Raw genomic sequence first — 40,687 nt, forward strand, 5'->3', positions numbered from 1 at the left:
GACGTCGGCGCCGGCCGCGGCCCCGCCCGCCACGAAGTCCGGCGCGAAGGCCGAGGCCGCCCCGAGAGCGGCCAGGGCGAGACCGAGTCGCGCCGGCCCATCCCGGCCCAGCCCGCCCGGGCCCGCGCCAGCGCCCCCAGCACGGACGCCCCCGCGGAGGACAAGGTCGTCAAGCTCCGCGGTCCCGCCAAGGCGGTGGCCGCCAACATGGACGCCTCGCTCACGGTGCCGACCGCCACGACCGTGCGCGCGGTCCCCGCGAAGCTGCTCATCGACAACCGGATCGTGATCAACAGCCACCTCGCCCGCAACCGCGGCGGCAAGGTCTCCTTCACGCACCTGATCGGCTACGCCGTGATCAAGGCGCTGGCCAACTACCCGTCGCAGAACGTCGTGTACGACGAGCAGGACGGCAAGCCGGTGGCCGTGCACCCCGCCCACGTCAACTTCGGGATCGCCATCGACATCCCGAACAAGGACGGCTCCCGCAACCTCGTGGTGCCCAACATCAAGGGCGCGGAGGCGATGTCCTTCCTGCAGTTCTGGAACTCCTACGAGGACATCGTGCGCCGGGCGCGCACGAACGAGCTGACCATGGAGGACTACCAGGGCACCACGGTGTCCCTGACCAACCCCGGCGGCATCGGCACCGTGCACTCCGTGCCGCGGCTGTCCAAGGGACAGGCCTGCATCGTCGGCGTGGGCGCCCTGGACCACCCGGCGGAGTACCGGGGCTCCTCCCCGAAGACCATCGCCCGGCACGCCGTCTCCAAGATCATCACGCTGACCTCGACCTACGACCACCGCGTGATCCAGGGCGCGGGCTCCGGCGAGTTCCTGCGCCTGATCGAGTCCTACCTGCTGGGCGGGGACGACTTCTACGACGAGATCTTCGAGGCCCTGCGGATCCCCTACGAGCCCGTGCGCTGGGCCGTGGACAACCAGGTCAACCCCGAGATCCAGGTCAACAAGGTCGCCCGGATCCAGCAGCTCATCCACGCCTACCGCGTGCGCGGGCACCTCATGGCGGACACCAATCCGCTCGAGTACGTGATGCGCAAGCACCCCGACCTCGACATCCGCACCTACGGGCTGTCCCTCTGGGACCTGGAGCGCGAGTGGCCCACCGGCGGCTTCGGCGGCGCGGACGTGCTGAGCCTGCGCACCATCCTGGGCCGGCTGCGGGACGCCTACTGCCGCACCCTCGGCGTGGAGTACATGCACCTTCAGGAGCCCGAGGAGCGCGAGTGGTTCCAGGACCAGCTCGAGCACGGCTACCAGAAGCCCAGCCGCGAGGAGCAGTTCCGCATCCTGGGCCGGCTCAACGCCGCCGAGGCCTTCGAGACGTTCCTGCAGACCAAGTACGTGGGCCAGAAGCGCTTCTCCCTGGAGGGCGGTGAGTCCCTGATCCCGCTGCTCGACGAGATCATCGCCGACGCCGCCGACGCCGGGCTCGCCGGGGTGGGCATCGCCATGGCCCACCGCGGCCGGCTCAACGTGCTCACCAACATCGCCGGCAAGTCCTACGCCAGGTGTTCCGCGAGTTCGAGGGCAGCCAGGACCCGCGCACCACCGAGGGCTCCGGCGACGTGAAGTACCACCTCGGCACGGAGGGCACCTTCACCTCCGACAACGGCAACGAGACCCAGGTCTACCTCGCCGCCAACCCGTCCCACCTCGAGGCGGCGGACCCGGTCATCGAGGGCATCGCCCGCGCCAAGACCGACGTCCTCGGCGCCGGCCCGGAGGGCGACGGCACCTACCCCGTGCTGCCCATCCAGGTGCACGGCGACGCCGCGTTCGCCGGCCAGGGCGTCGTGGCCGAGGTCCTGCAGATGGCGCAGCTGCCCGGGTACACGGTGGGCGGCACCGTCCACGTCATCGTGAACAACCAGGTGGGCTTCACGACCTCCCCCGCGGCGGCGCGCTCCACGACCTACGCGACCGACATCGCCAAGGGCCTGCAGGCGCCGATCTTCCACGTCAACGCGGACGACCCGGAGGCCGTCACGCACGTGGGGCAGATGGCGTTCGCTGGCGCCAGGCGTTCCACAAGGACGTCGTGATCGACCTCATGTGCTACCGCCGCCGCGGCCACAACGAGGGCGACGACCCCTCGATGACCCAGCCGCTGATGTACAACCTCATCGAGGAGAAGCGCTCGACCCGCAAGATCTACACCGAGAACCTGGTGGGCCGCGGCGACATCACCCAGGAGGAGGCCGACCGGGCGCTGAAGGACTACCAGGAGCGCCTGGAGCGGGTGTTCGCGGAGACCCACGAGGCGCAGACCTCGTCCATCCCGCTGGTCACCGGCGACTCCGCGGCGATCTCGAACATCGAGCGGCCCTCCGCCCAGCAGGCGGACTCCGGGATCTCGGTGCCGCGGACCACGGCGATCTCCGCGGAGGCCGCCCAGCGCCTGGGAGCGGTGCACGTGGAGGTCCCCGAGGACTTCACCGTGCACAAGAAGCTGCGCAAGCTGCTCGAGCGCCGGGAGGCGATGACCCGCGAGGGCGGCGTGGACTGGGGCATGGGCGAGCTCATGGCCTTCGGCTCCCTGATGATGGAGGGCATCCCGGTGCGCATGTCCGGCCAGGACGTGCGGCGCGGCACCTTCACCCAGCGGCACGCGGTGTTCTTCGACGCCGACACCGGGGCGGAGTGGACCCCGCTCAACCACCTCTCCGGGGACCAGGCCAAGCTGGCGATCTACAACTCCCTGCTGTCCGAGTACGGCGTGCTGGGCTTCGAGTACGGCTACTCCGTGGAGCGGCCCGACGCCCTGACCGTGTGGGAGGCCCAGTTCGGGGACTTCGTCAACGGCGCGCAGACCGTGGTCGACGAGTTCATCTCCTCGGCCGAGCAGAAGTGGGGCCAGCGCACCTCGCTGGTCATGCTGCTCCCCCACGGCTTCGAGGGGCAGGGCCCGGACCACTCCTCGGCCCGGATCGAGCGGTTCCTGCAGCTGTGCGCCGAGCAGAACATGATCGTGGCCAACCCGTCCACCCCGGCCAGCCACTTCCACCTGCTGCGCCGGCAGGCCTACAGCCGCCCGCGCAAGCCGCTGGTCGTGGCCACGCCCAAGCAGCTGCTGCGGCTCAAGGCGGCGGCCTCCCCGATCGAGGAGTTCACCTCCGGCGCGTTCCGCCCGGTGATCGGCGACCAGGGCGGGCTCAACGCCTCCGAGGTCACCGACGTGGTGCTGGTCTCGGGCCGGCTGTACTACGACCTGGCCGCCGCGCGCGAGCAGCGCCAGGACCGCAGCACCGCGATCGTGCGCGTGGAGCAGCTCTACCCGCTGCCGCTCGCGGAGATCCGGGAGGAGCTGGCCAAGTACCCGGAGGCCCGTCTCACCTGGGCCCAGGACGAGCCCGCCAACCAGGGCGCCTGGCCGTTCATGGCGGTCAACCTGGTGCCGGAGCTGGACCGCAGGGTGCGCCTGGCCTCCCGGCCCGCCTCGGCCTCCCCGGCCAACGGCTCGGCCAAGCGCCACGCCGCCGAGCTGGAGACCCTCGTCCAGACGGCCTTCGAGCGGGACTGAGCCCGCCCGGGACGGCGGGGGCCGCGGCCCCCGCCGTCCCGCACGTTCCCAGCGAGTCCGGCGCCGGCCCGTGCCCCACGGGCCGGCGCTGCCCATGACCACCGCACCCCCGACCAGAAAGAACGACGTGGAGCAACGAAGGATCAGAATTGTCGCAGTCGGTGACGAGCTGCTGGCCGGCGAGGGCGACCCGCGAGGCCTCGGCTGGTTCGGGCGCGTCATGGCCCGCACCCCGCACCACGTGGCCCCCGTGGCGGCCTACAACCTCGCCGCCCCCGGCGAGGGCAGCGAGTCCCTCAACGAGCGCTGGTTCGAGGAGGCGGCCCGCCGCTTCTCCCCCGGCCACGACAACCGCCTCGTCATCGCGCCCTCCACGCTGGACATCGACCTGTCCATCACGAGCGCCCGCTCCCGGCTGAACATGGCCAACATCATCGACACGGCGTCCCAGCACAACGTGCGGGTGCTCGTCGTCGGGCCCCCGCCCACGCTGGACGGCGAGCGCAACCGGCGCATCGCGGACCTCTCGGCCGCCTACGCCGACGTCACGACCCGCCGCAACCACGTCTACGTCGACACCTTCAACCCTCTGCAGCACCACGAGCAGTGGCGCAAGGACCTGGCCGCGAACCACGGCCACCCGGGACAGGCCGGCTACGGGCTGATGGCCTGGCTCGTGCTGCACCGCGGCTGGTACAACTGGCTGGACCTGCCCCAGCCCCAGTGACCCCGGCCTCCCGCGCATGTGAGACAATGGCGGGCAGTGCCTCGTCCGGCCGCCGCTGAAACTCACCTGAGCACGCGGGAACGGACGCCGACACCCACGATCCGCCGCGGACGGCCGCGGACAGACAGGAGGCTCGTATGAGCAAGCGCGGACGCAAGCGCAAGGACCGCCGGAAGGGCGGCGCCAACCACGGCAAGCGCCCCAACGCCTGAGGTCCCCGGACCCGGCAACGCCGTGACGGAAGGGCCCCGGACCGCTCAGCGGTCCGGGGCCCTTCCGTGTGCCCGGGTCCCGGGGCGGCGGCGCTCAGGCCGCGGGGGGCTCCTGTCGCTGGGCGTGCAGGCGGGCGAGGATCGAGACCCGCAGGTCGGCGGGAGCGGTCTCCGCGCAGGACCGGCGGACCACGGAGCGGATCACGCACTCCAGGTCGTACTCGCGCGCGCACTCCCGGCACTCGAGGAGGTGGCCGTGGATCTCGTCGAGGTCCTGCGCCGGGAGCACCCCGTCGAGGTACTCGTAGATCCGGCGGATCCGCTCGTCCGTGCAGTGTCCGAGGCTCTCGCAGTCGGCCATGTCTACTTGTCCTTTTCCTTCTTCTTGTCGCCGGTCACCTTGGACGTGTCGAAGCCGCGCTCGGCCGCGTAGTCGGCGAGCTTCTCGCGCAGCAGCTTCCGCCCGCGGTGCAGCCGGGACATCACCGTTCCGATCGGCGTGTCCATGATCTCGGAGATCTCCTTATAGGCGAAGCCCTCCACGTCGGAGAAGTACACGGCCAGGCGGAACTCCTCGGGCAGCTCCTGGAGGGCCCGCTTGACGTCGCTGTCCGGCAGGTGGTCGAGGGCCTCCACCTCCGCCGAGCGCAGTCCCGAGGACGTGTGGGACTCGGCGCGGTGCAGCTGCCAGTCCTCCACGGTGTCGGTGTTCGCCTGCTGCGGCTCGCGCTGGCGCTTGCGGTAGAGGTTGATGTACGTGTTCGTGAGGATCCGGTACAGCCAGGCCTTGAGGTTCGTGCCGGGCCGGTACTGGTGGAACGCCGAGAACGCCTTGGTATAGGCCTCCTGCACCAGGTCCTCGGCGTCGGCGGGGTTGCGGGCCATCCGCAGGGCAGCGGCGTAGAGCTGGTCCACGTACTCCATGGCGTCCTGCTCGAAGCGCGCCTTCCGGGCCTCCGGGGTCTCGGTGTCGACGTCGACGGGCGGCTCGGTGCGCTGGGGGACGGCCCCCTGCTGGTTCTGCTCGTTCATCACGGACCAGTCTACGGGGATCCGCCGGCCGGCCGGGGCCGGGGCGAGGGTGCTGGCGGCGGTGCTGATGGCTGCTCCTCTCCCCGGCCGTGCCGGTGCGCTCGCTGGACGTCGCGCGTGCCGCCGAAGCTCCGGCGGTCCTGCTGCGGCGGGACGGCCCGCTCGCCGTCCTCCTGCACAACGGAGGTCACGGGCGCGCGTATTCCCCGTCGCGGCGGGTCGCGGCTCGCCCCTGCCCCGGCCCCCGTGGCTAGGATGGGTGAGGCGGCGCCGTCCGCCGCACCAGTACCCGTCCGACCACGCCCCGCGGTCACGCCTGCCGCCCAGGAGGAACCCATGAGCATCGTCCGTCGCATCGCCCGCCCGCTGCTGGCCACCGGTTACGTCGCCAACGGTGTCGAGAGCTTCCGCAACTCGTCCCGCGCCGCCGAGCACCTCGCCCCCGCCGCCTCCGCGGCGGCCAAGGCCTTCCCGCAGGCCGGGCCCGTGCTGCAGAACCCGGCCGTGGTCGCCCAGGGGCTCGCCGCCGCACAGGTCGGCGCCGCCGTGCTGTTCGGCCTGGGCCGGCTGCCGCGCCTGTCCGCCGGGGTGCTGGTGACCACCACCGCGCTCAACGCCTACGCCGACTACCGCGCCGCCGAGGCGGACACCCCGGAGCAGAAGGCCGCCCGCCGGGCGACCGCCTTCAAGAACGCCTCCCTCGTCGGCGCCGTCATGCTCGCCGCCGTGGACACCGAGGGCAACCCCTCCCTGCTGTGGCGCGCCGAGCACCTCGCCGGCGACGTCAAGAAGAACGCCTCCAAGCTGGGCAAGGACACCCAGAAGCAGGTCGCCAAGGCCGAGAAGACGCTCCAGCACGCCGTCAAGCACAGCTGAGCCGGGGTCCCGCCGTCGTGATCCCGTCCGAGGCCCCCGTGCCCGCAATCCCGCCCGACGTGCCGGAGCCGGCCCAGCAGCACGAGCTGTGGCCGGCTCCGTTCGTGGGCGACCGCCCGGTCGTCGCCGAGCTGACGGTGCCGGGCTCCAAGTCCCTCACCAATCGGTACCTGCTTCTCGCCGCCCTCGCGGACGGCCCGTGCCGCCTGCGCTCCCCGCTGCACTCCCGCGACTCCCGGCTCATGGTGCAGGCCCTGCGCGCCCTCGGGGCCGGCGTCGAGGAGGTGCCCGGGGACGGTGACTTCGGCCCCGACCTCCTCGTGCAGCCCGCCTCCTGGGAGGCCGCCGACCCCGTCGCCGTCGACTGCGGGCTCGCCGGGACCGTGATGCGCTTCGTCCCGCCCGTGGCGGCCCTGGGCCGCCGCCCGGTGACCTTCGACGGCGATCCGGGCGCCCGGGTGCGCCCGATGGGCCCGGTGGTCGACGCCCTGCGGGCGCTCGGTCTGCGGGTCGAGGACGGCGGCCGCGGCCGACTGCCCTTCACCGTGCACGGGACGGGCGGGGTGCCCGGCGGGGAGCTCGAGATCGACGCGACCGGCTCGAGCCAGTTCGTCTCCGCCCTCCTGCTCGCCGGGGCGCGCTTCGACGACGGGCTGCTGCTGCGCCACCGGGGCGCGGACGGGCGCGGCGTGCCCTCCATGCCGCACGTCGAGATGACCGTGGCGGTGCTGCGCGGGCTCGGGGTCACGGTGGACGACTCCGTGCCGGAGCAGTGGCGGGTGGCCCCCGGCCCGGTCCGGGCCTTCGACGTCACCATCGAGCAGGACCTCTCCAACGCCGGCCCCTTCCTCGCCGCGGCCGTGGTCACCGGCGGACGGGTCTCCGTGCCGCGCTGGCCCGGGCACACCACCCAGGGCGGGGACCACTGGAAGCACATCCTGCCCGCCTTCGGCGCCGAGGTGGAGCTCGCGGACGGGACCTTCTCGGTCACCGGCCCCCCGGTGGTCACCGGCGTGGACCTGGACCTGGGCGAGGCCGGGGAGCTGGCCCCCACCGTCGCCGCCGTGTGCGCCGTGGCCACCACCCCGTCCCGGCTGCGCGGCATCGCCCACCTGCGCGGCCACGAGACGGACCGGCTCGCGGCGCTCGTGGCCGAGATCAACCGGCTCGGCGGCGACGCCGAGGAGACCGAGGACGGCCTGCTGATCCGGCCGGCCCCGCTGCACGGCGGCACGTTCCGCAGCTACGAGGACCACCGGATGGCCACCGCCGGGGCCGTGATCGGCCTGGTGGTGCCCGGGGTGCGCGTGGAGAACATCGGGACCACCGCCAAGACCCTGCCCGAGTTCCCGCGGCTGTGGTCCGGGCTCCTGGGGACCGGCCGTGGCGCGTAGGGACTCCGCCCGGCGCGACTGGGACGAGTCGGACGTCCGCGTCCGCCCGAACAAGTCCGGCTCCCGGCCCCGCACCAAGGACCGCCCGGCGCACCGGGACGCCGTGACCGGCCGCATCGTCACGGTGGACCGCGGCCGCTACACCGCGGTCCTCGACGAGGACACCGACCGTGAACGGCTGGTCGTGGCGGTGCGCGCCAAGGAGCTGCACCGCCGGCCCGTGGTCGCCGGGGACCTCGTCGGCCTCGTCGGGGACGTCAGCGGCGCCCCGGACAGCCTGGCCCGCCTCGTGCGGATCGAGGAGCGCGCCACGGTGCTGCGGCGCAGCGCCGACGACACCGACCCGGTCGAGCGCGTGGTGGTCGCCAACGCCGACCAGCTCGTGATCGTGGTCGCCGCCGCCAACCCCGAGCCGCGCACCGGCTTCATCGACCGCTCCCTGGTGGCCGCCTACGACGCCGGGATCGAGCCGATCCTGTGCATCACCAAGACGGACCTGCGCGACCCCGCCGAGCTGATCTCCCACTACACCGCCCTGGAGCTGCCCGTGCTCGTCTCCGGTCCCGCGCGGGACGCCGCGGCCGACGACGGCGGGGCCACGCTGCCCCTCGACCGCGCCCTCGTGGAGGCCCTGCGCGCGCGGCTCGACGGCCACGTCTCGGTGCTCCTCGGGCACTCGGGGGTCGGCAAGTCCACCCTCGTGAACGCCCTCACGGGCGCGGACCGGGCGACCGGCGGGGTGAACGCGGTGACCGGGCGGGGCCGGCACACGTCGTCGTCGGCCCTGGCCCTGAGGATCGAGGACGCCTCCCCCGGGTCCTGGATCATCGACACCCCCGGCATCCGCTCCTTCGGCCTCGCCCACGTGGACCCCGACCGCATCGTGGAGTCCTTCGACGAGCTCGCCGAGGCGATCGCCGAGTGCCCCAAGGGCTGCCGCCACACCGAGGCCTCGCCGGGCTGCGCGCTGGACGACTGGGTGGCACAGGGCCGGGCCGGGGACGCGGGCGGGTCCCGGCTGGCCTCGCTGCGCCGGCTGCTCGGCGCCGGGGAGCGCCCGGGCGAGTCCCGGGAGGACAAGGAGCTCGGCATCCAGTGAGCCGGCGGCCGGGCCGGCCGGGCACGGTACCGGTTCGGGGTAGGTTGGAGCAATGCGCAGCCCCAGCAACTACACCGACGACCTCCGCCTCGCCCACATCCTGGCCGACGCCGTGGACCGTCTGACCATGCGCCGGTTCAAGGCCCAGGACCTGACGGTGGAGACCAAGCCCGACCTGACCCCGGTCACGGACGCCGACCGCGAGGCCGAGCAGCTGATCCGCGCCCAGCTGGGGCGCACGCGCAACCGGGACGCCGTCATCGGCGAGGAGTTCGGCACCACCGGCAACGGGGCCCGCCAGTGGGTCGTGGACCCGATCGACGGCACCAAGAACTTCGTGCGCGGCGTGCCGGTCTGGGCCACGCTGATCGCCCTCGTCGACGAGGGCCGGCCCGTGGTCGGGGTGGTCTCCGCGCCCGCGCTCGGGCGCCGCTGGTGGGCCGCGTCCGGGACCGGGGCGTTCACCGGCAAGTCCCTGGCCAACGCCCAGCGCATCCGGGTCTCGCAGGTCGGGCGGCTCTCCGACGCCTCCCTGTCCTACTCCTCCCTGACCGGGTGGCGGGACCGCGGGGTGCGGGACCGCTTCCTCGAGCTCACCGACGAGGTGTGGCGGACGCGGGCCTACGGCGACTTCTGGTCCTACTGCCTGCTCGCCGAGGGCGCGGTGGACATCGCGTGCGAGCCCGAGCTGAACCTGCACGACATGGCCGCGCTCGTGCCCGTGGTCGAGGAGGCCGGCGGCCGCTTCACCTCCCTCGAGGGCGAGCCCGGCCCCTTCGGCGGCAGCGCGCTGGCCAGCAACGGCCTGCTGCACGACGAGGTGCTGGAGCTGCTCACGCCCGCCTCCTGACCCCCGTCCCCGGGTCCGCTCCGCCGTGCCCGGCGGAGCCCGGTGTCCGCCCGCGGTGCGGTGCCGGGCGCTCCGGCACGGGAACGCATGGGGCCCGCACCGGTCGGTGCGGGCCCCACGCGTCCTCGGCGGCGCTCAGAGGTTCTGGGTGGTGAGTCCCATCTCGCGCTCGATGCACTGCTGGAAGGCGGTCGGGTCCGACGAGTACTGGTTGCAGGCCTCCATCGCCGGGCCGATCTCCCCGAACAGCGCCCCGAAGATCACCAGGAAGAAGATGCTCGCCAGGATGCCCAGGACGCTGAGCACGATGCCGATGATCGGCACCGCCTTGGACGCCCCCGGCGTGCGGCCGAGCTTGCGCACGGCCACGATGCCGAGCACCAGGCCCACGAGCCCGGGCACGAGGCCCAGCACGAACCAACAGGTCAGCAGGGACACGATGCCCAGGATGAGGGCGGCGATGCCCAGGCCCGTGCCCTGCGGCTTCGCACCCCCGCCGTACTGGCCCATGTCGTACTGGCCCTGCTGCCCCGGGTAGCCCTGGCCCTGCTGGTACTGGGCGGGATAGCCCTGGCCGCCGTACTGCCCCTGGGAGTACTGGTCCTGACCGTACTGACCGGCGCCGTACGGACCCTGTCCGTACTGGCCCTGCTGGCCCTGGCCGTACTGGCCCTGGCCGTACTGTCCCCGCCGTACTGGCCCTGCTGGCCCTGGCCGTACTGGCCCTGGCCGTACTGCGGGGACGAGTACTGGTCCCCGCCCTGACCGTAGCGCGGCGCCTCGTAGGACGGCCCGGAGGGGGCGCCCTCGATGCGCTGGCCGTACTCGGGCCCGCCCTGGCCGCCGTAGCTCGACGACCCGCCGGCACCCGTGCCGCCCTGGTCTGGCGTGTTGTCGTTCTGGCTCATGGCGTTGCCCTTTCGGTCGTCGGCGGTACACCTCCAGCTTGTCACACCGCCCCCGGTCGCCGCCCATCTCCCGGGCCGGCCACGAGCCGGGCGCCCGGCCCCGGGACCCTCCCCCGGCCCGCCGGCGCAGGAGCTCCGGGCACGAAAAAACCGGGGAGCGCCTCGCGGCGCTCCCCGGTCGGGGAATCGTGGAGATGGGGGGAATTGAACCCCCGTCCGATGCAGCTTTGTCAGGGCTTCTCCGGGTGCAGTCTGCGTGGCGTTTTCTCAGTCCCGGCCCTCGTGCAGACCCGTGGCCGACGGACTCAGTCGCGCAAGTGTTCTCCAGACGCCCGCGACGAACGGCTGGAGCAGTGGCCTTCTAGCTGATGCCAGGCCCCGGGTCGAAGGCGAACCCGGGCTGACAGTCACCTAAGTCTGGTTACGCGGCGAGCGCGAGGTCAGACTTTGCGGTGGCGTTGCTGTTGGAATTGGCAACTATTGTTTTACAGAGAGCGTTTACGAGATAACTCTGCGTCCTCGACCCGCTTCCCCTGTCTCAACTCACATCGTCGAAACCGATCATCCCCGTATTCTGTTTCCAAGCACCCCGCCGCAGCGGGATGTCCCAGTCTACCGCGCGGTATGTGGGCGTGCAAGGACTGGGTGCCGGAGCTCAGCCCAGGTTCTTGTACCGCATGGCCCGCTGGGCCTCCCGGTTGTCCTGCTTCTCCCGCAGGGCCTGGCGCTTGTCGTACTCCCTCTTGCCCTTGGCCACGGCGATCTCCACCTTGACCCGTTTGCCGTCCACGAAGTAGAGGGACAGCGGCACGATCGTGAAGCCCGTCTCCCGGACCTTCTGCTCGATCTTGTCCATCTCGCTGCGGTGCAGCAGCAGCTTCCGGCGCCGCCGGGCGGAGTGGTTCGTCCAGGACCCCTGGAGGTACTCGGGGATGTGCACGCCCTCGAGCCACAGCTCGCCGTCGGTGAACTGGCAGAACCCGTCCACGAGCGACGCGCGGCCCATCCGCAGCGACTTCACCTCCGTGCCCATGAGGGCGAGACCGGCCTCGTAGGTGTCGAGGACGTGGTAGTCGTGCCGGGCCTTCTTGTTGTTCGCGACGACCTGGCGGCCGGTGTCCTTCGTGGCCATGGGCCTCCTCCCTCGGGAACGGTGCGGACGGAACGCGGCCGCGCACCGGGGCGCGCGGCCGGTCCTCCATCCTACGCCACCGGCCCTCCCCCGGCGCCGTCCGCGCCGGGCCCCCGCCGTTCGGCGCCGGGACCCGGCGTCGTCCCAGGTCGCGCCCCGGGCACCCGGTACGCTGGGCCAATGCTGGACATCGCCCCCTCCGCGCCGTCCCCGGCCGCGGACATCCTCTACCTCGTCGGCACGAGCGGTCACCCGAACTTCGGCGACGAGTTCATCGCCGCCTCGTGGCTGCGCTTCCTCGCCCGCACCCGGCCCGACGCCGAGGTCTGGCTCGACTGCCCCCACCCCGGGCTGGCGTCCCACCTCTTCGGCGGCCTGCACCCGCGGCTGCGGACCACGGACACCCTCTGGCGGCTCGTCTTCGAGACGACCGGGATGGACCCGGCCGCCGCGGACGCCCACGTGGACCGGGTGGTGACCTCCCTGGGCTCCCCGCGCTACGACCTCGGCCTGCTCGCGCCCGGCGGGCGGGATCGGTGCACCTGATCGGGGGCGGCTACCTCAACGCCATCTGGCCGCACCACGCCCGCCTGCTGCGCGCGGCGCGGCGGCTGAGCGAGCTCTCCGGCGCGCGGCTGGCGGCCACCGGCCTGGGCCTGACCCCGGCCGCGGACACCGCCGCGGACACGGAGGCCCTGCGCGAGGCGCTCGCCGCCTTCGACCACGTCACCGTCCGGGACGCCCCCAGCGCGCAGCTGTCCCGGGCCCGGCAGGCGCCCGACGACGCCTTCCTCGGGCTGCCCGACGTGGCCGGGTTCCGGGCCGGACCGTCCGAGGCGCCCGCTGCGGAGGGCGACGTGTGGGTGTGCCTGCAGAGCGACATGGCCGATCCCGGCGTCCTGGACGACGCGGTGGCCGCCGTCCGCTCCGCCCTCACGGGCCCCGAGCTGGCGGGCCGGACCGTGCGCTACCTCGAGGCGATCCCCGGCGCGGACCGCGCGGCCTTCGAACGCCTGGCGGACCTGATCCCCGAGGAGCACTTCGTGCCCTTCACCCGGGTGTGGCAGGAGGGCTTCCCCGCCCGCGCCGGCCAGACGTGGCTGACCTCGCGGTTCCACTTCCACCTGCTGGCCGCCGCGTGCGGGGCCGCGGGCACGGCGCTGGAGGTGAGTGCGGACTACTACCGGGTCAAGCACCAGTCCCTGCTCGACGCCGGCACCGGCTGGTCCGTCACCCCGGCCGGCGACCGCACGGCGCGGCCGCCCGCGCGCTCGTCGTCGTTCCCGGAGACCGCCGACCGGCTGCACCGCACGAAGCTGCGGGAGGCGGAGGAGCTCTACCCGGCGCCGGAGGCGCCGGAGGACCCGCCGGCCGTCGCCGCCGGGCGGGTCCTGCCCGGCCGGGCGGTGGCCCGCTTCCTGCGCCGCTGACGGGAGGAGCACGGCCGGCCCGTCGACCGGCCGTGCTCCTCCGTCCTGCGGGAGCACGGGCTCAGCCGGCCCCCTCGGAGCGTGGCCTCGGCGGGCGCAGATCCGCCCGGCGTGGACCCGGCGGGCTCAGGCGTCCGCGGGCGCGTGCCGCTGGTCGGCCCGCCAGCGGATGCCGGCGTCGACGAAGCCGTCGATCGCGCCGTCGAAGATCGCGGAGGGGTTGCCCTCCTCGTGGTTCGTCCGCAGGTCCTTGACCATCTGGTACGGGTTGAGCACGTAGGACCGCATCTGGTCCCCCCAGGACGCCTTGACGTCACCGGCGAGCTCCTTCTTCTTGGCGCTCTCCTCCTCCTGGCGCTGCAGCAGCAGACGGGACTGGAGCACGCGCAGCGCGGCGGCGCGGTTCTGGATCTGCGACTTCTCGTTCTGCATGGACACCACGATGCCCGTGGGGAGGTGGGTCATCCGCACCGCGGAGTCGGTGGTGTTCACGGACTGGCCGCCCGGGCCCGAGGAGCGGAACACGTCGACCTTGATCTCGGCCTCGGGGATCTCGATCGAGTCGTCCTGCTCGATGAGCGGGATGACCTCCACGGCCGCGAAGGAGGTCTGGCGCCGGCCCTGGTTGTCGAACGGGGAGATCCGCACGAGCCGGTGCGTGCCGGCCTCCACGGAGAGGGTGCCGAACGCGTAGGGCGCCTTCACCTCGAACGTGGCGGACTTCAGGCCCGCCTCCTCCGCGTAGGAGTGTCCAGGACCGTGGTCGGGTAGCCGTGGCGCTCGGCCCAGCGCAGGTACATCCGCATCAGCATCTCGGCGAAGTCGGCCGCGTCCACCCCGCCGGCGCCGGAGCGGATGGTCACCACGGCCTCGCGCTCGTCGTACTCCCCGGACAGCAGGGTCTGCACCTCGAGCTGGGAGAGCGCCTGCTTGACCGACGCGAGCTCCTCCACGGCCAGCTCCAAGGTCTCCGGGTCGTCCTCCTCGGCGGCCAGCTGCACCATGACCTCGATGTCGTCGATCCGGCCGCCCAGCTTCTCGAGCCGCTCGAGATCGGACTGCTTGTGGGAGAGCTTGGAGGTGATCTTCTGCGCCACGGCGGGATCGTCCCACAGGTCCGGGGCGGTCGCCTGCTGCGAGAGCTCGGCGATGTCCCGCCGGATCGCGTCGACATCGCTCACGGCCTCGATGGAGGCGAACGTGGAACGGAGGGCGGAGATCTCTGCCGGGAAGTCAAGGGAGGCCATGGAAGCCAAGATTATCGCATGGGGGCAAATTGCCCCGGGCCAGGAGGCCGCCCCTCTGGCAGGATGAAGCCGAGAGAGAGGACGCACCATGCGCATTCCCCGGACCCTGGCCCTCGTGCTCGCCGGCGGGAAGGGCTCCCGCCTCGCCGCGCTGACCGAGAAGAAGGTCAAGCCGGCGCTGCCCGTGGCCGGCACCTACCGGCTGGTCGACGTCGCGCTGTCCAATCTGGCGCACTCCCACATCTCCGACGTGTGGGTGGTGCAGCAGTACCTGCCCCACAGCCTCAACCGGCACCTGGCCAACGGCCGCCCCTGGGACCTCGACCGCACGCACGGCGGTCTGCAGGTCCTGCCCCCGTACGAGGGCACCGAGGACGAGGCTTCGCCGAGGGCAACGCGGACTCCATCTACCGGCAGAAGGACCTCATCCGGGACTTCGCCCCGGACCTCGTCCTGGTGCTCAGCGCAGACCACCTGTACACGATCAACTTCCTCGACGTCGTGGACACCCACCTGCAGCGGAGCGCGGACCTGACCATGGTCACCACGGTCGTGGACGAGGACACCTCCGCTACGGGGTGGTGCAGGTCGACGACGACGGGTGCGTGACCGGCTTCGACTACAAGCCCGAACGGCCGGAGGGGCAGCTGGTGGCCGGTGAGATGTTCCTCTACGACGCGCAGCAGCTGCTGGCGGCCCTGGAGGAGCTGCACGAGCAGGAGGGCCAGCTCGAGGACTACGGCAACGACCTCGTGCCGTGGTTCGTGGCCCACCGCACCGTGGTGGAGCACCGCCTGGAGGGGTACTGGATGGACCTGGGCACCATTCAGTCCTACTGGACGGCGCACCTGCAGGTGCTCGACGGCGAGGGGGTGACCCTCGACGACCCGGACTGGCCGATCCTCTCGGCCCAGCCACAGCTGGTGCCCGCCCGGATCGAGGCCAGCGCCGACGTGCGCCGGTCCATGGTGGCGGCGGGCTCGACGGTGCGCGGCACCGTGGAGCACTCCGTGCTGGGTCCCGGCGTGGTGGTCGAGGAGGGCGCCACGGTCCGCCACTCGGTGCTGCTGGACGGCGTGCGGGTGGCCGCCGGGGCGAGCCTGGAGAACGTCGTGGCCGACGTCGGCGCCGCGATCCCCGCGGGCGAGCACGGGGGTCCCGGCGCCGTCACCCTGCTCGACGAGGCCGGCGCCGTGTCCGTCACCGAGGAGTTCGACCGCCGGGCGGTCCTGCCCGGCGGTTTCTGAGTCCGCCGGGGCCGGTGCCGGACCGGGCGCCCGGGCCGGTGGCTAGTGGGCGTGGCGGTAGGGCTGCGGCTCGGGCAGGCCGGCGCGCTCGCGCACCCGCCGGCCCAGTCGCTCGATCGAGGTCAGCGCCGCGGCGACGTCCTCCGCCCGCACGGCGAAGGGCATGCTGTGGATGGTCTCGCCCTCCACGGTCGCCGCCCGGGCCACGGCCCGGATCTCCTCGGTGTCCTCCGGGCGCAGCCCGATCTCCGTGAGCGTGGTGGGCAGCCCCACCCGGGTGGTGAACTCGATGAAGTCCTCGATCTCCGCGCTCGGCGCCCCCTCCAGCACCAGCTGGGTGATCGAGCCGATGTTGACCTTCTGCCCGTGGGCCAGGCCGTGGGTCTGCGGTGCCGCGGTCAGCCCGTTGTGGACGGCGTGGGCCGCCGCGAGGCCCCCCGACTCGAAGCCGAGTCCGGAGAGCAGGGTGTTGGCCTCGATGACCTTCTCCAGCGCCGGGGTCACCACGTGGTCCCGGGCGGCGTCCATCGCCACGAGGGCGTTCTCCCACAGCACGTCCCAGCTCAGCCGGGCCAGGGCGGTGCCCGTGAGGGTGGCCGTGCCCCCGGCCATGGTCAGCGACCCCGAGGCCGCGGTGGCCCGGGCCTCCAGCCAGGTGGCCAGGGCGTCGCCGACCCCGGCGGCCAGGAAGGTCGCGGGCGCGTTGGCCACCAGCTGGGAGTCGACGAGGACGAGGTCGGGGTTGCGGGGGAAGAAGCGGTACTCCTCGAACACGCCCTCGTCGGTGTAGACGACCGCCAGCGCCGAGGTGGGAGCGTCGGTGGAGGCGACGGTGGGCACGCTGACCCACCGGATCCCGGCGAGGTACCCGGAGGCCTTGACCGCGTCGATCGTGCTGCCGCCGCCCACGGCCACGGCCACGTCGGCGCCCGTGTTCCGGATGACCGCGGTGAGCCGGTCGATCTCCCCGGCCGAGGGGATGCCGTGGAACGTCTCGCGCGTGGCCGTCATCCCGGCCCGCGTGAGGGACGCCTCCACGTCGTGGCCCACGAACCCCCAGACGACGTCGTCGGCCACGACGAGGGGGGTCTGCCCGATGGCGGAGAGATACTCTCCCAGGCGTGCGATGGCGCCCGGTCCCTGGACGTAGCGCCCGGGGCTGATGACGGAGCGGACGGGAGCGTCCATGGCCTTCTCCTTCGACGACGGTGCCGGCAGGACGGTGCGCGTGCCGTCCGGGGAGTCCTCCCCGGTGCCCGCCAGCGTAGGAACTGCGCGGCGCCCGGCGCCAGGGGCGTTCTCGCCCGCTGAGAACCGTGGCCCGCCGCGTCCACCACGTTGCGGGAGGCGACGCGGCTCACCGCCCGAGCTGGGCACGGGCCTCGCTGGTGGCGGTGATCGCGATGCCCTGGGGCACCAGCAGGTTGACCACCGGCGGGTGCACGACGGCGCTCAGGGTCACCTCGGCGGTGCGCCCGTCCGGGCTGCCCGTCGGTGCGGCCAGGGCCAGGCCCGGGGTGGCCGTCCAGGCGCTCACGGTGTCGAGGTAGCTCGCGGCGGCCCCGGCCACGGCGTCGTCGTCCAGGACGGTACTGGGCGGGGCGCCGGGCCCGCCGGGGCGCAGCGCCACGAACGTGTCCGCTGCGGCGAGCGCGGCGTTGTCGGCCAACACCTGCAGCTTCCGCTCCCCCAGGTAGACGGACGTGACACCCATGACCACCACCGTCAGCAGCAGGGAGACCACCGCGAAGCCGATCACCAGGATGGTGACCTGCCCGCGGTCCGGGCCGTCCTCCGGGCCGTCCTCCGGGTCCCGGACCGGGGTCCCGTCCGGCACGCTCACCCGTACCTCCCGGGCACGACCGTGGCCGAGGAGGTGAGCACGGCGACCTCCAGGTCGGTGAAGCCCGGCACCAGGGGCAGCGGGACCTCCAGGGTGGTGTGCACCGTGGCGACCGCGCCGGGGCCCGTGCAGCTCCCGTCGGAGCACTCGAGCCGCACGGCGAGCTGCTCGGGTCCGAAGCCCTGGTCCGCGGCCGCCAGCTGCGCCGCCGCGGACAGGTCGGCGGCGGCGAGCTCTCCCGGCTCCGCCCCGGCCAGCACCTGGGAGCCCTGATGGGCGGCGGCCACGACCGCGAACGCCCCGGCCTGGACCTGGGCCACCGTGAGCACGAAGTACACGACCGGGACCAGCAGCAGCGTCCCCAGCGCCACGAACTCGACCACCGCGCTGCCCTCGTCCTCGGCCGGGCCCGGCCCGCCGGCGGGGCCCGGCTCAGCCGCCGAGCACGGCATGGCCGCGCACCTCCAGGGAGGCGGGCGGGCCGAACAGCGCCACCACCGGCAGCGGGGTGACGACGCGGACCTCCAGCGTCCGCACCTCCCCCACCGTCACGGGGGAGGCGGCGACGTCCTGGGCGTAGCGGGGCCCGAGGCGTCGGCGACGATCCGGCGGGTGCGCTCCACCCCGTCCTCGGGCGACCGGTCCGCCAGGGTCCCGTACCGGGCCCCGGCCGCCGCGGCGTCGACGAGGGTGTTGCGCACGTGCAGGGCCAGCGCCAGCTGCAGGGTGCCGGCGAAGATCATCGCCGCGAGACCGGCCACCATGACGTACTCCACCACGGCGTGGCCCCGATCCGCGGCCGCGGCTCCGCCGGCTCCCCGGAACCGGTCCCGCAGCGGCCGGAGCAGGCGTGCGAGCCGCATGCTCAGTTCTGGCTGACCCGGGCCATGGCGTCCTGGAAGAGCCCTTCCAGGGCCGGCTGCGCCACGAGGAGCAGCCCGGCCACGAGCACCGCCGACATCAGCGTCAGCATGACCCAGCCGGGCACGTCGCCGCGGTCGGGGTCCCCGGTGGCGAGCCGGTCGAGAAGGCCGGTGCGGAGCAGGGCGAGCAGGCCGAGCAGCGCGGCCGGCCGGAGCAGGTGTTTCATGGAGTGTCCTCTCGTGGTGGTGGCGCCCGGAGCCGGGCGCGGTGGGGGTCTCAGAAGCCGAGCTCCAGCACGGCCAGCCCGGGGTACACCGCGAACACGACGGTCAGCGGCAGCACGAAGAACACCAGGGGGACCATCATGGCGATCTCCTTGCGGCCGGCGGCCTCCATCAGCTCGCGCTTGTCGTGGTCGCGCACGTCCTGGGCCTGGGCGCGCAGGACGTCGGCCAGGGGCGTGCCGCGCTCGATCGCGACGACGATGCCGTCGACGAACCGCCCGATCGGGGCGATCGGGGTGCGCGCGGCGAAGTCCTGCAGGGCGTGCACCAGGCCCGCCCCCGACCGGGTCTGGGCCAGCACCTGGCGGAACTCCGCCGTGAGCTCGCCCTCCGCGACCCGGCACACCCGCTCGAGCGAGCCCACCGCGCTCTCGCCCGCCCCCACGGACAGGGCCATGAGCTCGGCCACGGCGGGGAACTCGGCGAGCATCCTCGCCTCCCGGGCCCGGATCCGCCGGCTCAGCAAGTGGTCGCGCAGCAGGTGGCCGGCCGCCGCCGTGGCCGCCGCGGCCAGCACCACGCCCCCGACGCCCGTGCCCCAGCGGGCGGTGGCGGCCAGGCCCAGCAGGACGCCCAGGAGCAGGCCCCCCGTCGCGAACAGCAGCTGCTCGGCGCGGAAGTCGGCCGCCGTGCCCGCGGACCCGGCGCGCGCGAGCCGCCGCTCCAACCGCGCCGAGGAGCCGGCGTGCCGCACCAGCCGCCGGGCCAGGTCCCGGGCGACGGAGCCCAGCACCGTGCTCGCGGGGTCGTGCGTCCCGGCTCGGCGCAGCCCCGGTCCGGCCAGCAGCGCGGACTCGACCTCGACCGAGCGCAGCTGGGGGGAGATCCGCACGGCGAAGGACGGCCCGCCGGTCGCCCGGCTCCCGGTGAGCACGAGCCACAGGCCCGCGGCGAGCAGCAGGCCGAGGAGGACCAGCAGGGCCGGGGAGGCGCTCATCGCAGCACCCGCTCGGGTTCGGGCAGCGCGCCGATCCGCAGCATCAGGCGGTAGGCGAGCACGGACACGACCAGCCCGCCCAGCAGCACGAGCGCACCGGCCGGGGTGTCGTAGGCGCGGACGGCCGCGGGCTGGGTGGCCATCAGCAGCAGCACGATCCACGGGGCCGCCACGGCCAGGCGCGCGGCGTTGACGGTCCAGGACTGGCGGGCCTCCAGCTCGCCGCGGGTGCGGGCGTTCTCGCGCAGGAACTCCGAGAGGGTGCTGAGCAGCCTGCCGAGGTCGGTGCCGCCCACCTCCCGGGTCACGCGCAGCGCCTCGACGATGTTGTCCGCGACCGGGTCGGCCAGCCGGTCCTTGAGGAGCGTGAGCGAGCCCTGCAGCTGGCCCGACGCCCGGTAGTCGGCGGCGAAGCGGGCGAAGGCCGGGCGCACCGGCTCGGGGCCGCGGTACTGGAGCTGGATCAGCGCCTCCGGCAGGGACATGCCCGCCCGGATCGCGGAGCGCAGGTGGTCGACGACGTCGGGCCACACCTCCCGCAGCACCGCGGCCCGGCTGCGGGCCCGGTGCCGGACGACCGCTGCCGGGAGCCAGGCGCCGAGCAGGCCCGCGCACAGCCCGAGGACGGCCGCCCCGGTGACGGCGGCGACGAGCAGGCCGCTCAGCGCCCCGGCCCCGGCGCAGGCCGCCAGCAGCCCCGCGGGGCTGACTTGGGGCAGGTCCGCGCGCACGAGCAGCTCGCGCAGCCGCCCGGGCCGTCGGCGCCGCGGCGCCCGTGGCGCCTCCTCCGCCCAGCAGGACCACCAGAGCAGGAACACGCCCGCGCCCATCAGCACGCCGAGCGCGGCGCTCACGGGGCGCCCCCACGGGGTCCGTCCTCGGCGAGCAGGTCGCGCACCCGGTGCCCGGCCCGCTCGAACTTCCATGCCGCCGGGGCCTCCGCGGCGACCGCCCGCAGGCCGTCGACCCCCTCGGCGAAGACCGGGTACGTCTCGATCACGCCGTTCTCCACCCGGTTGCCGATGCCGAGGATCTCGGTGACGCGGCGGCGGCCGTCGGCGTCCCGGTGGCAGTGCACCACGAGGTCGAAGCACGAGGCCACGGTCGGCACCACGAAACCCGTGCTGATGTTCTCCCCCGCGAGCAGCGGCAGGGTGCAGATCTTCGTCACGGCGTCCCGGGCCGAGTTGGCGTGCAGGCTGCACATCCCGGGCAGCCCGCTGTTGAGCGCGATGAGCATGTCCAGGCTCTCCGCCTCCCGCACCTCGCCCACCACGAGGCGGTCCGGGCGCATCCGCAGCGCCTCCTTGACCAGCCGCCGCAGGGGGATCTCACCGGCGCCCTCGAGGTTGGGCTGGCGGCACTGCATGCCCACGACGTCGCGCAGGGGCACTTGCAGCTCGAAGATCTCCTCGACGGTCACGACCCGTTCCCGCGGGCCGATCGAGGCGCACAAGCAGTTGAGGAGCGTCGTCTTCCCAGCCTGCGTCGCACCGGAGACGAGGATGTTCAGGCCGCCGGCCACCGCCGCGTCGAGGAAGCGCGCCGCGCGGGCCGGCAGCGAGCCCAGCTCCACCAGGTCGTCGAGCCGGCGGGCCCGGGCCACGAACTTGCGGATGTTCACCGCCCAGTGCCTGCGGGTCACGTCCGGGATCACCACGTGCAGCCGGGACCCGTCCGGCAGCGCCGCGTCCACGAACGGGGAGGAGAGGTCCAGCCGGCGGCCCGAGGACTTCAGCATCCGCTCCACCAGGTTGCGGATCTGCGCCTCGGTCAGCACCAGGCTGGTCAGCTCGGACTCCCCGCCGCGGGCCGCGTAGACCTCCGCGGGGCCGTTGATCCAGATCTCCTCGATCCGGGGGTCGTCCAGCAGCGGCTGCAGCGGCCCGAACCCCGCCACCAGGTCCAGCAGCACCCGGCGGGCGGCCTGCAGATCCGTCAGGGCCGGCAGCACCCCGCGCGCCGAGCGCTGGTCGTAGTCACGCACCGCGGCGTCCACCAGCTCCCGCGTCCGCTCCAGCTCCAGCACCGGGTCCAGTCCCCGGCGCCGGATCAGTTCGCGCACCTCGGCCTCCACGAGCCCGAGCGCGTCCTCGGAGAGCAGTGCCGCCATGTGACCCCCTGCGCGTGCCCGGCGCGCGGTGCGCACCGGCAGCGCTCCCCCCGGAGCGCATGCACAGGAACATAGGCGAGACGGCGGCACCCGCCACAACCCCGTGACCGTCCCCTGTGGACAGCCGGCGCTGACCTGCGACGTTGTTCCCGACTGCGAACGCACAATGCGTCGCAGCATGCAGGTGCATGGAACGGGCCTGGGCGGCGCGGCTCTCCGTCGGGCGGCCGCGAGCCGCCACCGCCCGCGCCGGCGTGCGCCGCACGCCGCGCGAGCCGTAAGGTGGGCGGGCGGACGTGCCCCGCACCGGACGTCCCCGTCCGAGGTCCGCACCCAGCGCCCCCAGCACGGCGCGGCCCGGGCCATGGCCGCCGTCGACCGGAAGGACCGCCGTGACCCACGTGACCACCGCGCAGCACGGGACCCGCCCCGGCGTCGCCGCCCGGGCCCGGGCGCTGCTGCTCGCGGCCGTCCCCTTCGCCGGCAACCTGCTCACCGGCGCCGCCGGCGCGGCCCTGGTCCGGCACGTGGGTTCCCCCACACCGGGCACGAGGGCTCCCGTGCCCCTGGACTGGCCGACGACCTTCGCCCACCGGGGCGGCGCCGAGGTCGCGCCCGAGAACACCCTCGAGGCGTTCCGGGCGGCCGCAGCCCTCGGCGACGTCGTGCTGGAGCTCGACGTGCAGGTCAGCGCCGACGGCACGGCCGTGCTGATGCACGACCTGACGGTGGACCGCACGACGGACGGGACCGGGGCCGTCGCCCTGCTGCCCGCCGCGCAGCTGCAGCGCCTGGACGCCGGGCACGCGTTCACCCCCGACGGGCAGACCTTCCCGTGGCGGGACCGCGGGGTGCGGGTCCCCACGCTGGCGGAGGTGTACGCGTCCTTCCCGGACCACCAGGTGGCGATCGAGCTCAAGGGCAACCGCCCCGGTGCGGAGGAGGTCGTCTGGCGGACCATCCGTGCGGCGGGCGCCGAGGACCGCACGCTCGTCGCGGCCAACCGCACCACCTCGATCCGGCGCTTCCGCCGGGCCTCGGGCGGCGCGGTCCCCACGGCGGCCGCCGTCACCGAGTTCGCGGCCTTCCGGCTCCTGTGCCTGCTGGGGCGGCAGGACCGCCACGCCCTTCCCTTCCAGGGCCTGCAGCCGCCGGACACCCTCCTGGGGCTGCGGGTCCTCACGCCCCGGCTGCTGCGGGCCGCCCAGCAGGCCGGCCTCCGCGTGGACGTGTGGACGATCGACCGGGAGGAGGACATGCGCCGGCTGCTGGCGTGGGGGGGTGGACGGCGTCATGACCGACCGGCCGGACCTGCTCTCCCGGGTGGTGCGGGAGGCCTGACCCGCGCGGGTCAGCCGGCGGGGCGCTCCCCCGGGGAGGACTCCGCGAAGGTCTGCACCGAGGCCCGTCCGGCGTGGGCCGGGGCAGGGGCCCACGGCTGCTCCGCCTCGGTCACGGCGATGTGCCGGGCCAGCCGTGTCACGTTGACCTCCTGCTGCCGGTTGCGCAGGGCGGAGGTGGCCTGGGTGATCATGAAGATCACCACGAAGCCGTAGAGCACCAGGTCGGTGCCGCGGCCGATGCCGAAGAACTGGGCCACGCCCGTGAGCAGGTCGGGGAAGAAGATGGACAGGGCCGCGAAGACGAAGAAGGCCAGGCCGACGACCCGGCGGATCGCCTGGTGCTTGGCGTTGGCGCCGCCGCGGATCAGCGCGAGCGCGCCGTAGCCCACGGCGAGGACCAGCAGGATCTGCACGGCGTAGATCATGGGGGGCGGCTCTTCCCTTCGGTGGTGCGGTGTGCGGGCGGGTCGGTGCGGGGGGCTACTTCACGAACAGCTCGGCGAGGATGTTCACGCCGTTGAGCAACGACTGCCCCTTGGACTTCGAGTAGTCCGTGTAGATGATCTGCACCGGGTGCTCGACCCAGCGAGGCTGGATGTCCGCGAGCTGGTTGACGATCTCGGAGGCGTGGGCCATCCGGTTCTGGGTCAGCCGGATCCGCGAGAGCGTGCCTCGGTCGATGGCGCGCAGCCCGTTGTGCGCGTCGGAGAGGTCCATGCCCGTGGAGAGCTTGGAGAAGAACGCCGCGGTGCGCAGCACCACGCGCTTGAGCGCGGAGACCTGGGTGCGCCGGTCCAGGAACCGGGAGCCGAGCACGACCTCCGCCTCTCCGGAGCGGATGCGCTCGACCATGTCCCACGCGTCGACCACACGGTGCTGGCCGTCGGAGTCGAAGGTCACCACGCAGTCCATCCCCGGGTCCTGCAGGGCGTACTCGAAGCCGGTCTGCAGGGCCGCGCCCTGTCCCAGGTTGATGGGGTGCTGGACGACCACGGCGCCGGCCTCGGCGCAGATGCGGGCGGAGTCGTCGGAAGATCCGTCGTCGACGCAGACGACGTGCGGGAAGGTCCTGCGGAGCTCCCTCAGCACCTCTCCCACCACGGCCGCCTCGTTGTACACGGGCATGACGATCCACGAACGACTCACCGGAACATTCTCGCACAGGCGGGGCCGTGGATCTGGCCGGCCCCGTCGTGACCGCCGCATATACTGATCCGGTACTTCCCCCCGCGCCCTCGCCCCTTCCCGATCGGGCCGCACGCTGCAGGACTCGGCAGCACAGGCCCCCCGTGGGCGTGGGAGAGCCGTGGAGAGGAACCCCCCTGTTGTTGAGTGACTGGCTGCCCTATGTCCCGGCGCTGCTGCTGGTGGTCGCCCTGCTGTGGATCCCCGGGCTGGTCCTCCAGCTCCTGGTCCGCGATCTGAGGCCGCTGTTCTTCCTGGCCGCTCCTGCCTACAGCATGGCCGTCATCGGCACCGCCGGGGTGGTGCTGGAGCTGGCGGACCTCGACTTCTCCCTGCTCAGCACGGGCGCCTTCACGCTGCTCGTCGGGGCGCTCGCGGGCCTGGTGGGCCTGCTGTTCCGCCGCACGCGCGCCGCCGCACGGCAGGGCACGCCGGCGGACGGCGACCGGGCCGACGGCGACCGGGCGGACAGCAGCGCGCTCTTCGGCCTCTCCCCGGCCGCGGTGTACCGGACCGGCGTGGTGGCGGGTCTCGTGCTGGGGGCGGCGCTGCTGGCTCGGCGGCTGCTGTTCGTGGTCCTGGAGCCGGACCGCTTCGCCCAGCGCTACGACAACATCTTCCATCTCAACGCCGTCCGCTACGTCGTGGAGACCGCCTCCGCCTCGTCGCTGACCCTCGGCCGGATGGTCGACCCCGAGAAGGCGGTGGCGGTCTACCCGGCGGTGTGGCACGGGCTCGCCGGACTGGTCTGGCCGCTGGCGGACCAGAGCCCGATGGTGGCGAGCAACGTGGTGCTGCTCGTCGTGGCCGCGCTGGTGTGGCCGGCGTCGTGCGTCTTCCTCACCCGCACCCTGGTGGGCCCGTCCCCCGCGGCCCTGGCCGTGGCCGGTGTCGCCTCGGCCGGCTTCGCCGTCTTCCCGTACGCCATCCTGGAGTTCGGCCCCCTCCTCCCCAACCTGCTGGGACTGAGCGTGGCCCCGGTGGCGCTGGCCTACCTGGCGGCCCTGCTCGGTCTGGATGCGGACACCCGGGCCGGGAAGACCGACCGCGCCCCCGCACAGCTGGTCTTCACCGGCCTGTGCTGGCTGGTGGTCACGGGCGGTGCGCTGCTGGCCCACCCGAACGTGGGAACGCTGCTGCTGGTGCTGCTGATCCCCATGGTCCTGGTCGTCTGGTCGCGCGCGGTCCGCCGAGCGGTCGCGGCGCGGCGCCCGGGCCCGATCCTGCTGCTCGTGGCGCTGCTGGCTCTGGCGGTGTACGCGTGGACGTACCTGTGGGACAGCCTGGGGACCGACTTCATCCGCTTCGCGCACACCACGCCCGCCGGCGCCTACGGCGAGGCGCTGCTCTACGCCACGAACGGACGCCTGGACATTCCCTGGTTCCTGGTGGTCCTGACCGTCCTGGGGGTCGGCGCGACCGTCGCGCGACGCGAACTGCGCTGGCTGGGGGTGGCCCAGTTCCTGGTCGTCCTCCTGTACGTGGTGGCCGCCTCCGCGCCCAAGGGCCCGTGGCGGGAGTGGGCCGTGGGCTCCTGGTACCAGGACTCCTTCCGGCTGGCGGCCAGCCTCCCGATCCTGGCCGTGCCCCTGATCGCGCTCGGCGCGACGGCCCTCGTCGGACTCCTCCGGAGCCGCGTGGAGGCGGCCGTGACCCCGCGCCGGCGCACCCGCCGCGCCCAGCAGCTCATCGCCGGGGGCACGGCGGTGCTCCTGGTGGCCGTGTCCGTGCCGCTCACCCAGATGCGCACCATGCGCGACACACTCCTGGCCACCCAGGCGCGTTTCGGCTGGGACAACCCGGACGGCATCCTCACCGAGGACGAGCAGGCGCTGCTGGAGCAGCTGCCGCGGTGGACCGACGAGGACGACGTCATCCTCGTGAACCCCTGGAACGGGGGGTCCCTGGCGTACGCCGTGGCCGGCACCGAGGTGACCCAGTACCACATCGGCGGGCCGAAGGGCGGCCGGATCGCCGAGATCATCGCGGGTCTGCCGTCCGAGGAGCCCGCCCGGGCCTGCGAGCTGGCACAGTCCGAGAGCATCGACTACGTCCTGGACTTCGGCCGGCAGTACCTGGAGATCGATACGCCCCGGGCCCGCCCGTACCTGCCGATCGACACCCTGGGCGAGCGCCCGGAGACGAACCTGGGACTGGTGGCCGCGGTGGGCGAGGCGGAGCTCTGGGAGGTCACCGCCTGCTGAGCCGAGAAGGGGCTCCCGTGCGCCGGCGGCGCGCGGGAGCCCCTTGTCCGGGTCCGGATCAGCGGCTCAGGCGTTCTCCGCCGCCCGGAACTCCTCGATCACACGGTCGATCGGGCCGTCGCTGCGGACCCGGCCGTGCTCGATCCACACGGCGCGCTCGCAGACCTTGCGGACCACGTCGAAGTCGTGGCTGACGACGAGCAGCGTCTTGCCCTCCTCGGACAGCTCCCGCACCCGCCCCAGGCTCTTGCGCTGGAAGGGCTCGTCGCCCACCGAGAGGATCTCGTCGATGAGGAAGATGTCCGGGTCCGTGAACACGGCCACGGCGAACGCCAGACGCAGGTACATGCCCGACGAGTAGAACTTCACCTCGGTGTCGATGAACTGCTCGATCTCCGAGAACGCCACGATCTCGTCGAACCTCTCGTCGATCTGGGCCCTGGTCATGCCGAGAATCGCGCCGTTGAGGTACACGTTGTCCCGCCCGGTGAGGTCCGGGTGGAACCCGGCACCGACCTCGATCAGCCCGGCCACGCGGCCGTTGACCTCCAGCGTGCCGCCGTCGGGGCTCATCACGCCGGAGATCAGCTTGAGGAACGTCGACTTGCCGGAACCGTTGAGCCCCACCAGTGCCACGCTCTCCCCCGGGTCGATGCGCACGCTGAGGTCCTCCAGCGCGCGGAAGCGGTTGGAGATGTCCTGGCGGCGTCCCTTCGCGAGCCACACCACCGTCTCCTTGAGGGACCGGGCGTGGCGCAGGGAGAACTCCTTGGCCAGGTGCTCGGCCACGACGGCGGGCGCGCCGGGCACCCCGGCGCGGCCGGGCACGGATCTCGAACTCATCGTCACAGCTCCTGCGCGAATCGGCCCTCGAGGCGGCGGAACACCCAGTCGCCCAGGACCATGACGACGACTACCAGCAACAGGGCCAGGGGCGTCCACTGGGAGAACAGGTGCGGCGGGACCTCGTGGGCGCCGGGGGTGGTGGTGGGCAGCCAGAACGCCGCGTGGGACAGCTCGACCGCGACCGTGAGGGGATTGAGCATGAACCCGGCGAACCACACCGGGCCCAGGACGTCGCGGACCATGGTCCAGGCGTAGAGCACCGGCGCGGACCAGGTGCTCACCATGATGATCAGGTCCACGAAGTTCTCGGCGTCGCGGAAGAACACGTTCGCCGCGCCGAAGAGCATACCCAGGCCCGCGCCCAGCAGACCCACGATCAGCAGGGCCGTGGGGATGGCCAGCAGGGCGATCCACGTGGGCGACCAGCCCACGATCAGGCACGCGACGAGCATCACCACCAGCTGCGGGAGCAGATGCACCCCGGCGACCCACACGGAGGCCACCGGGAACATCTGCCGGGGCAGGTAGATCTTCTTGATCAGGCTCGCGTTGGCCACGATCGAGCGGGCGGCGTTGCCAAAGGACTCCGAGAAGAAGTTGATCAGGATGATGCCGGAGAACAGGTACACCGCGTAGTTCTCCATCCCCCGTTCCAGGCCCAGGAAGATGCCCAGCGCCACGTAGAACACCACGAACTGCACGCCCGGCTTCACGTAGGACCACAGCAGGCCCAGGATCGTCCCCCGGTAGCGGATCTGCAGTTCCTTGTCGACCAGCAGCTTCAGCAGGTACCGCTGCCGGAAGACCGCCGGCAGGCCCGTCCCGGGGGACGGGGCGCGGACCACGGTGGCTGTCGCCATCAGGCCTCGGTCTCCGAGTGCTCGCGGAAGGTGGCCTCCCAGGCCGCCATGGACGTGATGTCGGGCATCGCCGCACGGTAGCGGCGCGAGAGCTCCGGCCAGCGCAGGGCCAGCTGGGCGTGCAGGCGCACGGACTCGGCGAGCAGGGCGCGGGCGTCCTTGGGAGAGCGCTTGTACCAGGTGTAGCCGGTGCCGTCGGAGGCCGTCACCAGGGCGCTGTCGTAGCGGGTCAGCCGCCACCAGCGGGCGTCCTGGTAGGGCAGGTGCACCTGCGGGTGCTCCTCGGCCTGCTGCTTGGGGGCCACGGCGAGGTGGCGCGCCACGGCGGTCGCCGCGGAGGTGAGGACCTTCAGCCCGTGCGGGGCGCTCACGCGCTTGGCCCGGACCGGCTTGGGCGCGGCGACCTGGGGGTAGGCGTCCAGGTCCTGCTCGTAGACGGCGTCGGAGTGCTGGGTCATGAGCTTGCGCACGTCCCGGATCCGCTGCGGCAGCAGCTCGTGCAGAGCCTCCGGCCCGGCCAGCACGTCCCGCAGCGCGAGCACCCGAGCCTCCTCGGCGAAGTACTGCATGGACAGCACGTGCCGCAGGTCCTTGACGCCGTTGCGCGCGAGCACCTCCCGCCGCGGTCGAACGGCGAGTGCAGCAGGGCGGCCACGAGCTGATTGCGCTTGTGGAAGTAGGCCTGCCAGCTGATCGTGTCGTCCTTGTCCGCCCAGGCGAGGTGCCACACGGCCACGCCGGGCAGGGAGACCGTGCGGTAGCCCGCGGCCTTGGCGCGGATGCCGTACTCCACGTCGTCCCACTTGATGAACACGGGCAGGGCCAGGCCGATCTCGCGGATGACCTGCGTGGGGATCAGGCACATCCACCACGCGTTGTAGTCGACCTCGACCCGACGGTGCATCCACGGCGTCGCCCGCAGGTTGTTGCGGCGGAAGTCGTGACCGGTCTCCACCCCGTCCCCGGCGGGGGCGTACTGGAAGCTGTACGGGTCCATGGCCTCACCGAAGTTGTGGATCTTCGTGGGGTTCAGGAGGTCGATCATGTGCCCGCCCACGAGGGTGGGCCGCTTGCAGTAGTCCGCGAACACGCTGACGCGGCGCACGGCCTCCGGCTCGATCTCGACGTCGTCGTCCATGAGCAGCACGTACGTGCTCTCCGCCTTGACGGCCTCGTACATCCCGCGCGCGAAGCCGCCTGCGCCGCCGAGGTTGGCCTGGTCGATCACGCGCAGCCGTCCGTCGAAACGATCCTGCACCTCGCGGAAGCCGGGTTCCTCGACGACCTTCTGATTGCCCTGGTCGACGATCACGACCTCGCTGACCTGCGGCAGGTTCTCCTGCTGCTCGACCAGCAGCCGCGCGTTCGTCAGGCAGTAGGACGGCTTGTTCATGGTGGTGATCTGCAGGGTCACCGTGCCCTCGGTCGTGCCGGCGCCGTCGCCCAGCCACTGCGCCCCCAGCAGGGTCAGGCTCTCGTCCGCCGCCGCGAGGTCGAACCAGTACCAGCCGCCGTCGGCGAAGGCCTTCAACGGCAGCGCCGCCTCGGTCACCTGCTCGTCGCCGGAGACCTCGTGCACGGACACGGGCACCGACTCGCCGCGGGCGTTGGAGCTGTAGACCGTCACGGAGCCCCGCCCGGAGGTGCGCACGCTGAGCACGACCTCGCGCAGGTGGGTGTTGTGCCGCCAGTAGCTGGCCGGGAACGCGTTGAAGTAGGTGGCGAAGGAGACCGTGTTGCGCGCGTGCACCCGCAGGGAGCGCCGGCCGAGGATGGTCAGGGAGTCCGTGGCGGCGGGCTGCGAGGCCACGTTGACCACGATCTGCCGGTCCCCCTGCAGGGCGTCCTCCGACGGCACGGCCGTGCCGGTGTCCGACCGGGTGTCCATGTAGAGGGGCTGGGTCGGCAGCCGGTCCTTCGCCGGGAACACGAGCTCCTGCAGCACCCGGTAGCTGACGTCCTCGGTACCGGTCCGGTTGATGTCCTGGGTCGTCGCGGTCACGCGTCCACTCCCCCGCTCTCGATGGAGGCCCCGCCGGTGAAGTGGGGCTTGAGCTTGTTGTCGACCATGGACAGGGCGGCGCCGATGGCCATGTGCATGTCGAGGTACTTGTAGGTGCCGAGCCGGCCCCCGAAGAGGACGTTGTCCTCGCCACGGGCGAGGTCCCGGTACTTCAGGAGCTTCTCGCGGTCCACGGAGGTGTTGACCGGGTAGTACGGCTCGTCGCCCTTCTCCGCGAAGCGCGAGAACTCCCGCATGATCACCGTGGCGTCCTTGGTGTAGTTGCGCTGCGGGTAGAAGTGACGGAACTCGAGGATCCGGGTGAAGGGGACGTCGGCGTCCGGGTAGTTCATCACCGGCGCGCCCTGGAAGTCCTCGACCGGCAGGACCTCCTGCTCCAGGTCGATGGTCCGCCACGAGAGGTCGCCCTCGGCGTAGTCGAAGTACCGGTCCACGGGGCCGGTGTAGACGACCGGCACCTGCCCGGAGACGGCGGAGCGGGAGTAGTCGTGGCCCTCGTCGAAGAAGTCGGTGTCCAGGCGGACGTCGATCTTCGGGTGGTCCGCCATGCGCTCGAGCCAGGCGGTGTAGCCGTCCACCGGGAGGCCCTCGTACTTGTCGTTGAAGTACCGGTTGTCGTAGGTGTAGCGCACCGGCAGCCGGTTGATGATCGAGGCGGGCAGGTCCTTGGGGTCGGTCTGCCACTGCTTGCCCGTGTAGTGCTTGATGAACGCCTCGTAGAGGGGCCGGCCGATGAGCTGGATGCCCTTGTCGTTGAGGTTCTGCGGGTCCGTCCCGGCGAGCTCCCCGGCCTGCTCCTGGATCAGCGCCCGCGCCTCCGCCGGCGAGTACGCCGCACGGAAGAACTGGTTGATGGTGCCGAGGTTGATCGGCATGGGGAAGACCTCGTCCTGGTGGCGCGTGTAGACGCGGTGCACGTAGTCGGTGAAGTCGGTGAAGCGGTTGACGTAGTCCCAGACCCGCTCGTTGGAGGTGTGGAAGAGGTGGGCGCCGTAGCGGTGCACCTCGATCCCGGTCTGCTCCTCGTTCTCCGTGTAGGCGTTGCCCCCGATGTGGGAGCGACGGTCGATGATGGCCACGTTGAGGTCCAGCTCGTTGGCGGCCCTCTCGGCCACGGTCAGGCCGAAAAGGCCCGACCCTACGACGACGAGATCTGCGTTCACGGGCATACTCCTGACATTGGGGTCCTGGTGGGCCCGGTCGACATCCGGCCGGTGGGGGGTGAGGGCACGGGCGCGCCGGGCGTGCGCTGCGTACCAAAGTACCTGATCAGTCCGCGAAGCCCTGAAGCAGCCACTCGGCGGCGAGGCGGCCGGAGGCCGCCAGGGAGGCGTTCTCGGCCGCCCAGTCCGCGCGCCGGCGCCGCAGCCGGTCGTTCTCCTCGGCGAGGGCCGGGTCGCGCCGGCGGTCCAGGGCCGCGATCATCGCCTCGGCCACCGCGTCCGCGTCGTGGTCCACGGCCGCGCCCAGGCCGTTGTCCTCCACGAGCTCGGCGGCGACGCCGGCCCCGGCGTAGACGACGGGGGTGCCGCACGCGGCGGCCGCGTAGATCTTGGTGGGCTTGGTGAAGTCGTAGCCGATGTTCGGCAGCACGGCACCCAGGGCCGCCACGGCCCCGCGGGTCCACTCGGCGGTCTCGGCGGCAGGACGCAGCCCCTCGAAGACGACGTGGCCGGGGGCCGTGCGGGCGGCGATCTCCTCGACCCGGTCGATGTCGGAGCCGCGGCCGAAGAAGCGCAGCTGCGCGTCCGGATGAGCGCGGAGGACCCGCGGCAGGGCGCGGACGAACACGTCCGCGCCCTGCCACTCGGACATCGACCCGGCGTAGACGAAGTAGGGGCGCCGGGGTCGGCCACGGGTCCGTCGGGCCGGAAGACGTCGGTGTCGATGCCGTTCTCGGCCACGAGCACCTTCTCCCACGCGACGCCGGTGACGGACTGCAGCTCCCGTCCCATGGCCTCCGAGACGGTGAGCACACCGGCGGCCCGCCGCGCCGCGAGCGTCTCCATGACCCGCATGGCCCTCTTGACCAGCGGCGAGACGTCCATCTTCTCCGCGGCGGTCGTCCAGATGTCCGGCGCGTACCAGATGTAGGGCCGGCCCCGCAGCACCGAGGCGGCGAGCACGGCCATCCCCGTGGTGGGGGGCGGCTCGCTGACCACGAGGTCGGCGCGGGTGAGCAGCAGCCGGAAGAACACGGGGACGTCGAAGCTGAGGTACTGCACGATGCCGCGCACGTAGTCGAACCGGTCCCGCAGGACGGGCCAGCGGCGCACCGGATAGGGCTCGGGCTCGATCTCCGTCCCCGCGGGCGGGCGCGTGGTGAGGACGCGCACTTGCGCACCCCGCTCGGTGAGGCCCCGCGCCAGGGCGCGCAGCCGGAAGGACGCGGCAGCCGGCTCGGGGGCGAAGATGCGGCTGACGATGACGACGCGGCGGGGAGTCACGGGGGAGACCACCTGTTCGGAGCTTCTCGACGGGCAGGGACACGGGCGGGGGCAGGGCACGACGGCGCCGGTTTCGGGCGCTCCCACTCTACTGGCTCGGTGCTACCGCACGGTGCGGCTCGTCCAGGCGAGCACCGTGGGGCGGAACAGCAGGAGGAGCACGACGGCGGCCGGCACGGCCAGGACCAGGCCGAGCGCCCACTGGCCGCCCTGGAGCAGCGGGAGGGCGAGCACCAGCACGAACAGCTGGGCCACCAGCGCCGCGGCCCGCGGCCAGCGGAAGCCGCGCCACAGGCCGCGGCCGACGTGCAGCAGCCACAGCGCGCCGCCGAGGAGCACGAGCACCAGGAAGACCGTCCCGCCCACGGTCAGGGGCTGCTCGAAGAGCAGCGTCCAGACCAGGCGGAGCCCGGCGACGGCCAGGGCCAGGGCCTCCAGCAGCACGATGCCGGACAGCACGGCGATCTCGCGCGGGCGCGCGTCCGGGGAGGGGGTGGACATGGTGACGGTCTCCTTCCGGCCGGGCCGCGGGGCGCGGACTGCCGCGCTCCCCCGCCACCATAGTGCGCCGGGCGGCGGCGGGGACGCCCCCGGCGGGCCCGCCCGGGACCGGCTGTGAGGAAGACCTCACCGATACGGGTGTGACCGGCGCCCCAAACCCCTTGTCCCCCACCCCGCGGCGTGGGAAGGTGGACGACAGTTCTTCACAAGGCCCGTGCGAGTGGGCCTTTTCTCTTGTCCCGGACGCCCCTGCCGCAGGATCGTTCTGCCCTGTGCGCCGGGACCCGTCCTTGAAAGGAGCGATCGCTGACCATGGATTGGCGTAGTCGCGCAGCATGCCTGGAGAAGGATCCCGAGCTGTTCTTCCCCGTGGGCAACACCGGACCTGCTCTGCTCCAGATCGAGGAGGCGAAGGCCGTGTGCCGCAGCTGCCCCGTGATGGACACCTGCCTCCAGTGGGCCCTCGAGTCCGGCCAGGACGCCGGGGTCTGGGGCGGGATGAGCGAGGACGAGCGGCGCGCCCTCAAGCGCCGCGCCGCCCGCGCCCGTCGCGCCTCCTGAGGCACCCGCCCGCGACGAGGACGTTCGCGGCACCCGAGGACCGGGACCCCACGGGGTCCCGGTCCTTCGTCGTCAGGGGCCGGGCTGGTCGTCGAGACGGGCCCGCACCGTGACCTCGGTGCCGCCGCCCTGGCGCCGGGACCAGTGGATCGACCCGCCCAGTTCCCCGGCCACGAGGGTGCGCACGATCTGCATCCCCAGGCCCTCCCCGACGTCCGCCCGCCGGAACGCGGCCGCGCCGGTCTCCTCGGGCACGACCGCGCCCATGCCCACCCCGTCGTCGCTCACCACGACCTCCAGCAGCTGGCCGGCGCCCTCTCCGTCGGGCACCCGGGAGGCCTCCAGGGTCACCGTCCCGGTCCGGCCGGCCAGTCCGTGCTCGACCGCGTTCGTGACCAGCTCGTTGATGACCAGGGCCAGGGGCGTGGCCAGGCGGGTCGGCAGCTCGCCGAACTCCCCGATGAGCCGGGTGCGCACCGACTGCTCCGGGGCGGCCACCTCCGCGACGAGCCGGAACTGCCGCTCGATCAGCTCGTCGAAGTCCACGTTCTGCGTGAACCCTTGCGACAGCGTCTCGTGCACCATGGCGATCGTCGCCACGCGGCGCATGGCCTGCTCGAGCCCGTGCCGGGCCTCGTCGGTGGTCATCCGCCGGGCCTGCAGCCGCAGCAGGGCGGAGACCGTCTGGAGGTTGTTCTTGACCCGGTGGTGGATCTCCCGGACCGTCGCGTCCTTGGACACGAGCTCCAGGTCCCGGCGGCGCAGCTCGGTGACGTCGCGGCACAGCAGCACGGCGCCCAGCCGGCCCGACCGGTCCCGCAGGGGCACGGAGCGGAAGTTCACGCTCACCCGGGCGCCCTCCACCTCGGTGCGCCAGGCGGTGCGCCCGCTGAGCACCGGGGCGAGCGTCTCGTCCGGTTCGACGCCGGGTCCCAGTGCCGGCGGGACGACGTCCATGAGGCGCTTGCCGACCAGGTCGCCGTCGATCCCCAGCCGGCGCAGCGCGGACTCGGCGTTGGGCGAGACGTAGGCCACCCGGTCGTCGGCGTCGATCCGGATGGCGCCGTCACCGACGCGCGGCGCGCCGCGGCGGGAGCCCGTGGGCGCCGAGAAGTCGGGCCACAGGCCCTCGTTGGCCATCCGCAGCAGCGCGTCCGCGGCCTCTCGGTAGACGACCTCCTGGAGGGAGGACACCTGCCCGGACCGCCGCCCGGTGTGCACGGTCAGCAGGGCGAGGGTGCGGCCGTTGCGCACGAGCGGGACGATCTTGACCTGGGCGGCCGAGGCCGGCCCGTCCCCTCCCGCACGCAGGAGCTCGATCCGCCGGCCCACCCATGCCGCGCGCAGCGGCCCGGCGAGCTCCTCGGGCATCAGCTCCCCGACCATGTCCTGGTGGAAGACGGTGGGGCCGGTGGCCGGCCGGACGTGGGCGAGGACCCGGAAGGGGCTGCCCGGTGCGGGCATGCCGCGGCCGTTGCCGCTGCCGGCGGAGGGGATGTAGTCCACCGGGAAGCTCAGCACGAGGTCGCCGAAGGCGAGGTCGGAGATGAGCTGCCAGTCCCCCACGAGCAGGTGCAGCCACTCGTAGTCGCCGGGACCGAAGTCCCCGCAGTTCCTCAGGGGGTCCGTGAACGCCACGTCGTCTCCGGTCGTCGCGGGCGGAGGAACCGGGCGGTGCCTCCGGGATCAGCGGCGCAGCCAGGCCCCGATCCTGCCGCCCAGCCTAGTACCGCGCACCACCGGTTCCCCGCCCGCGTCCGCTGGCTCGGCGAGCACCCCCGCGGCGAGCCGGCGCAGCGCCGCCCGCACGGGCGAGCCGGCCGCGGTCTCGGCCAGCACCGCGCCCGCCAGCAGCGCCTCGTCGAAGGTCTCCGGGTCCCACGGCACGAAGTGCTCCACGGCCGGTCCGGAGCCGAACCGGGCCCATGCCTCGCGGATCCCCAGCTCCGGGGCCCGTCCCGCCGCGGAGCGGCGCAGCTTGTTGACCGTGACGACGAGCCGGGCGCCCGGCGCCGCGGCGGCGACGTCGGACAGACCCTTGACCAGCCGGGGCACGCCGATGGCGTCGGCCGCCCCCACGGCCACGACCACGTCGGCCCGTTCCAGCACCGTCAGCGCCGCCGCGTGCCGGCGGGGCGCCATCGAGTCCACGGTGAGCTCCTCGTCGGCCTCGAGCGCGAAGCCGCAGTCCACGACAGTCGTCCCGAACTCCTGGGCGCACCGCTCGAGGACCGTCGCCACCGCTCCCGAGCGCAGCTCCGGCCACCGGTCCTGACGGGTGAGGCCGGTGAGCACCCGCACGGTCCGCCCCGCGACCGCCACGTCGGCGGCGGTCCGGCGCAGCGCGGGGCCGTCGAGCCGGCCCTGGTCGGCCAGGCGGCAGGCCTGGGCGAGCCCCGCCGCCTCGTCCAGCATGCCCAGGGCGGCGGCCACCGAGGGCCCGTAGGTGTCGGCGTCCGCCAGGGCCGCGTCCTCGCCGAGCAGCGCGAGCTCCGCCGCGAGGTTGACCGCCACGGTCGTGCGGCCGGGCGCTCCGGTGGGACCCCACACCGCCACGATCCGCCCGGACCGGGGCGGGCGCGGCGGCTCCGCGCCGGGCGGGGCGGACTCGGGCCCGCTGACCGGCCCGTCGGCGGCCTCGACGACGGCGAGCTCCCTGCCGTCGGCCTGCTGCTCCGGCGCGTGCGCGGCGACGTCGGCGTAGCGACGGCACTCGGGGTGGCCGCCGCGGCGGCCACCGCCTCCTCCACCAGGCGCGCGGCGTCGGCCGGACCCGCTCGTTCCGGGACGACCACCGCGCCGAGCCCGGCGAGCCGGCGGTGGTCGTGCCCCTCGAGCACCAGCAGCACGGCTCCGCCGAGCCGGACCTGCTCCAGCAGGCTGGCGGTCAGCTCCTCGGCGCCCTCCGCCACGAGGGCGGCCCGGCCGAGGCCCGCCCTCGCCGCCGCGAGGAGCTCGGTGAGGTCCAGGCAGCGCCGGACCACCGTGACGGGCCCGTGCAGCCGCTCGATGCCGTCGACCAGGGGCCACGTGGAGATCCCGAGGGCCATGACCGGCAGACCCGTCACGGCGCGCCCGCCGGGTTCCACACGAGCGTGACCCGGGCGTCGTTGCCCAGGGCGTCCACGACGTCCTCCATCGGGCCGTCCTCGACGAGCACGTGCACCACCGTGCCGCGGCCCGCCCCCAGCGCGGTCTCCTCCGCGGAGACCGAGGCGATCTCCGCGGCGGGCAGCAGCAGGCGCGCGGGCTCGTGGCCGCGACCGGAGGGCCTCTGGGCCGCGACCCACACGTCGACGCGCGAGCCCGCCGCGGCGTCCTCGGGCAGCGGGTGCTCGACGGGCACCGCGACCGGCTTGCGATCGAGCCGGTCGGCCGTGCCGAGGGCGGCTCCCGGCAGCAGCTGGCCCTGCGGGATCCGCTGCGTCGCCACCGTGCCCGGGGCGGGGCCGGCGCCCGCGGGGACGTACAGGTCGGCGGCGTCCTGGAGGCGGACGTCCACGGCCACGACGTCGTCCTCGGTCACGGCCTGCCCGACCTCGAGGTCACGGGCCGCGGCCAGATAGGGGTCCGTGCGGTTGGTGGCCGTCACCACCGCGGTGACCCCGGCGACGGAGAGCAGCACGAGCAGCAGGCCGGTGAGCAGCCGCGGATCCTTCCAGGTCGGCTTCCTGAACCGGGCCGACGCGGCGTCCGCGCCCCTGACCGTGCCGCTCATCGGCGACCGCCTTCCTCCTGCGTGGGCGGGCCCTCGCGCCGCGCTCGTCGCCCACATTCTGCCCGTGCGGCAGGAGCACCGGAACAGCCCGGTGCACAACTGGGGACAGCCCGCGCCCGTCCCGCACGGGCTCCGGACCAGCAGGACGGGTGCGTCCCCCCTTGTGGACGGCCACCCGGGGACGGGCGTTCGGTGGCAGACTGGGACCGACGAGCAACGACGTGCGAGGAGGCGGAGCATGGCGCAGCAGCGCTTCCTGACCCTGGCCGACGTGGCCGAGATCCTCAACATCTCCGCCACGCAGGCGAGAGCCCTGGTGCGCAGCGGGGAGCTGCCGGCCATCCAGGTGGGCGGGCGTGGTCAGTGGCGGGTGGAGACGGCCAAGCTGGAGGAGTACATCGCCCGCGGCTACGAGCGCACCGCGGAGGCCGTGCGCTCGGGTTCCCTGGACTGACCAGTCCCCGGGCGGCGCCGCTCCGGCGGTGCGCTCACTCTCCGCTGAGCGAGGAGACGCAGACCAGGGCCGAGAACGGCACCGCCCGCGAGGCGGTCACGCTGCCCCGCCTGCGGTAGTCGTCGTCCGGGTGCAGGGCCAGGTCCACGAAGTCGGCGCCCACCCCGTCGATGGTCCCGTCGAGCTCCCCCAGGGCGCCGCCGCCGGTGAGCCGGATCCGCACCCGCGCCCGTCCCCGGGCGAGCGCCCGCAGCGCGTGGGCCAGCCCCAGGCGCACGGTCACGGTGTCCGCGGCCGGCTGCCATCCCCGGCCCAGGGACTCCCACCACAGCACCGCGCTCAGCGGCACGAGGTGCTCGGCCCCCCGGTCCTCGAGAGCGACCCACCCGGCGCCCAGCGCCCGCACCCGTCCCTCGACCGGGACGGAGCCGGCCAGCAGTGCCCGCACCGGTTCCCCGCGCCGCCGGCGCAGCCGGTCCGCCAGCTGCACCCGCGCGTACTCGGCGCGGGCCTGCTCTGCGGCCTCGGCCTCGAGCGCCTGCTGGCCCGCGGCGGCCAGCTGGGCCTCCATGTCCGCGAACAGCTGCTCCCAGCGCACCCGGGCCTCCCTCCGGCATCCGGCACCTCCGGCCGGGCAGGCCCTCAACCTAGGACCGCCCCGCACGGCCGTCAAGGAGTTCCCTGTGCACCGCGGGAGGTGGGGGCCTTTACACCCGGGCGCTGACGGTGCTACCAATGCCCCATGACACCAAAACGTGTCAAACGACACCAAACAGCATCAAACGAAAGCAACCGTCGTGCGGGTCGAGCGTCGCGCAGGGGTGCCACGGCGGGCTCCGCGTCCCGCGCCGCGGCCGAGCTGTGGCCGGCCCTGCTGCTTCCCGCCCTCGGCCTGTCGCTCGCCGCCAGCGGTGCCGTCCTCCTCGGCGGGGTTCCCGGCGGCGAGCGCAGCAGCGGGATCCGCGGGATCACGTGGTCCGCCGCCGCGGAGCCCGAGCAGCTGCTCGGGCTCGCCGCGGCCGGCCTCGGCTGCGCCGTGGTGCTGGTCTGGACGGCGGCCGCCGCCCTCGCCGTCCTCGCGGTGCTGGCCGGGCACCACCGGTGGGAGCGCCTGGGCCGGCTGTGCGGGCGCTGCTCCCCGGCGCTGCTGCGCCGGGCCGCCGCCGCGGCCCTGGGGCTGCAGCTCGTCGCGGCCCCGGGCGCGGTCGCCGACGACGCGCCCTCCCCGTTCTGGTCCGGGGGCACCGCGGTGCACGGGCCCTCCGCGTCGGTTCCGGACGGACCGACGCAACCGTCCGCCGCACCGGCCGACCTCGGAGCGGCACACCCCGCGCCGCTCCCCCCGCCCGTCGTGCCGGTCGCGCCCTCCGCGCCCTCGACCGGGGAGGCACCGCGATTCCCCGGTGCGCACCCGGCGCCGGCGGAGCGCACGGTCGACGGCGCCGTCACCGTCCTGCGCGGCGACACCCTGTGGTCCCTTGCGGCGGCGCAGCTCGGCCCCGGGGCCTCGGCCGCGGAGGTCGACCGCGCCTGGCCGGCCTGGTACGAGCTGAACCGGCACGTCCTGCCGCACGGGCCCCACCTGCTGCTCCCCGGTCAGCGGCTCGTGGTCCCGGGCACCGGAGACCACTGACCGCTCCGCCCCGACCACCCCGTCCCGACCACTCCGGCTTGAACACTCCGTCCTGACCATTCCGCCCCGACCACCGTCGCACCGCTCCCAGGAGGCCCGTCATGAACGCACCCGCCGCCGGTTCCGATCCTGTTGCCCGGGCGCTCGCTCCCCGGCCGTCCCCGGCCGCGCCGCCGGTCCGCCGGGAGCGCCCGGCGCCGCCCACGGCCCCGGGCGGCTACACCTGGGGCGCCACCCGCGTGGTCGGCGGCACCGCCGAGGACGAGCTGGGCCGGGTCACCGCGCTCGCCCGATCCATCGGCCAGGCGGCCGTGGAGGTGCTCGGCGGGAGCCGGCCGGCGGCGCAGCTGGGCCGGTGGACCAGCCCGGAGATCGTGCAGCGCTTCCAGCAGCGGGCCGACATGCTGCGGCTGCTGCAGGAGCAGTTCGAGGGCAAGGCCTCGCTGCAGGAGCTGCACCGCAACCCGCACGTCCGCCGGTGCCGGGTCTGCCGGGTGGACCGCGGCGTCTACGAGGTGGCCCTCGTGCTGGTCGAGCCGCGGCGCGGGCGGGCCGTGGCCATGCGGGTGGAGCGCCTGGGGCGGGGCTGGAGCGTCACCGAGCTCGAGGTCGGCTGACCCCGCCCCGGTGCGCCCGGCTCCGCTCAGCCCTCCGCGGTCTCTGCGCTGCCGGCCCGGGCGCGGCCCGGCGCCCGGCCCGGTTCGGGGCCGCGTCGTCCGCGGCGGCCGCCCCGTCGGCTCCGTCCGCGCCGGCGGCTCCGTCCGCGCCGGCCCGGACCGCCGCGGGGGCCGGCTCCACCCGGGTCTGCGTCCCGCCGGTCTCGCCGGGGCGGTGTACTGCAGGAAGCTGGGCTGGCGCGGGATCTGCAGCTCCACGGGACCGCCGTCGGCGCCCACGCGCTGACGGCGGATCTCCATCCGGAACAGCGTGGAGACCGTCTCCTCGCGGATCGCCCCCATCATCTCCTGGAACATCGCGTACCCCTCGCGCTGGTACTCCACGAGCGGGTCCCGCTGGGCCATGGCCCGCAGGCCGATGCCCTCCTTGAGGTAGTCCATCTCGTACAGGTGCTCGGGCCACTTGCGCCCGATGACCGAGAGCAGCACACGCCGCTCCAGGTTGCGCATGGCCTCCGGGCCGACCTCGTCCTCGCGCTGGGCGTAGACGAGGCGG

The 40,687-nt window shown here is 73.6% G+C and carries 40 protein-coding genes, 1 other RNA gene and 5 pseudogenes; 17 read left to right on the top strand and 29 right to left on the bottom strand.

All coding sequences use genetic code 11. The annotated features are described in order from the left end of the window. The 3 genes and pseudogenes from BJF77_RS09645 to BJF77_RS22625 all read left to right on the top strand — a co-directional run. A pseudogene (locus tag BJF77_RS09645) lies at nt 1-3,544 on the top strand (multifunctional oxoglutarate decarboxylase/oxoglutarate dehydrogenase thiamine pyrophosphate-binding subunit/dihydrolipoyllysine-residue succinyltransferase subunit); the annotation flags it as partial. 127 nt (nt 3,545-3,671) lie between these two features. Further along, nucleotides 3,672-4,271: a GDSL-type esterase/lipase family protein gene (locus tag BJF77_RS09650; RefSeq protein ID WP_047802493.1), complete on the top strand. Its 600-nt coding sequence runs from the start codon at nt 3,672-3,674 to the stop codon at nt 4,269-4,271. Between the two features lie 137 nt (nt 4,272-4,408). After that, entirely contained in the window at nt 4,409-4,483 is a 75-nt protein-coding gene (locus BJF77_RS22625) for a 50S ribosomal protein bL37 (protein WP_095343185.1), read from the top strand. A 94-nt stretch (nt 4,484-4,577) separates the two neighbouring features. Here BJF77_RS22625 and rsrA read toward each other — a convergent pair whose 3' ends face one another. After that, nucleotides 4,578-4,844: a mycothiol system anti-sigma-R factor gene (gene rsrA / locus BJF77_RS09655; protein WP_047802492.1), complete on the bottom strand. Its 267-nt coding sequence runs from the start codon at nt 4,842-4,844 to the stop codon at nt 4,578-4,580. Nucleotides 4,845-4,846: 2 nt separating this feature from the next. Continuing rightward, on the bottom strand, nt 4,847-5,515 hold the full coding sequence (locus BJF77_RS09660) for a sigma-70 family RNA polymerase sigma factor (protein WP_047802491.1): 669 nt from the start codon (nt 5,513-5,515) through the stop codon (nt 4,847-4,849). 336 nt (nt 5,516-5,851) lie between these two features. On the opposite strand from BJF77_RS09660, the gene BJF77_RS09665 reads away from it, so the two are divergent. From BJF77_RS09665 to hisN, 4 genes are read left to right on the top strand one after another with little or no spacing between them, the layout of a single operon-like run. Further along, entirely contained in the window at nt 5,852-6,391 is a 540-nt protein-coding gene (locus BJF77_RS09665; protein ID WP_047802490.1) for a DoxX family membrane protein, read from the top strand. 38 nt (nt 6,392-6,429) lie between these two features. Then, a complete protein-coding gene (gene aroA, locus BJF77_RS09670; protein WP_075872042.1) occupies nt 6,430-7,785 on the top strand; it encodes a 3-phosphoshikimate 1-carboxyvinyltransferase in 1,356 nt (451 codons plus the stop codon). Beyond that, nucleotides 7,775-8,884 carry a ribosome small subunit-dependent GTPase A gene (locus BJF77_RS09675; RefSeq protein ID WP_047802489.1) on the top strand — a complete coding sequence of 370 codons (1,110 nt, stop codon included), beginning with the start codon at nt 7,775-7,777 and terminating at the stop codon, nt 8,882-8,884. The genes aroA and BJF77_RS09675 overlap by 11 nt, the downstream gene beginning before the upstream one ends. 52 nt (nt 8,885-8,936) lie before the next feature. Further along, nucleotides 8,937-9,734, top strand: coding sequence for a histidinol-phosphatase (hisN, locus tag BJF77_RS09680; protein WP_075872026.1), 798 nt, complete (start codon nt 8,937-8,939; stop codon nt 9,732-9,734). 135 nt (nt 9,735-9,869) lie between these two features. Here hisN and BJF77_RS09685 read toward each other — a convergent pair whose 3' ends face one another. The 3 genes from BJF77_RS09685 to smpB all read right to left on the bottom strand — a co-directional run bounded on the left by BJF77_RS09685 (nt 9,870) and on the right by smpB (nt 11,774). Then, nucleotides 9,870-10,244: a DUF4190 domain-containing protein gene (locus tag BJF77_RS09685; RefSeq protein WP_075872027.1), complete on the bottom strand. Its 375-nt coding sequence runs from the start codon at nt 10,242-10,244 to the stop codon at nt 9,870-9,872. 584 nt (nt 10,245-10,828) lie between these two features. After that, nucleotides 10,829-11,211: a transfer-messenger RNA gene (gene ssrA / locus BJF77_RS09690) on the bottom strand. A gap of 86 nt (nt 11,212-11,297) precedes the next feature. After that, on the bottom strand, nt 11,298-11,774 hold the full coding sequence (gene smpB / locus BJF77_RS09695; protein WP_047802487.1) for an SsrA-binding protein SmpB: 477 nt from the start codon (nt 11,772-11,774) through the stop codon (nt 11,298-11,300). A 180-nt stretch (nt 11,775-11,954) separates the two neighbouring features. Between smpB and BJF77_RS22330 the strand changes: the two genes are divergently transcribed. Beyond that, on the top strand, nt 11,955-12,320 hold the full coding sequence (locus BJF77_RS22330) for a hypothetical protein (protein WP_075872028.1): 366 nt from the start codon (nt 11,955-11,957) through the stop codon (nt 12,318-12,320). After that, nucleotides 12,311-13,204, top strand: coding sequence for a polysaccharide pyruvyl transferase family protein (locus BJF77_RS09705; protein ID WP_075872029.1), 894 nt, complete (start codon nt 12,311-12,313; stop codon nt 13,202-13,204). Before BJF77_RS22330 ends, BJF77_RS09705 begins: the two co-directional genes overlap by 10 nt. 126 nt (nt 13,205-13,330) lie before the next feature. On the opposite strand, the gene prfB is transcribed toward BJF77_RS09705, so the two are convergent. Further along, nucleotides 13,331-14,451, bottom strand: a protein-coding gene (prfB, locus tag BJF77_RS09710; protein ID WP_139318511.1) for a peptide chain release factor 2 whose coding sequence is annotated in 2 segments (ribosomal slippage) — nt 13,331-13,950 and nt 13,950-14,451 — 1,122 coding nt in all. Because the reading frame shifts where the segments join, the coding sequence is not laid out codon by codon here. Between the two features lie 88 nt (nt 14,452-14,539). Here prfB and BJF77_RS22630 point away from each other — a divergent pair. Next, nucleotides 14,540-14,986 (top strand): sugar phosphate nucleotidyltransferase, encoded by a 447-nt coding sequence (locus BJF77_RS22630; RefSeq protein ID WP_369821386.1) that lies wholly within the window; start codon nt 14,540-14,542, stop codon nt 14,984-14,986. Continuing rightward, nucleotides 14,878-15,698, top strand: a pseudogene (locus tag BJF77_RS09715) (sugar phosphate nucleotidyltransferase). The gene BJF77_RS22630 and the pseudogene BJF77_RS09715 overlap by 109 nt, the downstream one beginning before the upstream one ends. Before the next feature lie 42 nt (nt 15,699-15,740). Here BJF77_RS09715 and BJF77_RS09720 read toward each other — a convergent pair. From BJF77_RS09720 to BJF77_RS09755, 8 genes are all read right to left on the bottom strand, one after another. Continuing rightward, nucleotides 15,741-16,886 (bottom strand): glycerol dehydrogenase, encoded by a 1,146-nt coding sequence (locus tag BJF77_RS09720; RefSeq protein WP_075872030.1) that lies wholly within the window; start codon nt 16,884-16,886, stop codon nt 15,741-15,743. A 169-nt stretch (nt 16,887-17,055) separates the two neighbouring features. Then, nucleotides 17,056-17,541: a pilus assembly protein TadG-related protein gene (locus BJF77_RS09725; protein WP_139318512.1), complete on the bottom strand. Its 486-nt coding sequence runs from the start codon at nt 17,539-17,541 to the stop codon at nt 17,056-17,058. Continuing rightward, a complete protein-coding gene (locus BJF77_RS09730) occupies nt 17,538-17,993 on the bottom strand; it encodes a hypothetical protein (protein WP_255396209.1) in 456 nt (151 codons plus the stop codon). Before BJF77_RS09730 ends, BJF77_RS09725 begins: the two co-directional genes overlap by 4 nt. A gap of 96 nt (nt 17,994-18,089) precedes the next feature. Further along, complete coding sequence (locus BJF77_RS09735) at nt 18,090-18,404, bottom strand: TadE family protein (RefSeq protein ID WP_369821387.1); 315 nt, start codon at nt 18,402-18,404, stop codon at nt 18,090-18,092. A gap of 2 nt (nt 18,405-18,406) precedes the next feature. Continuing rightward, nucleotides 18,407-18,631, bottom strand: coding sequence for a hypothetical protein (locus BJF77_RS09740; RefSeq protein WP_075872031.1), 225 nt, complete (start codon nt 18,629-18,631; stop codon nt 18,407-18,409). 50 nt (nt 18,632-18,681) lie between these two features. Continuing rightward, nucleotides 18,682-19,626, bottom strand: coding sequence for a type II secretion system F family protein (locus BJF77_RS09745; RefSeq protein WP_075872032.1), 945 nt, complete (start codon nt 19,624-19,626; stop codon nt 18,682-18,684). Then, entirely contained in the window at nt 19,623-20,480 is an 858-nt protein-coding gene (locus BJF77_RS09750; RefSeq protein ID WP_047802481.1) for a type II secretion system F family protein, read from the bottom strand. Before BJF77_RS09750 ends, BJF77_RS09745 begins: the two co-directional genes overlap by 4 nt. Beyond that, nucleotides 20,477-21,739 carry a CpaF family protein gene (locus BJF77_RS09755; protein ID WP_075872033.1) on the bottom strand — a complete coding sequence of 421 codons (1,263 nt, stop codon included), beginning with the start codon at nt 21,737-21,739 and terminating at the stop codon, nt 20,477-20,479. Before BJF77_RS09755 ends, BJF77_RS09750 begins: the two co-directional genes overlap by 4 nt. Before the next feature lie 560 nt (nt 21,740-22,299). On the opposite strand from BJF77_RS09755, the pseudogene BJF77_RS21645 reads away from it, so the two are divergent. Further along, nucleotides 22,300-22,959: pseudogene (locus BJF77_RS21645) on the top strand (glycerophosphodiester phosphodiesterase family protein); the annotation flags it as partial. 131 nt (nt 22,960-23,090) lie between these two features. Here BJF77_RS21645 and BJF77_RS09765 read toward each other — a convergent pair. Both BJF77_RS09765 and BJF77_RS09770 read right to left on the bottom strand, forming a co-directional pair. Beyond that, the gene (locus tag BJF77_RS09765; protein WP_047802468.1) at nt 23,091-23,507 is read right to left on the bottom strand and encodes a DUF2304 domain-containing protein; all 417 of its coding nucleotides are present in this window, start codon (nt 23,505-23,507) and stop codon (nt 23,091-23,093) included. 55 nt (nt 23,508-23,562) lie between these two features. Next, the gene (locus BJF77_RS09770) at nt 23,563-24,228 is read right to left on the bottom strand and encodes a glycosyltransferase family 2 protein (protein ID WP_238985988.1); all 666 of its coding nucleotides are present in this window, start codon (nt 24,226-24,228) and stop codon (nt 23,563-23,565) included. 182 nt (nt 24,229-24,410) lie between these two features. Between BJF77_RS09770 and BJF77_RS09775 the strand changes: the two genes are divergently transcribed. Beyond that, a complete protein-coding gene (locus BJF77_RS09775) occupies nt 24,411-26,471 on the top strand; it encodes a DUF6541 family protein (RefSeq protein WP_075872035.1) in 2,061 nt (686 codons plus the stop codon). A 66-nt stretch (nt 26,472-26,537) separates the two neighbouring features. On the opposite strand, the gene BJF77_RS09780 is transcribed toward BJF77_RS09775, so the two are convergent. The 8 genes and pseudogenes from BJF77_RS09780 to BJF77_RS09805 form a co-directional block, all read right to left on the bottom strand. Next, nucleotides 26,538-27,314 (bottom strand): ABC transporter ATP-binding protein, encoded by a 777-nt coding sequence (locus BJF77_RS09780; RefSeq protein WP_083665077.1) that lies wholly within the window; start codon nt 27,312-27,314, stop codon nt 26,538-26,540. A gap of 2 nt (nt 27,315-27,316) precedes the next feature. After that, nucleotides 27,317-28,177: an ABC transporter permease gene (locus tag BJF77_RS09785; RefSeq protein ID WP_075872036.1), complete on the bottom strand. Its 861-nt coding sequence runs from the start codon at nt 28,175-28,177 to the stop codon at nt 27,317-27,319. Beyond that, nucleotides 28,177-28,746 carry a hypothetical protein gene (locus tag BJF77_RS21650; protein WP_255396212.1) on the bottom strand — a complete coding sequence of 190 codons (570 nt, stop codon included), beginning with the start codon at nt 28,744-28,746 and terminating at the stop codon, nt 28,177-28,179. The genes BJF77_RS09785 and BJF77_RS21650 overlap by 1 nt, the downstream gene beginning before the upstream one ends. Further along, nucleotides 28,632-30,179, bottom strand: coding sequence for a glycosyltransferase (locus tag BJF77_RS09790; protein ID WP_255396210.1), 1,548 nt, complete (start codon nt 30,177-30,179; stop codon nt 28,632-28,634). Before BJF77_RS09790 ends, BJF77_RS21650 begins: the two co-directional genes overlap by 115 nt. After that, complete coding sequence (glf, locus tag BJF77_RS09795) at nt 30,176-31,363, bottom strand: UDP-galactopyranose mutase (RefSeq protein WP_075872037.1); 1,188 nt, start codon at nt 31,361-31,363, stop codon at nt 30,176-30,178. Before glf ends, BJF77_RS09790 begins: the two co-directional genes overlap by 4 nt. Before the next feature lie 106 nt (nt 31,364-31,469). After that, nucleotides 31,470-32,015: a glycosyltransferase gene (locus tag BJF77_RS21655; protein ID WP_255396211.1), complete on the bottom strand. Its 546-nt coding sequence runs from the start codon at nt 32,013-32,015 to the stop codon at nt 31,470-31,472. A 122-nt stretch (nt 32,016-32,137) separates the two neighbouring features. Beyond that, a pseudogene (locus BJF77_RS21660) lies at nt 32,138-32,734 on the bottom strand (glycosyltransferase); the annotation flags it as partial. A gap of 15 nt (nt 32,735-32,749) precedes the next feature. Beyond that, complete coding sequence (locus BJF77_RS09805; protein WP_075872038.1) at nt 32,750-33,148, bottom strand: hypothetical protein; 399 nt, start codon at nt 33,146-33,148, stop codon at nt 32,750-32,752. 312 nt (nt 33,149-33,460) lie between these two features. Between BJF77_RS09805 and BJF77_RS09810 the strand changes: the two genes are divergently transcribed. Continuing rightward, nucleotides 33,461-33,709, top strand: a complete 249-nt coding sequence (locus BJF77_RS09810) for a WhiB family transcriptional regulator (RefSeq protein ID WP_017833636.1) — start codon at nt 33,461-33,463, stop codon at nt 33,707-33,709. 72 nt (nt 33,710-33,781) lie between these two features. On the opposite strand, the gene BJF77_RS09815 is transcribed toward BJF77_RS09810, so the two are convergent. The 3 genes from BJF77_RS09815 to BJF77_RS09825 form a co-directional block, all read right to left on the bottom strand. Continuing rightward, nucleotides 33,782-35,347: a sensor histidine kinase gene (locus BJF77_RS09815; protein WP_075872039.1), complete on the bottom strand. Its 1,566-nt coding sequence runs from the start codon at nt 35,345-35,347 to the stop codon at nt 33,782-33,784. 48 nt (nt 35,348-35,395) lie between these two features. After that, nucleotides 35,396-36,259, bottom strand: coding sequence for a P-loop NTPase (locus BJF77_RS21665; protein WP_158041224.1), 864 nt, complete (start codon nt 36,257-36,259; stop codon nt 35,396-35,398). A gap of 514 nt (nt 36,260-36,773) precedes the next feature. Then, a complete protein-coding gene (locus BJF77_RS09825; RefSeq protein ID WP_047802458.1) occupies nt 36,774-37,427 on the bottom strand; it encodes an SAF domain-containing protein in 654 nt (217 codons plus the stop codon). A gap of 238 nt (nt 37,428-37,665) precedes the next feature. On the opposite strand from BJF77_RS09825, the gene BJF77_RS09830 reads away from it, so the two are divergent. Continuing rightward, entirely contained in the window at nt 37,666-37,881 is a 216-nt protein-coding gene (locus BJF77_RS09830) for a helix-turn-helix domain-containing protein (protein WP_047802457.1), read from the top strand. 34 nt (nt 37,882-37,915) lie between these two features. Here BJF77_RS09830 and BJF77_RS09835 read toward each other — a convergent pair whose 3' ends face one another. Further along, complete coding sequence (locus BJF77_RS09835) at nt 37,916-38,479, bottom strand: hypothetical protein (protein ID WP_047802456.1); 564 nt, start codon at nt 38,477-38,479, stop codon at nt 37,916-37,918. 144 nt (nt 38,480-38,623) lie between these two features. Here BJF77_RS09835 and BJF77_RS09840 point away from each other — a divergent pair, with 144 nt between their 5' ends. Both BJF77_RS09840 and BJF77_RS21670 read left to right on the top strand, forming a co-directional pair. Further along, nucleotides 38,624-39,514: a LysM peptidoglycan-binding domain-containing protein gene (locus BJF77_RS09840; RefSeq protein ID WP_139318513.1), complete on the top strand. Its 891-nt coding sequence runs from the start codon at nt 38,624-38,626 to the stop codon at nt 39,512-39,514. A 101-nt stretch (nt 39,515-39,615) separates the two neighbouring features. Continuing rightward, complete coding sequence (locus BJF77_RS21670) at nt 39,616-40,131, top strand: Rv3235 family protein (protein ID WP_047802455.1); 516 nt, start codon at nt 39,616-39,618, stop codon at nt 40,129-40,131. Here BJF77_RS21670 and BJF77_RS21675 read toward each other — a convergent pair. Next, nucleotides 40,109-40,687: pseudogene (locus BJF77_RS21675) on the bottom strand (preprotein translocase subunit SecA); the annotation flags it as partial. The gene BJF77_RS21670 and the pseudogene BJF77_RS21675 overlap by 23 nt on opposite strands.

It is taken from the genome of Kocuria sp. CNJ-770 (assembly GCF_001942375.1).
Classification (GTDB): domain Bacteria; phylum Actinomycetota; class Actinomycetes; order Actinomycetales; family Micrococcaceae; genus Kocuria; species Kocuria oceani.

What these genes read in the sequence shown, in the direction of transcription:
- BJF77_RS21655 (WP_255396211.1), bottom strand. Translation starts at nt 32,015, where the DNA reads ATGTCCGAGTGGCAGGGCGCGGACGTGTTCGTCCGCGCCCTGCCGCGG.
- hisN (WP_075872026.1), top strand. Translation starts at nt 8,937, where the DNA reads ATGCGCAGCCCCAGCAACTACACCGACGACCTCCGCCTCGCCCACATC.
- BJF77_RS09740 (WP_075872031.1), bottom strand. Translation starts at nt 18,631, where the DNA reads ATGAAACACCTGCTCCGGCCGGCCGCGCTGCTCGGCCTGCTCGCCCTG.
- BJF77_RS09730 (WP_255396209.1), bottom strand. Translation starts at nt 17,993, where the DNA reads ATGCCGTGCTCGGCGGCTGAGCCGGGCCCCGCCGGCGGGCCGGGCCCG.
- BJF77_RS09755 (WP_075872033.1), bottom strand. Translation starts at nt 21,739, where the DNA reads ATGGCGGCACTGCTCTCCGAGGACGCGCTCGGGCTCGTGGAGGCCGAG.
- BJF77_RS21650 (WP_255396212.1), bottom strand. Translation starts at nt 28,746, where the DNA reads ATGCAGTACTTCGCCGAGGAGGCTCGGGTGCTCGCGCTGCGGGACGTG.
- BJF77_RS09735 (WP_369821387.1), bottom strand. Translation starts at nt 18,404, where the DNA reads ATGCGGCTCGCACGCCTGCTCCGGCCGCTGCGGGACCGGTTCCGGGGA.
- BJF77_RS22630 (WP_369821386.1), top strand. Translation starts at nt 14,540, where the DNA reads ATGCGCATTCCCCGGACCCTGGCCCTCGTGCTCGCCGGCGGGAAGGGC.
- BJF77_RS09720 (WP_075872030.1), bottom strand. Translation starts at nt 16,886, where the DNA reads ATGGACGCTCCCGTCCGCTCCGTCATCAGCCCCGGGCGCTACGTCCAG.
- BJF77_RS09745 (WP_075872032.1), bottom strand. Translation starts at nt 19,626, where the DNA reads ATGAGCGCCTCCCCGGCCCTGCTGGTCCTCCTCGGCCTGCTGCTCGCC.
- BJF77_RS09825 (WP_047802458.1), bottom strand. Translation starts at nt 37,427, where the DNA reads ATGAGCGGCACGGTCAGGGGCGCGGACGCCGCGTCGGCCCGGTTCAGG.
- BJF77_RS09665 (WP_047802490.1), top strand. Translation starts at nt 5,852, where the DNA reads ATGAGCATCGTCCGTCGCATCGCCCGCCCGCTGCTGGCCACCGGTTAC.
- BJF77_RS09840 (WP_139318513.1), top strand. Translation starts at nt 38,624, where the DNA reads ATGACACCAAAACGTGTCAAACGACACCAAACAGCATCAAACGAAAGC.
- BJF77_RS21670 (WP_047802455.1), top strand. Translation starts at nt 39,616, where the DNA reads ATGAACGCACCCGCCGCCGGTTCCGATCCTGTTGCCCGGGCGCTCGCT.
- BJF77_RS09685 (WP_075872027.1), bottom strand. Translation starts at nt 10,244, where the DNA reads ATGGGCCAGTACGGCGGGGGTGCGAAGCCGCAGGGCACGGGCCTGGGC.
- BJF77_RS09805 (WP_075872038.1), bottom strand. Translation starts at nt 33,148, where the DNA reads ATGTCCACCCCCTCCCCGGACGCGCGCCCGCGCGAGATCGCCGTGCTG.
- BJF77_RS09780 (WP_083665077.1), bottom strand. Translation starts at nt 27,314, where the DNA reads ATGAGTTCGAGATCCGTGCCCGGCCGCGCCGGGGTGCCCGGCGCGCCC.
- BJF77_RS22330 (WP_075872028.1), top strand. Translation starts at nt 11,955, where the DNA reads ATGCTGGACATCGCCCCCTCCGCGCCGTCCCCGGCCGCGGACATCCTC.
- BJF77_RS09765 (WP_047802468.1), bottom strand. Translation starts at nt 23,507, where the DNA reads ATGATCTACGCCGTGCAGATCCTGCTGGTCCTCGCCGTGGGCTACGGC.
- smpB (WP_047802487.1), bottom strand. Translation starts at nt 11,774, where the DNA reads ATGGCCACGAAGGACACCGGCCGCCAGGTCGTCGCGAACAACAAGAAG.
- BJF77_RS09830 (WP_047802457.1), top strand. Translation starts at nt 37,666, where the DNA reads ATGGCGCAGCAGCGCTTCCTGACCCTGGCCGACGTGGCCGAGATCCTC.
- BJF77_RS09810 (WP_017833636.1), top strand. Translation starts at nt 33,461, where the DNA reads ATGGATTGGCGTAGTCGCGCAGCATGCCTGGAGAAGGATCCCGAGCTG.
- BJF77_RS09785 (WP_075872036.1), bottom strand. Translation starts at nt 28,177, where the DNA reads ATGGCGACAGCCACCGTGGTCCGCGCCCCGTCCCCCGGGACGGGCCTG.
- rsrA (WP_047802492.1), bottom strand. Translation starts at nt 4,844, where the DNA reads ATGGCCGACTGCGAGAGCCTCGGACACTGCACGGACGAGCGGATCCGC.
- BJF77_RS09660 (WP_047802491.1), bottom strand. Translation starts at nt 5,515, where the DNA reads ATGAACGAGCAGAACCAGCAGGGGGCCGTCCCCCAGCGCACCGAGCCG.